54 protein-coding genes (1 of these 54 running past the window's edge) are annotated in these 56,463 nt (G+C 67.4%); 33 read left to right on the forward strand and 21 right to left on the reverse strand.

The genetic code is table 11. The features are described 5' to 3' along the window. Positions 1 to 719, reverse strand: partial view of an IclR family transcriptional regulator gene (locus J1M43_RS05495; protein ID WP_372460275.1) — the 5' portion only. The gene continues 52 nt to the left of window position 1, outside the view; only the first 719 of its 771 coding nucleotides appear in the window; its start codon is at positions 717 to 719; the stop codon falls past the left edge of the window. Between the two features lie 52 nt (positions 720 to 771). Between J1M43_RS05495 and hutH the strand changes: the two genes are divergently transcribed. The 4 genes from hutH to J1M43_RS05515 are packed head-to-tail and all read left to right on the forward strand — an operon-like array spanning position 772 to position 6,034. Then, complete coding sequence (hutH, locus tag J1M43_RS05500; RefSeq protein WP_206476171.1) at positions 772 to 2,340, forward strand: histidine ammonia-lyase; 1,569 nt, start codon at positions 772 to 774, stop codon at positions 2,338 to 2,340. Continuing rightward, the gene (gene hutU / locus J1M43_RS05505; protein WP_033106708.1) at positions 2,333 to 3,973 is read left to right on the forward strand and encodes a urocanate hydratase; all 1,641 of its coding nucleotides are present in this window, start codon (positions 2,333 to 2,335) and stop codon (positions 3,971 to 3,973) included. The genes hutH and hutU overlap by 8 nt, the downstream gene beginning before the upstream one ends. Continuing rightward, positions 3,970 to 5,148: an imidazolonepropionase gene (hutI, locus tag J1M43_RS05510; protein WP_206476173.1), complete on the forward strand. Its 1,179-nt coding sequence runs from the start codon at positions 3,970 to 3,972 to the stop codon at positions 5,146 to 5,148. The genes hutU and hutI overlap by 4 nt, the downstream gene beginning before the upstream one ends. Further along, positions 5,129 to 6,034 (forward strand): arginase family protein, encoded by a 906-nt coding sequence (locus J1M43_RS05515; protein WP_033106710.1) that lies wholly within the window; start codon positions 5,129 to 5,131, stop codon positions 6,032 to 6,034. Before hutI ends, J1M43_RS05515 begins: the two co-directional genes overlap by 20 nt. A gap of 14 nt (positions 6,035 to 6,048) precedes the next feature. Here the strand turns inward: J1M43_RS05515 and J1M43_RS05520 are convergent, their stop codons facing one another. Then, positions 6,049 to 7,344, reverse strand: a complete 1,296-nt coding sequence (locus J1M43_RS05520; protein ID WP_206476175.1) for a DUF445 domain-containing protein — start codon at positions 7,342 to 7,344, stop codon at positions 6,049 to 6,051. Between the two features lie 77 nt (positions 7,345 to 7,421). Between J1M43_RS05520 and J1M43_RS05525 the strand changes: the two genes are divergently transcribed. Beyond that, a complete protein-coding gene (locus J1M43_RS05525) occupies positions 7,422 to 7,694 on the forward strand; it encodes a metal-sensitive transcriptional regulator (RefSeq protein ID WP_206476177.1) in 273 nt (90 codons plus the stop codon). A 24-nt stretch (positions 7,695 to 7,718) separates the two neighbouring features. Here the strand turns inward: J1M43_RS05525 and J1M43_RS05530 are convergent, their stop codons facing one another. After that, on the reverse strand, positions 7,719 to 9,257 hold the full coding sequence (locus tag J1M43_RS05530) for an amino acid permease (protein ID WP_206476179.1): 1,539 nt from the start codon (positions 9,255 to 9,257) through the stop codon (positions 7,719 to 7,721). Between the two features lie 152 nt (positions 9,258 to 9,409). Between J1M43_RS05530 and J1M43_RS05535 the strand changes: the two genes are divergently transcribed. From J1M43_RS05535 to J1M43_RS05555, 5 genes are read left to right on the forward strand one after another with little or no spacing between them, the layout of a single operon-like run. Then, positions 9,410 to 10,765, forward strand: coding sequence for a glutamine synthetase family protein (locus J1M43_RS05535; protein ID WP_206476181.1), 1,356 nt, complete (start codon positions 9,410 to 9,412; stop codon positions 10,763 to 10,765). Next, positions 10,746 to 11,501 carry a gamma-glutamyl-gamma-aminobutyrate hydrolase family protein gene (locus J1M43_RS05540; protein WP_206476183.1) on the forward strand — a complete coding sequence of 252 codons (756 nt, stop codon included), beginning with the start codon at positions 10,746 to 10,748 and terminating at the stop codon, positions 11,499 to 11,501. The genes J1M43_RS05535 and J1M43_RS05540 overlap by 20 nt, the downstream gene beginning before the upstream one ends. Further along, positions 11,498 to 12,853 (forward strand): aldehyde dehydrogenase, encoded by a 1,356-nt coding sequence (locus tag J1M43_RS05545; protein WP_033106716.1) that lies wholly within the window; start codon positions 11,498 to 11,500, stop codon positions 12,851 to 12,853. Before J1M43_RS05540 ends, J1M43_RS05545 begins: the two co-directional genes overlap by 4 nt. Before the next feature lie 35 nt (positions 12,854 to 12,888). Further along, a complete protein-coding gene (locus tag J1M43_RS05550; protein WP_206476185.1) occupies positions 12,889 to 13,668 on the forward strand; it encodes a 3-oxoacyl-ACP reductase in 780 nt (259 codons plus the stop codon). Positions 13,669 to 13,695: 27 nt separating this feature from the next. Continuing rightward, a complete protein-coding gene (locus tag J1M43_RS05555) occupies positions 13,696 to 14,424 on the forward strand; it encodes a GntR family transcriptional regulator (protein ID WP_307823272.1) in 729 nt (242 codons plus the stop codon). On the opposite strand, the gene J1M43_RS05560 is transcribed toward J1M43_RS05555, so the two are convergent. Genes J1M43_RS05560 through J1M43_RS05575 form a run of 4 tightly spaced genes read right to left on the reverse strand, consistent with a single transcriptional unit; the run spans position 14,421 to position 18,520 of the window. After that, positions 14,421 to 15,578 carry an acyl-CoA dehydrogenase family protein gene (locus J1M43_RS05560; protein WP_374058513.1) on the reverse strand — a complete coding sequence of 386 codons (1,158 nt, stop codon included), beginning with the start codon at positions 15,576 to 15,578 and terminating at the stop codon, positions 14,421 to 14,423. The genes J1M43_RS05555 and J1M43_RS05560 overlap by 4 nt on opposite strands. Beyond that, positions 15,575 to 16,366, reverse strand: coding sequence for an alpha/beta fold hydrolase (locus J1M43_RS05565; protein ID WP_206476191.1), 792 nt, complete (start codon positions 16,364 to 16,366; stop codon positions 15,575 to 15,577). The genes J1M43_RS05560 and J1M43_RS05565 overlap by 4 nt, the downstream gene beginning before the upstream one ends. Before the next feature lie 19 nt (positions 16,367 to 16,385). Then, a complete protein-coding gene (locus J1M43_RS05570; protein ID WP_206476193.1) occupies positions 16,386 to 17,312 on the reverse strand; it encodes a sugar kinase in 927 nt (308 codons plus the stop codon). Beyond that, the gene (locus tag J1M43_RS05575) at positions 17,309 to 18,520 is read right to left on the reverse strand and encodes an MFS transporter (RefSeq protein ID WP_206476195.1); all 1,212 of its coding nucleotides are present in this window, start codon (positions 18,518 to 18,520) and stop codon (positions 17,309 to 17,311) included. Before J1M43_RS05575 ends, J1M43_RS05570 begins: the two co-directional genes overlap by 4 nt. Positions 18,521 to 18,884: 364 nt before the next feature. Between J1M43_RS05575 and nrdH the strand changes: the two genes are divergently transcribed. From nrdH to nrdF, 5 genes are read left to right on the forward strand one after another with little or no spacing between them, the layout of a single operon-like run. Further along, the gene (gene nrdH, locus J1M43_RS05580; RefSeq protein ID WP_033106720.1) at positions 18,885 to 19,118 is read left to right on the forward strand and encodes a glutaredoxin-like protein NrdH; all 234 of its coding nucleotides are present in this window, start codon (positions 18,885 to 18,887) and stop codon (positions 19,116 to 19,118) included. Between the two features lie 51 nt (positions 19,119 to 19,169). Beyond that, the gene (nrdI, locus tag J1M43_RS05585; protein WP_206476197.1) at positions 19,170 to 19,622 is read left to right on the forward strand and encodes a class Ib ribonucleoside-diphosphate reductase assembly flavoprotein NrdI; all 453 of its coding nucleotides are present in this window, start codon (positions 19,170 to 19,172) and stop codon (positions 19,620 to 19,622) included. Then, positions 19,586 to 21,763 carry a class 1b ribonucleoside-diphosphate reductase subunit alpha gene (nrdE, locus tag J1M43_RS05590; RefSeq protein WP_052166992.1) on the forward strand — a complete coding sequence of 726 codons (2,178 nt, stop codon included), beginning with the start codon at positions 19,586 to 19,588 and terminating at the stop codon, positions 21,761 to 21,763. Before nrdI ends, nrdE begins: the two co-directional genes overlap by 37 nt. 8 nt (positions 21,764 to 21,771) lie before the next feature. After that, complete coding sequence (locus tag J1M43_RS05595) at positions 21,772 to 22,590, forward strand: NUMOD3 domain-containing DNA-binding protein (RefSeq protein ID WP_033106722.1); 819 nt, start codon at positions 21,772 to 21,774, stop codon at positions 22,588 to 22,590. Further along, a complete protein-coding gene (gene nrdF / locus J1M43_RS05600; protein WP_033106723.1) occupies positions 22,587 to 23,567 on the forward strand; it encodes a class 1b ribonucleoside-diphosphate reductase subunit beta in 981 nt (326 codons plus the stop codon). Before J1M43_RS05595 ends, nrdF begins: the two co-directional genes overlap by 4 nt. An 88-nt stretch (positions 23,568 to 23,655) precedes the next feature. Here nrdF and J1M43_RS05605 read toward each other — a convergent pair whose 3' ends face one another. Beyond that, a complete protein-coding gene (locus J1M43_RS05605; RefSeq protein ID WP_033106765.1) occupies positions 23,656 to 24,108 on the reverse strand; it encodes a GNAT family N-acetyltransferase in 453 nt (150 codons plus the stop codon). A gap of 90 nt (positions 24,109 to 24,198) precedes the next feature. Between J1M43_RS05605 and J1M43_RS05610 the strand changes: the two genes are divergently transcribed. The 4 genes from J1M43_RS05610 (at position 24,199) to J1M43_RS05625 (ending at position 26,596) form a co-directional block, all read left to right on the forward strand. After that, positions 24,199 to 24,933: a helix-turn-helix domain-containing protein gene (locus J1M43_RS05610; protein WP_206476201.1), complete on the forward strand. Its 735-nt coding sequence runs from the start codon at positions 24,199 to 24,201 to the stop codon at positions 24,931 to 24,933. Further along, a complete protein-coding gene (locus J1M43_RS05615; protein ID WP_052167005.1) occupies positions 24,909 to 25,349 on the forward strand; it encodes a hypothetical protein in 441 nt (146 codons plus the stop codon). Before J1M43_RS05610 ends, J1M43_RS05615 begins: the two co-directional genes overlap by 25 nt. Positions 25,350 to 25,380: 31 nt before the next feature. Next, a complete protein-coding gene (locus J1M43_RS05620) occupies positions 25,381 to 26,310 on the forward strand; it encodes an aldo/keto reductase family oxidoreductase (protein WP_206476202.1) in 930 nt (309 codons plus the stop codon). Between the two features lie 76 nt (positions 26,311 to 26,386). After that, the gene (locus tag J1M43_RS05625) at positions 26,387 to 26,596 is read left to right on the forward strand and encodes a hypothetical protein (RefSeq protein ID WP_206476204.1); all 210 of its coding nucleotides are present in this window, start codon (positions 26,387 to 26,389) and stop codon (positions 26,594 to 26,596) included. 6 nt (positions 26,597 to 26,602) lie between these two features. On the opposite strand, the gene J1M43_RS05630 is transcribed toward J1M43_RS05625, so the two are convergent. Continuing rightward, positions 26,603 to 27,205, reverse strand: coding sequence for a GNAT family N-acetyltransferase (locus tag J1M43_RS05630; RefSeq protein WP_206476206.1), 603 nt, complete (start codon positions 27,203 to 27,205; stop codon positions 26,603 to 26,605). Between the two features lie 35 nt (positions 27,206 to 27,240). Between J1M43_RS05630 and J1M43_RS05635 the strand changes: the two genes are divergently transcribed. Together J1M43_RS05635 and J1M43_RS05640 are read left to right on the forward strand one after the other, a co-directional pair. Then, the gene (locus J1M43_RS05635) at positions 27,241 to 27,624 is read left to right on the forward strand and encodes a PLD nuclease N-terminal domain-containing protein (RefSeq protein ID WP_033106770.1); all 384 of its coding nucleotides are present in this window, start codon (positions 27,241 to 27,243) and stop codon (positions 27,622 to 27,624) included. Further along, positions 27,621 to 28,595, forward strand: coding sequence for an epimerase (locus tag J1M43_RS05640; RefSeq protein ID WP_206476208.1), 975 nt, complete (start codon positions 27,621 to 27,623; stop codon positions 28,593 to 28,595). Before J1M43_RS05635 ends, J1M43_RS05640 begins: the two co-directional genes overlap by 4 nt. Here J1M43_RS05640 and J1M43_RS05645 read toward each other — a convergent pair whose 3' ends face one another. From J1M43_RS05645 to J1M43_RS05670, 6 genes are read right to left on the reverse strand one after another with little or no spacing between them, the layout of a single operon-like run. Next, complete coding sequence (locus J1M43_RS05645) at positions 28,596 to 29,549, reverse strand: epimerase (RefSeq protein ID WP_206476210.1); 954 nt, start codon at positions 29,547 to 29,549, stop codon at positions 28,596 to 28,598. A 14-nt stretch (positions 29,550 to 29,563) separates the two neighbouring features. Next, entirely contained in the window at positions 29,564 to 30,556 is a 993-nt protein-coding gene (locus J1M43_RS05650) for an NYN domain-containing protein (protein ID WP_033106773.1), read from the reverse strand. Next, positions 30,549 to 31,550 carry a Gfo/Idh/MocA family protein gene (locus J1M43_RS05655; RefSeq protein WP_206476212.1) on the reverse strand — a complete coding sequence of 334 codons (1,002 nt, stop codon included), beginning with the start codon at positions 31,548 to 31,550 and terminating at the stop codon, positions 30,549 to 30,551. Before J1M43_RS05655 ends, J1M43_RS05650 begins: the two co-directional genes overlap by 8 nt. A 4-nt stretch (positions 31,551 to 31,554) precedes the next feature. Next, positions 31,555 to 32,613, reverse strand: a complete 1,059-nt coding sequence (locus tag J1M43_RS05660; protein WP_241245194.1) for an LLM class flavin-dependent oxidoreductase — start codon at positions 32,611 to 32,613, stop codon at positions 31,555 to 31,557. 50 nt (positions 32,614 to 32,663) lie between these two features. Next, positions 32,664 to 33,956: an O-acetylhomoserine aminocarboxypropyltransferase/cysteine synthase family protein gene (locus tag J1M43_RS05665; protein WP_206476214.1), complete on the reverse strand. Its 1,293-nt coding sequence runs from the start codon at positions 33,954 to 33,956 to the stop codon at positions 32,664 to 32,666. Continuing rightward, positions 33,953 to 34,660: an alpha/beta hydrolase gene (locus tag J1M43_RS05670; protein WP_206476216.1), complete on the reverse strand. Its 708-nt coding sequence runs from the start codon at positions 34,658 to 34,660 to the stop codon at positions 33,953 to 33,955. Before J1M43_RS05670 ends, J1M43_RS05665 begins: the two co-directional genes overlap by 4 nt. A gap of 120 nt (positions 34,661 to 34,780) precedes the next feature. On the opposite strand from J1M43_RS05670, the gene J1M43_RS05675 reads away from it, so the two are divergent. The 6 genes from J1M43_RS05675 (at position 34,781) to J1M43_RS05700 (ending at position 40,999) form a co-directional block, all read left to right on the forward strand. Then, a complete protein-coding gene (locus J1M43_RS05675) occupies positions 34,781 to 36,301 on the forward strand; it encodes an ABC transporter substrate-binding protein (RefSeq protein WP_206476218.1) in 1,521 nt (506 codons plus the stop codon). Then, positions 36,301 to 37,245 (forward strand): ABC transporter permease, encoded by a 945-nt coding sequence (locus J1M43_RS05680; protein WP_234001124.1) that lies wholly within the window; start codon positions 36,301 to 36,303, stop codon positions 37,243 to 37,245. The genes J1M43_RS05675 and J1M43_RS05680 overlap by 1 nt, the downstream gene beginning before the upstream one ends. Continuing rightward, positions 37,242 to 38,105, forward strand: coding sequence for an ABC transporter permease (locus J1M43_RS05685; protein WP_206476220.1), 864 nt, complete (start codon positions 37,242 to 37,244; stop codon positions 38,103 to 38,105). Before J1M43_RS05680 ends, J1M43_RS05685 begins: the two co-directional genes overlap by 4 nt. 178 nt (positions 38,106 to 38,283) lie before the next feature. Beyond that, positions 38,284 to 39,072: an ABC transporter ATP-binding protein gene (locus J1M43_RS05690; protein ID WP_200881013.1), complete on the forward strand. Its 789-nt coding sequence runs from the start codon at positions 38,284 to 38,286 to the stop codon at positions 39,070 to 39,072. Further along, positions 39,069 to 39,863, forward strand: coding sequence for an ABC transporter ATP-binding protein (locus J1M43_RS05695; protein WP_033106780.1), 795 nt, complete (start codon positions 39,069 to 39,071; stop codon positions 39,861 to 39,863). Before J1M43_RS05690 ends, J1M43_RS05695 begins: the two co-directional genes overlap by 4 nt. A gap of 17 nt (positions 39,864 to 39,880) precedes the next feature. Further along, entirely contained in the window at positions 39,881 to 40,999 is a 1,119-nt protein-coding gene (locus tag J1M43_RS05700; RefSeq protein ID WP_033106781.1) for an LLM class flavin-dependent oxidoreductase, read from the forward strand. 13 nt (positions 41,000 to 41,012) lie between these two features. Here J1M43_RS05700 and J1M43_RS05705 read toward each other — a convergent pair whose 3' ends face one another. After that, positions 41,013 to 42,050: an LLM class flavin-dependent oxidoreductase gene (locus tag J1M43_RS05705; protein WP_033106963.1), complete on the reverse strand. Its 1,038-nt coding sequence runs from the start codon at positions 42,048 to 42,050 to the stop codon at positions 41,013 to 41,015. Positions 42,051 to 42,081: 31 nt separating this feature from the next. Then, positions 42,082 to 42,723: an NADPH-dependent F420 reductase gene (locus J1M43_RS05710; protein ID WP_206476222.1), complete on the reverse strand. Its 642-nt coding sequence runs from the start codon at positions 42,721 to 42,723 to the stop codon at positions 42,082 to 42,084. 110 nt (positions 42,724 to 42,833) lie between these two features. Here J1M43_RS05710 and J1M43_RS05715 point away from each other — a divergent pair, with 110 nt between their 5' ends. Beyond that, entirely contained in the window at positions 42,834 to 43,190 is a 357-nt protein-coding gene (locus J1M43_RS05715) for a helix-turn-helix domain-containing protein (RefSeq protein ID WP_033106783.1), read from the forward strand. Here the strand turns inward: J1M43_RS05715 and J1M43_RS05720 are convergent. Together J1M43_RS05720 and hrpA are read right to left on the reverse strand one after the other, a co-directional pair. Beyond that, on the reverse strand, positions 43,174 to 44,118 hold the full coding sequence (locus tag J1M43_RS05720) for an NADP-dependent oxidoreductase (RefSeq protein WP_033106784.1): 945 nt from the start codon (positions 44,116 to 44,118) through the stop codon (positions 43,174 to 43,176). The genes J1M43_RS05715 and J1M43_RS05720 overlap by 17 nt on opposite strands. 36 nt (positions 44,119 to 44,154) lie before the next feature. Further along, complete coding sequence (gene hrpA / locus J1M43_RS05725) at positions 44,155 to 48,270, reverse strand: ATP-dependent RNA helicase HrpA (RefSeq protein ID WP_206476224.1); 4,116 nt, start codon at positions 48,268 to 48,270, stop codon at positions 44,155 to 44,157. 67 nt (positions 48,271 to 48,337) lie between these two features. Here hrpA and J1M43_RS05730 point away from each other — a divergent pair, with 67 nt between their 5' ends. The 3 genes from J1M43_RS05730 to J1M43_RS05740 all read left to right on the forward strand — a co-directional run bounded on the left by J1M43_RS05730 (position 48,338) and on the right by J1M43_RS05740 (position 51,650). Beyond that, positions 48,338 to 49,174, forward strand: coding sequence for an aldo/keto reductase (locus J1M43_RS05730; RefSeq protein WP_206476226.1), 837 nt, complete (start codon positions 48,338 to 48,340; stop codon positions 49,172 to 49,174). 88 nt (positions 49,175 to 49,262) lie between these two features. Next, positions 49,263 to 49,829, forward strand: coding sequence for an FMN reductase (gene msuE / locus J1M43_RS05735; RefSeq protein WP_033106964.1), 567 nt, complete (start codon positions 49,263 to 49,265; stop codon positions 49,827 to 49,829). A gap of 24 nt (positions 49,830 to 49,853) precedes the next feature. Beyond that, positions 49,854 to 51,650, forward strand: a complete 1,797-nt coding sequence (locus J1M43_RS05740) for a thioredoxin domain-containing protein (protein ID WP_206476228.1) — start codon at positions 49,854 to 49,856, stop codon at positions 51,648 to 51,650. 83 nt (positions 51,651 to 51,733) lie between these two features. On the opposite strand, the gene J1M43_RS05745 is transcribed toward J1M43_RS05740, so the two are convergent. After that, positions 51,734 to 52,246, reverse strand: a complete 513-nt coding sequence (locus tag J1M43_RS05745) for a hypothetical protein (protein WP_206476230.1) — start codon at positions 52,244 to 52,246, stop codon at positions 51,734 to 51,736. A 42-nt stretch (positions 52,247 to 52,288) separates the two neighbouring features. Further along, a complete protein-coding gene (locus tag J1M43_RS05750) occupies positions 52,289 to 53,839 on the reverse strand; it encodes a dolichyl-phosphate-mannose--protein mannosyltransferase (protein ID WP_033106793.1) in 1,551 nt (516 codons plus the stop codon). A 40-nt stretch (positions 53,840 to 53,879) separates the two neighbouring features. On the opposite strand from J1M43_RS05750, the gene rsmI reads away from it, so the two are divergent. Continuing rightward, positions 53,880 to 54,701 (forward strand): 16S rRNA (cytidine(1402)-2'-O)-methyltransferase, encoded by an 822-nt coding sequence (gene rsmI, locus J1M43_RS05755; protein WP_206476232.1) that lies wholly within the window; start codon positions 53,880 to 53,882, stop codon positions 54,699 to 54,701. A 163-nt stretch (positions 54,702 to 54,864) separates the two neighbouring features. After that, positions 54,865 to 56,400 carry a molybdopterin-dependent oxidoreductase gene (locus J1M43_RS05760; RefSeq protein WP_206476234.1) on the forward strand — a complete coding sequence of 512 codons (1,536 nt, stop codon included), beginning with the start codon at positions 54,865 to 54,867 and terminating at the stop codon, positions 56,398 to 56,400. The last annotated feature ends 63 nt before the right edge of the window (positions 56,401 to 56,463 follow it).

A 56,463-nucleotide genomic window follows, 5' to 3' on the forward strand; every position in this document is an offset into this window, starting at 1 on the left:
GCATCCGACTCTGCAGGGCCCGCTCCATCGGCCCACGTCACGGCGACCGCGGCGAGCGGCCAGCCGGATGCGTCGAGCACTGCCGCCCCCGCCGATCGGATCCCCGCGGTCACCTCGCCGTGCTCTGCGGCGAAGCCCGCCGCACGCACGCTGCGCAGCACTTCACGCAGATCTGCCGGCCGCATCGGCTCGCCGGCGCGAGTCGAGAACGCCGCGGCGTCCGGGTACAGGGCGCGCACCTGCTCGCGGGGGAGCGCGGCGAGCATCGCCCGCCCCGTCGCCGTGAGATGCGCGGGCAGGCGGACTCCGACGTCCGTGACGAGGGCGGGTCGCCTCGGCGCGCGCTCCTCGACGATGTACACGACATCGGCGCCGCTCAGCACCGCCAGATGCGTGCTCTCACCCAGACGATCGGCGAGGGCCGCGACCAGAGGGCGTCCGAGCCGTGCGAGCGGCTGCTGACGGGCGAAGCCCCCGGCGAGTTCGGATGCCGTCGTCCCCAGGGCCCAGCGACGCTCCTCACGCAGGTGCAGCACGAATCCGTGCGCGCTGAGCGTGTTCAGCAGGTGGTGGATCGTCGATCGTGGAAGCTGCAGCTCCCGGGCGATCGCAGAAGCCGCGACGGGCGCCGGACGCCCGGCCATGTAACGCAGGATGCGCAGGGTCTGGTCGGCCGCCGGCACCTGCGCCGTGCGAGCACTGTCTGGGATCACAGACACAGGATGTCACGGACCGCTGTCCGACGCCATCGGCGCGGTGTGGAATCAAGGCATGACTGAACCCGTTCTCGTCGGTGCTGCGCCGCTGTCACCCGCAGACGTCGTCGCCGTCGCCCGTCACGGTGCCCCTGTCTCGCTCGATGAAGGGGCGATCGACCGGATCGCCGAGACGCGCGATGTGATCGATGCGCTCGCCGCGGATCCGCACCCTCACTACGGCGTGTCCACCGGCTTCGGCGCGCTCGCCACGACGTTCATCGCGCCCGAGCGTCGCCATCAGCTGCAGGCGAGCCTCATCCGCTCCCATGCGGCAGGGACCGGCGCCGAGGTCGAGATCGAGGTGGTGCGCGCCCTGCAGCTGCTGCGTCTGCAGACGCTCGCCTCCGGTCGCACAGGTGTCAGGCCCGTCGTGGCGGAGACGTACGCCGCGATGCTCAATGCCGGCATCACCCCCGTCGTGCGCGAGTACGGTTCCCTCGGCTGCTCAGGCGACCTCGCCCCGCTCGCACACATCGCGCTCGCCGCGATCGGTGAGGGGGCCGTGCGCATCTCAGGCCCTTCGACAGGCTCAGGCCCTTCGACAGGCTCAGGGATCGAGATGGCGGCATCCGACGCTCTCGCCGCCGCGGGCATCGAGCCGCTCGTGCTCGTCGAGAAGGAGGGACTCGCCCTCATCAACGGCACCGACGGGATGCTGGGGATGCTGCTGCTCGCCCTGCACGACCTCGAGATGCTGCTCACGACCGCTGACCTCGCGGCGGCCATGTCGATCGAGAGCCAGTTCGGCACGGACGCCGTGTTCGCCGCCGACCTCATGGCGCTGCGTCCGCAGACCGGACAGGCACGCTCCGCAGCGAACCTGCGGTCGTTCCTCGCCGGTTCGCCGATGGTCGCCAGCCACGCGGGCCCCGAGGACGGGCGCGTGCAGGACGCCTACTCGCTGCGCTGTTCGCCGCAGGTGCACGGTGCCGCCCGCGACACGATGGAGCATGCGGCAGCCATCGCCTCGCGCGAGCTCGCCAGCGTCATCGACAACCCGGTCATCACCGTCGACGGGCGGATCGAGTCGAACGGCAACTTCCATGGCGCGCCGGTCGCCGCCGTGCTCGACTTCCTCGCGATCAGCGTCGCCGATGTCGCGAGCGTCTCCGAGCGCCGCACCGACCGCGCGCTCGACCCGGCGCGCAGCCGCGGCCTCCCGCCGTTCCTCGCGCACGAGGTGGGAGTCGATTCCGGGCTCATGATCGCGCAGTACGCCGCGGCGGGGATCGTCTCCGAGCTGAAGCGCCTCGCGGTCCCGGCATCCGTCGATTCCATCCCGTCGTCAGCGATGCAGGAGGATCACGTGTCGATGGGGTGGGCGGCCGCACGCAAGCTCCGTCGCGCGATCGACGGGCTGACCCGCGTGCTCGCGATCGAAGTGCTCACCGGCGCTCGTGCTCTCGACCTGCGCGGTCCCCTGGAAGCAGGGCCGGCCACCGGGGCCGTGCGCGACCTGGTGCGCACCGTGGCCGAGGGGCCAGGTCCCGATCGCTTCCTCTCGCCCGAGATCGAAGCCGTCACCGACCTCGTCCGATCGGGCGCCGTCGCCCGGACAGCGAAGGAGAACGCACATGCCTGAGATCCACGCAGCCAGAGGCGCTGAGCGCACCGCGAAGAGCTGGGGCGCTGAGGCGGCCAAGCGGATGCTGATGAACAACCTCGACCCGGAGGTCGCCGAGCATCCGGAAGACCTCGTCGTGTACGGCGGCACCGGCAGGGCCGCGCGCTCGTGGGAGGCGTACGACGCGATCGTGCGCACGCTCGACGAGCTCGAGCCGGACGAGACGCTGCTCGTGCAGTCCGGCAAGCCGGTCGGCGTGTTCCGCACCCATGAATGGGCGCCGCGCGTGCTGATCGCCAATTCGAACCTCGTCGGCGACTGGGCGACCTGGCCCGAATTCCGCCGGCTCGAGGCGCTGGGGCTCACGATGTACGGGCAGATGACCGCCGGGTCATGGATCTACATCGGCACGCAGGGAATCCTGCAGGGCACCTACGAGACCTTCGCGGCTGTGGCGCGCTCGCTCGGGCGCGAGTCGCTCGCAGGCACCCTCACGCTGACCGCCGGCGCGGGCGGTATGGGCGGGGCGCAGCCGCTGGCCGTCACCATGAACGACGGCGTCGTGCTCATCGTCGACGTGGATCAGACGCGCCTTGCCCGCCGCGTCGAGCACGGATATCTTGACGAGTACACCGCCGATCTCGATGCTGCGGTGGCACGCGTCCTCGCCGCCAAAGATGCCGGCGAGGCGCTTTCCGTCGGAGTCGTCGGCAACGCCGCCGAGGTCTTCCCCGAATTGCTGCGCCGAGGAGTCCCGATCGACATCGTGACCGACCAGACCAGCGCGCACGACCCGCTCGCCTACCTGCCGATCGGCGTCCCGGTCGAGCAGTGGAAGGCCGAAGCGGATCGGGACCCGGAGGACTTCACCCGCCGGTCGCGCACGTCGATGACTGAGCACGTCGCGGCGATGGTCGGATTCCAGGATGCCGGCGCCGCGGTCTTCGACTACGGCAACTCCATCCGCCGCGAGGCGGAGCTCGGGGGATTCGAGCGGGCCTTCGAGTTCCCCGGCTTCGTGCCGGCGTACATCCGCCCGCAGTTCGAGGAGGGCAGAGGGCCCTTCCGCTGGGTGGCGCTGTCCGGTGACCCGGAGGACATCTACAAGACGGACCGCGCCATCGCGGAACTGTTCCCGGAGGATGCTGCATTGCACCGCTGGCTGGAACAGGCGGGCGAGAAAGTCCATTTCGAGGGTCTGCCCGCACGCATCTGCTGGCTGGGATACAAGGAACGGCATCTCGCGGGGCTGAAGTTCAACGAGATGGTGGCGTCCGGCGAACTGAAGGCACCTGTCGTGATCGGACGCGACCACCTCGACTCGGGGTCGGTCGCCTCGCCGTACCGCGAGACCGAGGCGATGAAGGACGGCTCCGATGCGATCGCCGACTGGCCGCTGCTGAACGCCCTGCTCAACACGGCATCCGGTGCGTCCTGGGTGTCGCTGCATCACGGCGGAGGCGTCGGCATCGGGCGCAGCATCCACGCCGGCCAGGTGTGCGTCGCAGACGGCACCGCGCTGGCCGCCGAGAAGCTCGAAAGAGTGCTCACGAACGACCCCGGCACGGGCGTCATGCGCCACGTCGACGCCGGGTACGAACACGCACGTGACATCGCCCGCGAGCGCGGCCTGAAGGTGCCGATGCTGTGAACACTCTCATCACGAACATCGGTGAGCTGACGACGAACACCGACGCCGGCACGCTGCACGACGCCGCGGTGCTGATCGAAGACGGCCGGGTCGCGTGGGCGGGAGCGGTCGCAGACACCGGGACGATCCCTGAGCCTGTCGAAGGGGTCGAGGTCGTCGATGCGGCCGGACGTGCCGTGATCCCCGGCTTCGTGGACAGTCACAGCCATCTCGTGTTCGCCGGAGACCGCACGTCAGAGTTCGAGGCGCGGATGGCTGGGCAGAAGTATGCCGCGGGCGGCATCCGATCCACTGTCGCAGCCACGCGCGCGGCGACGGACGACGAACTGCGCACGCGGCTGCGCGGATTCATGGACGAGATGCTCGCACAGGGCACGACGACCGTGGAGATCAAGAGCGGATACGGGCTGACAGTCGCCGACGAGGAGCGTCTCGTGCGTCTGGCCGCAGAGGTCACCGCCGAGGTCACCTTCCTCGGGGCTCACGTGGTCCCGGCGGAATACGCCGACGATCCTGACGCCTACGTCGCCCTCGTCACCGGTCCCATGCTTGAGGCCTGCGCTCCGCACGCACGATGGATCGACGTGTTCTGCGAGACGGGTGCTTTCACCGTCGAGCAGTCGCGCAGAGTGCTGGAAGCGGGGATCGCGAGCGGGCTCATCCCCCGGGTTCATGCCAGTCAGCTCGGCCCCGGGGGAGGTGTGCGGCTCGCCGTCGAGCTGGGCGCAGCATCCATAGACCACGGCACCTACCTGACCGATGACGATGTCGCGGCGCTCGCGGGATCAGACACCGTGCTCACGCTGCTGCCCGGTGTTGAGTTCTCCACGCGTCAGCCCTATCCGGATGCGCGCAGGCTGATCGATGCGGGCGTGACGGTCGCGCTCGCCTGTGACACCAATCCAGGCTCGAGCTTCACCTCGTCCATGCCGTTCTGCATCGCGATCGCCGTGCGCGACATGGGCATGACACCCGTCGAGGCCCTGTGGGCAGCGACCGCCGGGGGAGCGCGAGCCCTGCGCCGAGATGACGTCGGCCGCATCTCCCCGGGCTCCCGCGCAGATCTCGTGCTGCTCGATGCTCCGAGCCACGTGCACCTCTCGTACCGCCCTGGCGTGCCACTGGTCACTCGAGTCTGGAAGGACGGAGCATCCCATGGCTCTCACACACGATGATCTCTGGCCGCGGGCCGGTGGCTGGCCGGCGGCCACGGTGGGAGAGCGGGCCGATGCTGCGATCCTGGGTGTTCCGACATGGCGCACCTCGCTCTCGCCGACGGGTGCGCACTCGACACCCGCCGCGATCCGCGAGGCCCTGTCGCGGTACAGCGCGACCCTGATGGGACCGCCGGTCGTCGACCTCGACACCGCGCTGCGCATCGTGGATGCCGGCGACATCACCGAGCCGGACGGCGACGCCGGAATCGCGAGCACCGTCGACCGCGTGCAGGAGCTGTCGGCGACCGCAGACCTCGTCATCGCACTCGGCGGCGACAACTCCCTCACCTACCCTGTCGCGCGCGGCGCCCGGACGAACGGGCTCATCACGATCGATGCGCATCTCGACCTGCGCGACGGCATCTCGAACGGCTCGCCGGTGCGCCGCCTGGTCGAGGACGCACCGGAGAGCGAGCGCATCGACCCTGCGCGGATCGTGCAGATCGGAATCGCCGACTATGCGAACTCCCCGGCGTATGCGCGGCGTGCGGCCGACTGGGGCATCCGCGTCATCACGCTCGACGAGCTGCGCCGTCGCGGCATCGCCGACGTCGCGAGCGAAGCGCATGAGATCGCGGGGGTGGATGCTGAGGCACGCATCCATCTCGACGTCGACGTCGATGCGGCGGATCGATCGGTCGTGCCGGGGTGCCCAGCGAGTGTGCCGGGAGGTCTCGCGGCGTACGAGCTGCGAGCGCTGGTGCGCGCCCTCGCGGGCGACGCCCGCGTCGTCAGCGCCGACATCGCCGAGGTCGATGCCACGGCCGATTCGGCGGATGGCCGCACTGTGCGCCTCGCGGCACTGTGCGTGCTGGAGTTGCTGGCGGGTCTCGCCGCGCGCTGAGCCGTATCCGGCCCTCAGACTCCCGGAATCACAGCCTGCGCGATGGAGAAGATCGCAAGGCCGGCCAGCGCGCCGACCACGGTGCCGTTCAGGCGGATGTACTGCAGATCGCGCCCGACCATGAGCTCGATCTTCTCGGTCGTCTCGGCTGGATCCCAGCGTTCGACCGTCTCGGTGATGATCGACGCGATGTCGTGCCGGTAGCGGTCGACGAGGAACACGGCGGCCTCGGACACCCACGTGTCGACGCGGGTCTGCAACGCGGCATCCGTCGTCAGGCGCTCGCCGACCTCCTGCACGGCACGCGCGGCGCGCACGCGCAGCCCACTCGCGGGATCGGCCAGCGCCGTCAGCAGTCCCGCCTTGGCGGTGTTCCACGCCTCCGCGGCCAACGCGCCGACCCGGGGGCTGTCGAACAGCGACGCCTTCGCGTTCTCGAGCTTCGCGCGAGTCGCCGGATCGTTCTGGAGGTTGTCGGCCAGGCGGGCCAGATAGCCGTCGATCGCGAGCCGTGCCGGATGCTGCGGATCGTCCTGCACGGCGTGCACGAACTTGACCGCCTCGTGATAGACGGTGTCGTCGACGAACCGGTGCGCGAGACGCGGCACCCATGAGGGCAGACGACGCGAGACCAGACCCGTGAAGGATCCGGCATTCGAGTCCAGCCAGGTCGCGATGCTGTCCGCGGCGAGATCGACGGCGCCGTGGTGGGCATCTGCGTCGACGATCTTCTCCAGCCACACGCCCGCAGGAGGTCCCCATTCCGGTTGCACCAGGTGCTCGCGGGCGAGATCGGTGATGAGGTCGCGCACGTCGTCGTCGCTGAGCGCGTTCAGCACGGCGGTGGCGATCGTCGCGCCCTCGGCCGCAACGCGCTCGGCGTGCGAGGTCCCTGAGCCTGTCGAAGGGTGCTGCAGCCACTCGCCCGCGCGCCTGGCGATCGCCGTCGAGGCGAGCTTGGTGCGCACGACATCGGCGGCGAGGAAGTTCGTCTCCACGAACTCGCCGAGGGTGCGACCGATCTCGTCCTTGCGATTGGGGATGATCGCTGTGTGCGGGATGGGCAGGCCGAGCGGGCGCCGGAACAGCGCGGTGACGGCGAACCAATCGGCGAGCGCGCCGACCATGCCGCCCTCGGCGGCCGCGCGCACATAGCCGAGCCAGCCCAGTCGCTCCTGGAATGCGAACGCGAAGACGAAGACGACCGCCATGAACACGAGCGCGCCGATCGCGATCGCCTTCATGCGGCGAAGGGCCCGCAGGCGCTCCTGATCAGCGGTAGAGAGCAGGGCCATCGGAGTGCGCGGCATGTGTGCCATCCTCGCACGCGCAGCGTGCCGACCCTTCGACAGGCTCAGGGAGCGTCGACCCGGGGTACCCTCGAACCGTGATCGAAGACATCAAGAAGCGTGCGCTGCACCGCACCAGCATCCTCGAAGGTCAACTGCGCGGGGTCGCCAGGATGATCGAGAACGAGGAGTACTGCATGGACATCATCACGCAGTCCCGCGCGATCCAGAAGTCGCTGGAATCCCTCAACCGCCTGCTGCTCGAGAACCATCTGCGCACCCACGTGACGCACATGTTCGATGAGGGCGGCGAGCAGCGCGAGCAGGCCGTCGGAGAGCTGTTGAAGGCATTCGAGTTCGACCGGAAGTGACGCGCGCTCCTCGCCGCCCGTTCATCACGGCTTCGCGTCGAAGACCTCGTCCTCCATGGCCTCGTACCCCTCGACCTGCGGATCGCGGTGCTCTCCACCGGACAGCGCGTACTCCTCTTCGGGAGAGAGCACCAGTCGGTGCCGGAAGAACAGCCCGAACCCGAGCAGGATGATCACGTAGACGATCGCGATCGCGATGATCGCCGGGCCGAATGTGGGGTTCAACAGGAAGCCCACGAAGATCAGTACGGCGATCAGCAGCGCGACCGCCGCACCCGGTACGCCCCACGGACTGCGATACGGACGATCGGCGTTCGGGTACTTGCGACGCAGGATCATGAACGACACCAGCTGCAGGCCGTACGCGAGCACAGCACCCCAGACGGCGATGTTCAGCACGATCGCCCCGGCCACGGCTCCGATACCGGAGGTGCCGAGGATGTCGAGCACGACCAGCGCGACGAAACCGATACCGGCACCGACGGTGAGGGCGACCCACGGCGTCTGACGCTTGCCGGTCAGGGACAGGAAGCGCGGGTAATAGCCGGCACGGGAGAGCGAATACATGTTGCGGCCGTACGCGAACATGATGCCCTGCAACGATGCGAGCAGCCCGATCAATGCGAACAGGGCGAGCACTGCCGCCAACTGGTCGCCGACGATCGCGCGGAACCCGTCGAGCAACGGCTCTCCGGCGACGCCCGTCGCCTCGGCTCCGAGCACGCCGGTGTTGAGGAACAGCACGAGCAGACCGGTCACGATCAGGGTGCCGCGTGCCCAGAAGCCGGCCTTCGGGATGTCGCGGGTCGGGTTGTGCGATTCCTCTGCGGCGAGTGGGAGCTCCTCGATACCGAGGAAGAACCACATCGCGAAAGGCAGAGCGAACAGGATCGGCAGCACACCATGCGGCAGGAACGCCGTCTGACCGGGGTCAGGCGCGATGTTCCACAGGCTGTCCCAACTGAACGCCCCGGAGAAGGCCGCCATCAGAGAGAACACCACGATGATGGCGATCGAGATGATCGAGACGATGATCGCGAAGCGGAAGGAGATCGCGGCGCCCGCGGAATTCAACGCGATGAAGGCGACGTAGAGGATCAGATACCAGGCCCAACCCGGCAGCGTGAACCCCAGCAGCTCGGCGGTGATGCCGTTCGCATACGATGCCGAGAAGTAGACGATCACCGCCGTGGTGGCCACGTACTCGATCGTCTCGGCGGCTCCGGTGACCAGGCCACCCCACGGGCCGAGGGCGGAACGTGCGAATGAGTATGCGCCGCCGGTGTGCGGCATCGCGGCAGCCATCTCTCCGATCGAGAAGATCATGCCGTAGTACATGATCACGAGGATCGCGAAGGCGATCAGCATCCCGCCGAAGCCCGCGAAGTCGATGCCGAAGTTCCAACCCGAGAAGTCACCGGAGATGACTGCTGCCACCGCCAGTCCCCAAAGGCCCCACACGCCGGCGCTGCGCTTCAATGTCCGTTTCTTGAAGTAGTCGCTGCCGGCCGGCGTATAGGTCGCCCCAGCGACCTTGCGGGACCCACTGTGTTGCTCAGACATCCGAACTCCGTTCGCACCTGGACAGACGCGGGCTGCGCCCTGCACGAGAGTGTGGCACTCAATGGTCGGTTCCGTCTACCTTTAAATGAGAAAGTGTTCTAGGGTGCGAAGGGTTCGGTGCATGCCGGATCTCACAGGACGGGAGCGGATCAATGCCGGGAAACCTCAGCGTCGAGCAGTTGGACGAAGCGATCGCGAACGGCGAGATAGACACCGTGATCGTCGCGTTCGGCGACGCGCAGGGCCGACTCACCGGAAAGCGCATCTCCGCGCGGCTGTTCCGCGAGGAGGTCCTCGACCATGGCGCCGAATCCTGCGACTACCTGCTTTCGGTCGACGTCGATGTGAACACCATGGACGGCTACGCGATGTCGAGCTGGGACAAGGGCTACGGCGACATGGTGCTTCGTCCGGACCCGGCGACGCTCCGGCGGATCCCGTGGATCGAAGGTTCGGCGCTGGTGATGGCAGATCTGGTCTGGGGCGACGGGCGTCCGGTCGCGCCCTCGCCGCGCGCCATCCTCGACCGGCAGCGCGACCGCCTCGCCGAGCGGGGCTGGACCGCGTTCAGCGGCACCGAGCTCGAGTTCATCGTGTTCGACGACACCTATCGCGAGGCCTGGGCGCGCAAATACGAGGGGCTCACGCCCTCGACCGACTACAACGTCGACTACAACCTGCTCGCCACCACACGCCTGGAGCCGCTGCTGCGTGACATCCGCAACAGCATGGACGCTGCCGGCATGTACAACGAAGGCGTGAAGGGCGAGTGCAACCTCGGCCAGCAGGAGATCGCGTTCCGCTTCGCCGAAGTGCGCGAGACCGCCGACCAGCACACGATCTACAAGAACGGGGCGAAGGAGATCGCGGAGCAGCACGGACAGTCGCTCACCTTCATGGCGAAGTTCAACGAGCGCGAGGGCAACAGCTGCCACATCCACCTGTCGGTCCGCGATGCCGACGGCGGGGCTGTCATGGCAGGCGGCGGTGCGCACGGCTTCAGTCCGCTGATGGAGCACTGGATCGCAGGCATCCTCGCGACGATGCGCGAGTTCGCACTTCTCTACGCACCCACCATCAACTCCTACAAGCGCTTCGCCGACGGGAGCTTCGCGCCGACCGGCGTGGCCTGGGGAATCGACAATCGAACCTGTGCTCTGCGCGTGATCGGTCACGGCCCCTCGCTCCGAGTGGAGAACAGGGTCCCTGGAGGCGATGTGAATCCGTACCTCGGCATCTCAGCGATCATCGCGGGAGGTCTGCACGGGATCGAGAACGAGTTGGAGCTTCCGCCACGGCTGGAAGGGTCCGCCTATACGGCCGAGGTGGAGCATCTGCCGACGACGCTGCGTGAGGCCGCACGGCTGTTCAGCGAATCGACGGTCGCTCGCGCCGCGTTCGGCGATGACGTGGTCGAGCACTATCTGAATCAGGCGCGCATCGAGGTGGAGGCCTTCGACGCCGCCGTCACAGACTGGGAGCGCATCCGTGGTTTCGAACGGCTCTGAGGACGCGGTCCGTCCGCTGATCGGCGTCACGACCTACCTGGAACGCGCGCAGCAAGGGGTGTGGCACGTGAGGGCATCGTTCCTTCCCGCGCAGTACCTGACGAGTGTCACGTCGTCCGGCGGCATCGCGATGCTGTTGCCTCCGCAGGACGAGACCACGGCGGATGCTGCGATCGCCGGGCTGCACGGGCTCATCCTCACCGGCGGTGCCGATGTGCAGCCGGAGTTGTACGGTGACGAACGGCATCCGTCGACCGACGCGGCGCGCACTGATCGCGACGCCTGGGAGCTTGCGCTGTTCCACGCCGCTGAGCGGCGGCAGATGCCGGTGCTCGCCATCTGCCGCGGGCTGCAGCTCGTCAACGTGGCGCGGGGCGGGTCACTGCAGCAGCATCTGCCGGAATCCCTCGGCACCGATCGATACAAGCTCGGCGGGGGAGTGTTCGCCGAGAACGAGGTGACGGTGGCCACCGGCACGAGACTCGCAGGAATTCTGGGAGACGGCGGGTTGCGCGTTCACAGCTATCACCACCAGGGCGTCGATCGCCTGGGAGACGGCCTCGTCGTCTCCGCGCGCACCGACGACGGCCTGGTGCAGGCGGTCGAGGACTCCGCGAACGGCTACCTCGTCGGTGTGCAGTGGCATCCCGAGGAGAACGCGGAGAACCGACGGCTGTTCGAAGACCTCGTGGCGCAGGCGCGCGAGTTCACCCACTCGGAGAAGGAGGCGCGATGAGCGCGTTCACAGTGATCGACCCGTCCACGGGGACACCCATTCGCGACGTGCCGCGAGCCGGCGTGGAGGATGTGGATGCCGCCGTCGCACGTGCCGTCGTGGCGCAGCGCACCTGGGCGGCTCTTGCTCCGGTCGCCCGCGCCGACGCGCTGCGGTCGTTCGCAAGGCGCATCGAGACTGCGGTGGAGGAACTCGCGCAACTCGAGGTACGCAACTCCGGGCATCCGATCAGCGCCGCGCGCTGGGAAGCCGGCCACGTCGCACAGGTGCTCAACTACTACTCCGCAGATCCGGAGCGCCTCTCAGGGCGGCAGATCCCGGTGGCGGGCGGCCTCGATGTCACCTTCCACGAGGCATACGGCGTGATCGGTGTGATCGTGCCGTGGAACTTCCCGATGACGATCGCGGCCTGGGCCTTCGCGCCCGCCCTTGCAGCAGGCAATGCCGTGGTCCTCAAGCCCGCTGAACTCACACCGCTCACGGCGATCCGGTTGGGTGAGCTCGCGCGGGAGTCGGGTCTTCCCGACGGGCTCTTCCAGGTCGTCACGGGCTCCGGTTCCGTCGTCGGGCAGCGCCTCGTCGCGCATCCGGACGTTCGCAAGATCGTCTTCACCGGATCCACCGAGGTCGGAGTCGACGTCGCCGCCGGCTGCGCGCGGGCGCTCAAGCCCGTCACGCTCGAGCTCGGCGGCAAGTCGGCGAACATCGTGTTCGAAGACGCTGATCTCGAGAAGGCGGCAGCGGCCGTGCCTGGGTCGGTGTTCGACAACGCCGGACAGGACTGCTGTGCACGCAGCAGGCTGCTCGTGCAGCGCAGCGTCTACGACCGCTTCCTCGAACTGCTCGAGCCTGCCGTTCAGAAGTGGAGGGTCGGGCACCCGGGCGACGAAGCAACCGACATGGGGCCGCTCATCTCGGCGGGGCATCGCGATACTGTCGCATCCTTCCTCGACGGCGCGAACGTGGCGTTCAGGGGAAGCGCGCCGAGCGGGGACGGCTTCTGGTTCGCCCCCGCTGTGGTGATCGCCCAGCCCGGAGACAGAGTCGCCAGGGAGGAGATCTTCGGGCCGGTGGTCTCCGTGCTGCCGTTCGAAGACGAAGCCGATGGCATCCGCCTCGCCAACGACACCGTCTACGGTCTGGCAGGTTCTGTGTGGACGGAGAACCTCGGCCGAGCCGTGCGCGTCACGAGGGGAGTGGATGCCGGTGTGCTGTCGGTGAACTCGCATTCCTCCGTGCGCTACGCCACTCCGTTCGGAGGCATGAAGGCCTCCGGCCTCGGGCGAGAGCTCGGCCCGGATGCCGCGGAGCACTTCACACAGACGAAGAACGTCTTCTTCGCGACCGACTGATACCGACCCTCCACTCGCATCGAAGGAACCTGCACATGAGCATCGATCTGACTCAGCGTCTCAAGGATCGCGTCGCGATCATCACCGGGGGTGCCGGCGGCATCGGCTTCGCCACGGCACGCCGATTCGCCGCTGAAGGGGCCTTCGTCGTCATCGCCGACATGGATCCGGAAACCGGCGAGGCCGCTGCGGCCGAAGTCGGGGGTGCATTCCGCCCGGTCGACGTGGCCGATGAGGCGAAGGTGAACGCGCTGTTCGACGGCGTCGCGGCCGAGTTCGGACGCATCGACATCGCGTTCAACAACGCGGGCATCTCCCCGGCGTCCGATGATTCGATCGAGACCACCGAGTTGCCGGCCTGGAACCTCGTGCAGGACGTCAATCTGAAGAGCGTCTACCTGTGCAGTCGGGCGGCGCTGCGGCACATGGTGCCGGCAGGCAGAGGGTCGATCATCAACACGGCGTCCTTCGTCGCGCTGCTGGGATCCGCGACCTCGCAGATCAGCTACACCGCTTCGAAGGGCGGCGTACTGGCGATGTCGCGCGAACTCGGAGTGCAGTTCGCGCGACAGGGCATCCGCGTCAACGCCTTGTGCCCCGGTCCCGTGAACACCCCGCTGCTGCAGGAGCTCTTCGCCAAGGATCCCGAACGCGCCCAGCGGCGGCTCGTGCACGTGCCGATGGGCCGGTTCGCCGAGCCGGAGGAGCTGGCGGCAGCGGTCGCATTCCTCGCGTCGGACGATGCCTCGTTCATCACAGCAAGTGCGTTCGTGGTCGACGGCGGCATCAGCAACGCCTACGTCACGCCGCTGTGACCGGACGCGCTCTGAGAGACTGAGATGGTGAGTGAGAATCCTTCGGAGCGCGACCTCGTCGAGGTGCGCAAGGCCGTGTTCCGGCCGCTTCGCCGGGGCAACACGCTGGAAGACACCGTCGCACGGCTCGTGCAGACCGTGAGACTCGGTGTGGTGGCACCCGGTGCCTCGCTCCCGCCGGAGCGCGAGCTCGCGGCAGCGTACGGCGTCAGCCGCGACACGGTGCGTGAGGCGATCCGCGAACTTGCGGATGCCGGATACCTCGAACCCCGCCGCGGACGATACGGCGGCACCTTCGTAGCCGATCCGCTGCCGGTGCCGGCGGACGCGGGGCATGTGGATCCCGCCGATCTTGACGATGTGCTGGGGCTGAGATCGGTGCTGGAGAGCGGCTCGGCGCGAGCCGCGGCCGGCCGCGCACTGGACGCGGAGGTGAGATCGCGACTGTGGGCACGGCACGAAGCCGCCCTGCCCGCCGGGCCGGAGGAGTATCGCCGACTGGACACCCTCGTGCACCTCGAGATCGCCGAAGCCGCCGGCATCTCGTCGCTCGTCGCACTCGTGGCGGAGAATCGTGCGCGCATCAACGCCTGGCTGGACACGTTTCCCCTGCTCCCGCGCAACATCGAGCATTCCGGTATGCAGCACGAACAGATCATCACTGCGATCCTGATGGGCCAGCCGGATGCCGCGGAGGATGCGATGCGCGATCACCTCGCCGGCTCCGAGGCACTGCTGCGCGGCTTTCTCGCTTAGTTCTCCAGCGGGCCGAGCAGTGCGCTCGCCGCGGTCGAGTGCGCCGACTCCGGGTCAGAGGGGTGGAACATGCCCGCGAGCACGTCGCGGTACAGCCGCGAGAGCTCGTTGGAGGAGAAGTACGAGCCGCCACCGGCGGTGAGGATCGCCTCGTCGACGACGTGCTTCGCCATCACGACCGCTCGGTGCTTGGTGCCGGACAGCAGCGTGAACCAGCGCGCGCCGTTGTCGGCCTGCTCGTCGACGTCGCGCGCGAGCGCCGCGATCTGCGGGGGAAGAGCGTCGTACGCCAGGCTCATGTCGGCGATGCGCCAGCGGATGTCGGGATCCTGGCTGTACGTCAGTCCGGTCTTCTTCGAGGTCCGCTTCTGCACGGTCTCCACCGCGAGATCCAGCGCGCGACGGGCGATGCCCGTGTAGACCGAGGCGAGCAGCAGCTCGAAGACGCTGAAGATGCCGAAGATGATCGGGTCGGGGCTCGGACCAGGATCGATGCGACGCACCACGTGCTCTGGCGCGGCGACCGCGCCGTCCAGCCGGGTGGTGCGGCTCTGCGTCGCGCGCATGCCGAGGGTGTCCCAGTCATCGCTCGTGGTGACGGCATCCGTGCGATCGATGAACGCGAACACGAGCTTGGGTGCATCGGGGCTCGTGGTGTCGAGGCCGTGCAGACCGAGCCTGGTCCACACCGGGGCGAGCGAGGTGAAGATCTTCGTGCCCGTGAACGCATAACCGCCGCCGCCCTGCGGTACGGCAGTGGTGTCGCTGCCGAACAGTACGAGGTCGTTGCCGCCCTCGCTGATCCCGAACGCGAAGACCTCGCCGCGGGCGGCGCCGTCCTGCACGAACTCCATGCCGGGCACGCCGCGGTCGCTGAACACCTTCGCGACGCCGGTCCACACCAGGTGCATGTTGATCGCGAGGGCAGTGGCGGGTGCCGCGGTCGCAAGACGCTGCTGCAGCACAGCGGCCTGCTCGAGCCCGAGACCCGCGCCGCCGCGCTCGGCCGGGACGAGGATCCTCAGGTATCCGGCATCCCGAAGCTCCTCCAGATCCCGCTCCGGGAAGGTGTTCTCCCGGTCATGGATGGGCGCGCGTTCCCGGATGCGGTCGAGCAGGTCGTCGGGCAGATAAGCCTTCGGGTCGAAAGTCACTTCGACTCCTTCCGGTCGCTCAGTACATCGCATGACAGTGCCTCCAGCAGTTGGCGGATGGTCTCGTCGGGCTCGTCGCGGTGCGGCGAGTGACCTGCTCCGGCGACGATCGACATCGAGATGTTCTCGTTCGTCGAGAGGACCCCGTCGGCCACCTGCCCCGTGAACAGGCTGTACACCTCGGGGTCGGCGCCGATGATGTGCGTCGGGACGGTGAGCATCGCGGCATCCGCTCGCACATCCCACGGCTGGTTCTGCGCGCTCGTCTGCTCGACCGCCCACCTGCTCGCCCGCACCACGGCGTCGACCTTGAGCTCCAACTCCTGCGGATGCCAGTGCGGATGCTCCTCCCGCACGACCTCGATCCGGTTGTCGGCGAATGCGCGTTCCTGGCTGCGACGCACGATCGACGCGTTCTTCCCGTCGACGAGGATGGCGGGGTCGATCAGGACGAGCCTGCTCGTCCAGTGGGGATCGGATGCCGCGGCCACGGTGCTCGCGGCACCGCCGAGCGAGTGACCGATGACGGCATCCCACGCACCTCCCCGCGCGGGGGAGAGGGCGGCGAGGTCGGCGGCATAGGCGCCCACGGTGTAGTCCAGGGCGCGGGGCGCGTCGCCGTGGCCGCGGAGGTCTGCGGCGACGGCGTGCCATCCGGCGTTCGCGAGCGCATCGCCCAGGCGCCACATGAGTGCGGCGGAGGAGCCGAGACCGTGCACGAGCAGGGCGGTGCTGTTGGCGTCGGGATTCCCCCAGGAGATTCGGGGGAGCTGGACGGGAGCAGGCATGTCTTCAGCCTACGAGTGATCAGCCGATGGGCGGCATGTCCGCGGCGATCGTGAGTACGCGCTCGGCCGCGATGTGCCCTGCGGACAGACGCTCGGCGAGCGGCTTGCCCTCGAGCGTCGCCGCGAGGAATCCGCTCGCGAACGCGTCACCCGCGCCGACCGGTTCGACGACGTCGACAACCGGGGCAGGCACGAACACCGGGTGAGCATCGCCGTGGAAGGCCGTGGCGCCCACGTCGCCGTCCTTCACGACGAGCAGGTCGCAGTCGGGCAGGAAGGCACGGATCTCCTCCGCCGTCGACGTGCCCCAGATCCTTTCGGCCTCGTCGCGGCCGACCAGTGTGATGTCGGCGGCGTTCGCCAGCCGTGCCAGCGTGGCCGCGGCATCCTCCATCGACCACAGCGCGCGGCGGTCGTTCACGTCGAACGAGACCAGCGCACCGGCGATGTGCGCGTCTTCGAACAGCCGATCGACCATGTCGCGGGCGGACGGCGAGAGTGCGGGGGTGATGCCGGTGGTGTGCACGATCTTCACACCGGCGAGTCGCTCTGCGGACAGCATCCCCGGCGCCATGCGCGAGGCAGCCGACCCCCGGCGGTAGTAGTAGACGGACGAGCCCTCAGCGGCCGGATCCTTGAACATCACGCCGGTGGGGGCATCCTGGTCGAGTTCGACCCACAGTTCGATACCGCGTCGGGTCAGCTCCGACGAGATGCGAACGCCGAGCGGATCGTCGCCGAGGCGGGACGCCCAGACGGCGTGGTGACCGGCGGCGGCGAGCCCCGCGGTCACGTTCGACTCGGCGCCGGCGAGACCGAGGGAGGCTTCGTGCGCGTCGGAGAGCGCAGCATCCGTCGGGGTGATCAGCGCCATCGTCTCGCCGATGCACACGACCTCTGGAGCCTGGTCTGGCGTGTGTGCGCCGGGAAGGGAGGGGATGCTCATGAAGGGGTGACCGCCACTGGTTCGGTGTCAGGGAAAGGACTGGGATCGCGATCGCGCAGATCGGGCAGAGCCCGCACGAAGATCACGGAGACCATCACACCGACGATAGCGAACAGGACGGCGGCCAGGTACGCGCCCTGCGGCCCGCCCGTGCCGTCGACGAGGAACCCGGCGATGGCGGAGCCGGCAGCGGCGCCGATCAGCTGACCGGTGCCGGCCCACCCGAATGCTTCGGCCGTCTCGCTGAACTTCACACTCGCGGTGGTGATGGCGAAGAGCACGGCGAGAGCAGGGGCGATGCCGAGGCCGGCGAGGAACAGTGCGCCGCCCAGCCAGTACGCGTTGAGCATGACCATGGTGAGTGCGAGGCCCACGGTGACGATGATGAGGCGTCGCGCCATCGCCCAGGGGCCGATCGGTATGTGGCCGAAGGAGAGTCCTCCGACCAGGCTGCCGCAGGCGAAGATACCGAGCACGACTCCGGCCTGAAGGCTGCCGTGCTCGAAAGTGGCGACGACGCCGACCTCCACGGCCGAACACGCACCGATCACGAGGAACCCGATCGCGGTGGCGAGCGCCACCGGTGGCTTGAGAAGCACGCGGCCCAGGGCCCGGCGGCTGCGGGGGATGCGCACGCGACCCACCTCAGGGCTGAGGATGAACCACCCGCATCCGAGCACCAGGACGATCGCCACGAGGATGAGGCCCTCTGTCGTGCCGATCTGCGTCGACACCAGGGTGATGGCCACGGGCGCGAGGATCCAGATGATCTCCTGCAGCGAGGCGTCGAGCGAGAACAGCGGAGTCAGCTGAGAGGAGTTGACGAGCTTCGGATAGATGGTGCGCACGGCCGATTGGATCGGCGGAGTCGACAGGCCGGCTACGAGTCCGAACGCCATGTAGCCGGCGACGTTCAGCGGCAGCAGGCCGAGCGCGAGCACGGCGAGAGTGCAGACCGCAGCGGTCAGAGTGAGCACTCTGCGCATGCCCCACACGCCCATCCAACGGCTCGTGACAGGGCCGGAGACGGCTTGGCCGACGGACGTCGCGGCGAGGACGAGCCCGGCGGAGCCGTATGACCCGGTCTGCTGTTCGACATGCAGGAGGATGGCCAACGATGCCATGCCGCTGGGGAAGCGCGCCGTCAGTTGAGCGGCGATCATGCGCCCCACTCCAGGGGTGCGAAGAAGGTCCCGATATCCCGCCACGGCACAACGCTACTCGGGTCGCGGGAGGTGCTGTGCAGGGGCGTGCTCACGACACGCCGCGACACGCCGAAGAGTGTTCTCCACAGGAAATCGGATGTCCGAACCCCCGCGTAGCGTGCGGCCTGTGGATGGATCTCCGAAGACGACCTGAGAACCGCGAGATCATGCGCTTCGCGACCTCCGAAACGAGTTCGCGATCTGTGGATGAAACGGTGGACAACCTGTGTTGTATCAGTGGAGAGCGGTGGAAAACTACACGGATGTAACTACTAGCCCTTGTGGTCACCCGCAATGTCCGTACCCATATGTAGTATTGAACTCCCGGCGGGGGGTCTGCCGGAAAATTCTGATCTGAGGGGAAAAAATGTCGATCACGGTCTACACCAAGCCTTCGTGCGTGCAGTGCAACGCGACGTATCGCGCTCTGGATGCCAAGGGCATCGAATACGAGATCCACGACCTCTCCGAAGACGCTTCGGCGCTCGAGCAGGTCAAGGCGCTCGGCTACATGCAGGCGCCCGTCGTCGTCACCGACGAGGACCACTGGTCGGGCTTCCGTCCCGACAAGATCGACGCCCTCGCCTCTCGTCTGGCGTAGGGCCTTCGATCGCTGAGCCTGTCGAAGCGTCCGGAGCGAAAGGGGTGAGTCATGACAGCAGTCGCGACGACCGCGCCGCTCCTGGTCTATTTCTCCAGCACCTCGGGCAACACGGCCAGATTCATCGAGAAGCTCGGCCTGCCGGCACAGCGCATCCCGCTGCACCGCGGTGACGGCGACCTCGCGGTCGATGAGCCTTTCGTCCTCGTCACTCCGACCTATGGCGGAGGACAGGGGCGGGGCGAGGAGAAGGGCGCTGTACCCAAGCAGGTCATCCGGTTCCTCAACGACGAGCGAAACCGGCAGAACATCCGCGGAGTGATATCCGCAGGCAACACCAACTTCGGCGACTCCTTCGCGGCCGCCGGCGACATCATCAGCCGCAAGTGTCATGTGCCGCACTTGTACCGCTTCGAAGTATTCGGCACGCAGGACGACGTTGATCGCGTGAGCGACGGATTGGAACGATGGTGGGTATCGCAGTCGAAGAGCACGACTCAGTGACAGAGCAGGCCGCTTTCAAGGCGAACGCTGCGTACGAGGGCCTCGATTATCACGCCCTCAACGCGATGTTGAACCTCTACGACGCGGACGGCAAGATTCAGTTCGACGCCGACAAGCGTGCCGCACGGGAGTACTTCCTGCAGCACGTGAACCAGAACACGGTGTTCTTCCACTCCCTCAAGGAGCGTCTCGACTACCTCGTCGAGAAGGAGTACTACGACGGCGCCCTGCTGGAGAAGTACTCGCACGAGTTCGTCCAGAAGCTCAACGACCTCGCCTACGACAAGAAGTTCCGCTTCGAGACGTTCCTCGGCGCGTTCAAGTACTACACCAGCTACACGCTGAAGACCTTCGACGGCAAGCGCTACCTCGAGCGCTTCGAGGACCGCGTCGTGATGACCGCTCTCGGACTCGCCGACGGCGACGAGCAGCTGGCCGTCAAGCTCGTCGAGGAGATCATCTCCGGTCGTTTCCAGCCGGCGACTCCGACCTTCCTCAACGCGGGCAAGGCGCAGCGCGGCGAACTCGTCAGCTGCTTCCTGCTGCGCATCGAAGACAACATGGAGTCGATTTCGCGCGGCATCAACTCGTCGCTGCAGCTGAGCAAGCGCGGCGGCGGTGTCGCCCTGCTGCTGTCGAACATCCGTGAGGCGGGTGCACCGATCAAGCAGATCGAGAACCAGTCCAGCGGCATCATCCCCGTTATGAAGCTCCTCGAAGACAGCTTCAGCTACGCGAACCAGCTCGGTGCACGTCAGGGTGCGGGCGCGGTCTACCTCAACGCACACCACCCCGACATCATGCGCTTCCTCGACACGAAGCGTGAGAACGCCGACGAGAAGATCCGCATCAAGACCCTGTCGCTGGGTGTCGTCGTGCCCGACATCACGTTCGAGCTCGCCAAGAACGGCGAGGACATGTACCTGTTCTCGCCGTACGACGTCGAGAAGGTCTACGGAGTGCCGTTCGGCGACATCTCGGTCACCGAGAAGTACCGCGAGATGGTCGACAACCCGCGCATCAAGAAGACCAAGATCAACGCGCGCGAGTTCTTCCAGACCATCGCCGAGATCCAGTTCGAGTCGGGCTACCCGTACATCATGTTCGAGGACACGGTGAACAAGGCGAACCCGATCAAGGGCCGCATCAACATGTCGAACCTCTGCAGCGAGATCCTGCAGGTGAACACGCCGACCACGTACAACGACGACCTGTCGTACGACCAGATCGGCAAGGACATCTCGTGCAACCTCGGCTCGATGAACATCGCACTGGCGATGGATGCCGATGATCTGGGCATCACGGTCGAGACGGCGATCCGCGGACTGACCGCCGTCAGCAACCAGAGCCACATCGCCTCGGTGCGCTCGATCGAAGACGGCAACGACCGCTCGCACGCCATCGGCCTCGGCCAGATGAACCTGCACGGCTATCTCGCTCGCGAGCACGTGCACTACGGCTCGGAAGAGGGCATCGACTTCACGAACATCTACTTCTATACGGTGCTGTTCCACGCGCTGCGCGCCTCGAACGCGCTGTCGATCGAGCGTGGCGTCGCCTTCGACGGCTTCGAGGACTCGACGTACGCGTCGGGGGAGTTCTTCGACAAGTACATCGACCGCGCGTGGCTGCCCGAGACCGAGAAGGTCAAGGAGCTCTTCGCGGGCAAGCACATCCCCACGCAGGACGACTGGGCTGAGCTGAAGGCTTCCATCCAGAAGCACGGCATCTACAACCAGAACCTGCAGGCGGTGCCGCCGACCGGCTCGATCTCGTACATCAACAACTCGACGAGCTCGATCCACCCGATCGCGTCGAAGATCGAGATCCGCAAGGAAGGCAAGCTCGGTCGCGTCTACTACCCGGCGCCGTTCATGACGAACGACAACCTCGAGTACTACCAGGACGCATACGAGATCGGCTATGAGAAGGTCATCGACACGTACGCCGCGGCAACGCAGCACGTCGATCAGGGTCTTTCGTTGACGCTGTTCTTCAAGGACACCGCTTCCACGCGCGACATCAACAAGGCGCAGATCTACGCATGGCGCAAGGGCATCAAGACGATCTACTACATCCGCCTCCGCCAGATGGCGCTCGAGGGCACGTCCATGGATGAGTGCGTTTCTTGCATGCTTTGATCTGAGGTATGAAGATGACGAATGTGCCGGGCTGGGTAGAACGTTCGCCGATTATCGGCGTCGTCTACGCGGCCCGGCGCTTCGAATCTCCAGAGTTCCGATACGTCGGAATCACGACCAAGACGACAGAGGTGCGTCGCCGGCAGCATCTGAAAGCCGCACGAGCAGGCACGAAGAATCCGTTCTATGACTGGTTGCGAACCATGCAGACCGATGAAGACGTCTACTTCCAGCCGATGGAGCTCGTGACTGCTGGCGAGCTTGAAGATCTCGGCGCAGCGGAACAACGTTGGATTGCCGAACTACGAGGAAACGGACATCGGCTCCTGAATCTGTCGGAAGGCGGGCTGGGCCCGCGTGGGCATGTGTGGACCGTCGAGCAGCGGAAGGCCGCAGGCGATCGCGCACGAGGACGGAAGAAGAAGCACGTGCCCACCGGCCCTGATCATCCCAGCTGGGGTCAGCGTCGCACGGACGAGCAGAGGGCACGTTGGTCCGCTCAGCGCAAGGGAATGAATACGGGTGAGGCGAATCCGAACTTCGGAAAGTTCGGATCGGATCATCCGTCGTACGGGCACACGATGTCTGACGAATCGAAGGCACTTCTCTCCGAGATGAGGCAAGGGCCGAACAATCCCAACTTCGGCAAGTCCGCCAGCGCAGAGACTCGCGCGAAGATGTCGGCGGTTCGCAAAGGAAGACCCATGCCGTCAAGCGTCCGAAGTGCGCACACACGGCACCACACCAACAAGGGTGTATTCAAGGAGACCTGTCGGCATTGCATCGCTGACAGGCAAGAGTCCACGGAGACAAGGAAAGACGGATGACCCCCCCAGAGAAGCTCAAGCTGGTCGAGCACGTGCAGGCGATCAACTGGAACCGCATCGAGGATGACAAGGACCTTGAGGTCTGGAACCGTCTGGTGAATAACTTCTGGCTGCCCGAGAAAGTGCCGCTGTCGAACGACGTGCAGTCGTGGAACACCCTGTCGCCGGAAGAGCAGCTGCTCACGATGCGGGTGTTCACGGGTCTCACGCTGCTGGACACCATCCAGGGCACTGTCGGCGCCGTATCGCTGATCCCCGACGCGATCACCCCGCACGAGGAGGCGGTGTACACCAACATCGCCTTCATGGAGTCGGTGCACGCCAAGAGCTACTCCTCGATCTTCTCGACGCTCGCGTCGACGAAGGAGATCGATGAGGCGTTCCGGTGGTCCACGGAGAATGCGAACCTTCAGAAGAAGGCGCAGATCATCATGGATTACTACACCGGCGATGACCCGCTCAAGCGCAAGATCGCCTCGACGCTGCTCGAGTCGTTCCTGTTCTACTCGGGCTTTTACCTCCCGATCTACTGGTCGTCCAAGGCCAAGCTGACGAACACGGCCGACCTCATCCGCCTCATCATTCGCGATGAGGCGGTGCACGGGTACTACATCGGCTACAAGTTCCAGAAGGGGCTCGAGAAGGAGACCCAGGAGCGCCGTGACGAGCTGAAGGACTACACCTTCAACCTGCTCTTCGAGCTATACGACAACGAGGTGCAGTACACGCAGGACCTCTACGACGGTGTCGGCCTGACCGAAGACGTCAAGAAGTTCCTGCACTACAACGCCAACAAAGCGTTGATGAACCTCGGTTACGAGCCGATGTTCCCGTCGACCGTGACGAACGTGAACCCGGCTATCCTGTCCGCGCTCTCGCCGAACGCCGACGAGAACCACGACTTCTTCTCGGGCTCGGGTTCGTCGTACGTCATCGGCAAGGCCGAGGCCACCGAGGACGACGACTGGGACTTCTGAGTCGCTGACTCAGCCGAGACCCCGGCGAAACAGCTGGTCAGAGGCCCGGATCCGCGAAATCTCGCGGGTTCGGGCCTCTTTCGTGGCATCACTGAGGTCGAACTGCGAGCGTCATCGGGATGTGCGGGATGTCGTCCTCTTCGTACGGGCTGCCGGAGCGGACGAACCCGAACCGCTCGTACCAGTGCTCGAGGTGTGTCTGCGCGTCGAGATGGATATGAAGGCCGGGCTCCAGGTCTCGGCATCGCTCGATCGCTGCACGCATGAGTTCGGCGGCGTATCCGCGTCCGCGGGCCGATTCAGCGGTGGCCACGCGCCCGATCCGGATTGCCGTGTCATCCCGAAGGATCCGCAGGGTCGCCACGATCGCGCCGCCTTCCTCGCACCAGAGAAGCTCAGCGCCGGTCTCGATGTCGCGCCCGTCCACTTCGGGATAGGCGGCTTTCTGTTCGACGACGAAGACGCTCACGCGCAGCCAGAGGATGCGATACAAGGTGACGGGATCGATCTCGGACACGGCGGCGCGGCGGAATTCAGGCACCTGCCGACCGTATCCCCGAGTTCTGAACGGAAGCGCAACACCTCGTAGGTTGTGGTTATTCACACTCACGACCTGAAGGGTTGCGCTTCCTTGACCGCACATTACCGTCATCTGACTCTTGAAGACCGGATCGAGATCGAGCGGCTGCTCGAGAAGGGCACCAGCCTGGCGGAGATCGCCCGCCAGATCGGCGTGCACCGCTCCACCATCAGCCGGGAACGCCGCCGCGGATCGTGGCAGCCCGAACATGATCACGCGAACCTGCGCCCGTACCTGCGCAACCGACTCGATACCCGCGGCCCGCACGAGCGGCTATATCTGGGCGGGCAGGCGCAGCTGCACGCCGATACCCGCACGGCGCGTTCGCACCAGCCGTACCGGATGCTCCACGACCAGCTCGTGGATTGGGTGATCTCCGCACTTCGGCGCGGGTGGACCCCGGCGGAGATCTCCGGGCGGCTGCCGCTCGAGTTCCCCGACGATGCACGGATGCGCGTCGGAGTCGAGACGCTCTACGCATGGATCTACGCCCCCGAGCAGAAGCACCGACAGCTCTGGCAGTACCTGCCTCGCGGGCAGCGCAAGCGCCGCCGCCGACAGGGCCGGCGGGTGCATTCCGAGCGGATCAAGTGGACGAGATCGTCACCGAGATCAACAACCGACCCCGCCGAGTCCTCGGCTGGGCAACCCCCGCCGAGATCTTCAACGAACTATGCTCAAGCCAAGCCACACCACGTTGCACCTCGAACTAGAACCCGGGATCGCGCCGGCACGGGCGCGCAGCGCGTAGGCTCCTTGAAATGGGCAGACGAGGACTCCGCGTGAGCAGCAATCGACTGATCAACGCGCGCAGCGTCGCACGTTGGATCCTCGCCGCAGTCCTCACGACGACCGGCGTCGGGCACCTCACCTGGGGCAGGCGCGGCTTCCGCATCACCGTGCCCGATTGGGCGACCCGACTGCTGCGCCTCGACAAAGACGCGATCGTGGTCGCGTCAGGAGTCGTGGAACTCGCACTTGCGGGAGCACTTGTCGCGCTTCCCAAGGAGCGCACGCGCGTCGGCTGGGCGGTGGCGGCGTTCTTCGTCGCCGTGTTCCCGGGCAACGTGCATCAGTGGCGCACCGGACGGTCGGCGCCGATGCTCGACACCGATGGCCGGCGTCTCTTCCGACTGTTCCTCCAGCCGCTCCTCGTGCTCTGGGCGCTGTGGAGCACCAGCGGGCCGTCCGGGCGCCGCTGACATCCGAAGACCGGCGCGATACGGTGTGCTCATGAAGACCGTGCCGTTCGGAAGCTCGTCCGCGCCTGCCGTCATCGCAGGGATGATGCGCATCAAGGACAAGGAGGATGCGCAGATCCGCGAGCTCTACAGATCGGCCCGCGAATCGGGGATAGATTTCTTCGATCATGCCGACATCTACGGCGGGCGGATGCACGCCTGCGAGGAGCGCTTCGCCGAAGCGCTGAGTCTGTCTCCGGCGGAGCGTGATGAGATCACCATCCAGACGAAGTGCGGGATCGTCCCGCAGGACGGCACGTTCGACTTCTCCTACGAGCACATCCTGCGCCAGGTCGACGGATCGCTACGCGCGCTGGAAACGGACCGGATCGACGTGCTCCTGCTGCACCGCCCCGACGCCCTCGTCGAGCCGGAGGAAGTGGCTCGTGCGTTCGACGAACTCGAGGCGTCGGGAAAGGTGCGCGCCTTCGGCGTCTCCAACCACACGCCCCGCCAGATCGACCTGCTGCGCACTGCTGTGACGCAGCCGCTGGTCGCCAATCAGCTCCAGCTCTCGCTGACCCAGGCGCCGATCATCGCGCAGGGCATCGCGGCGAACATGAGCGGGGCCGACCAGGCCCTCACCCGTGACGGCGGAGGAGTGCTGGAGTACTGCCGCATCAACGCGATCACCGTCCAGGCATGGTCGCCGATGCAGGCCGCGGCGGGTGCCGGCACGTTCGTCGGCAATCCGGACTACGCCGAGCTGAACGACGTTCTCGATCGGCTCGCCGATCTGCACGGCGTCACGCCCACCGGAATCGCGGTCGCCTGGATCACGAGGCATCCCGCGAACATGCAGGTCGTGATGGGCACCACCACGCCGGAGCGTCTCGCGGCGGCAGCCGCCGGATCCGACGTCGCTCTCACCCGCCCCGAATGGTACGAACTGTTCCGGGCCGCAGGACACATCGTTCCGTAGGGTTCATCGCGACAGCATCCGGCGCCGTCGCCCCGGCGCGGTAGGCTGGACACGGCATTCACAACAGGAGGCAACCGTGATCATCAGCTTCATCGTCTACTTGGTGCTCTTCATCGGCGGCATCGTGCTGATGGGCATCTCGCACGGCCTTCCTGATTTCCAGGCACTCGTCTTCGGTGCCGGCCTCGCAGCATTCTGCCTGTCGATGGCGTGGATCATGCGCGCAGGCCGCAGCGGAGCCACCCGCCGCTCGGACAACTGGGATGGCGGCCCTTCGACGAGCTGAGTTCGCTCAGGCGTGTTTCGCGAGTCGCGCCTCGATGTTCGCCTTCACCGCCGGCCACTCCGGCTCGATGATGGAGAACTCCACGGAGTCGCGCAACGCGCCGTTGCGGTAGCGCGAGATCGCCCGCATCACGCCATCCTGCTTGGCTCCGAGGCGTTCGATCGCCGCGCGGGATTGGAAGTTCACCCACTGGGTGGTCAACCCCACGCGGAACACGCCCAGCGTCTCGAACGCGTGCGTGAGCAGCAGCAGCTTCGACTCGGCGTTCGTGCCGGTGCCGTGCGCGGTCGGGCGGTTCCAGGTGTAGCCGATGTGCAGCCTGGGCACGTCGGCGACCAGGTCGTAGTACGTCGTCATCCCGATCACACGACCGGATGCGTCGAAGGCGGTGAACGGCACCATCTCGCCCTTCTCGGCGAGTGCGAGCCTGCGATCGATCTCGGCCGCGACGCCGTCAGGGGCGGGGACAGACGTGTACCACGCCGTCTGCCACAGGTCGTTCTCCTGTACGGCTTCGATGAGACCGTCGCGGTGCGAGCGGTCCAGTGAGCGCAGTTGCACCAGCCGTCCGGTCAGCGTCACAGGTCCGGGAACGGTGCGAAAATCCATGGCGACATTCTACGAGCGGCGGCTAGGGTGAAAGCATGCCGTTCATCTCGATCCTCGTCATCGCACTGATGATCTTCGCGCTGATCGACGTCATCACGCGCGACGATTCGCAGGTGAAGCACCTGCCGAAGATGGTCTGGGTCATCATCGTCATCCTGCTGCCGCTGATCGGCAGCGCGCTCTGGTTCGGTCTCGGCCGCGAATATGCCGGCGGCGGCATATCGATGCCGCGGATGCCGCGACGCACTGCCGCACCGATGACGCAGACGCCACCTGCAACGCAGACCTGGACGCCGCCGACAGAGGCCCGCACGACGGAACAGCAGATCGCCGACCTCGACCGAGAGATCGCGGAGTGGGAACTGCGTCAGCAGATCGAGGCGCGCAAGCGCGAGCACGGCGAACCGGACACGGCGTGACCGGCGTACGGCGCGCCGTCCTCGGCGGGGGAAGCGGTGCGCTCGGCAGCGCACTCGCTCGCGCTCTCACCGACGACGGATACGACGTGCGGGTGATCGGTCGCAACGGCCCCGATGCGCGGTGGGATGACCCCGACGGCATCCTGCGTCTCGTCGACGGTGCGGAGCTCGTGATCGGGCTCGCCGGAAAGTCGGTGAACGCCCGCTACACCGACGCGAACCGTGACGAGATCCTGCGCTCGCGGGTGGACACCACCCGCGCACTGAACGAGGCGATCGGCCGTGCCGAGCATCCGCCGCTCGTGTGGATGAACGCGAGCACGGCGACCCTGTACCGCTACGCCCTCGATCGTCCGCAGACCGAGAAGGACACCGACTTCGACACCGGATTCTCGCCCGATGTCGGACGCAACTGGGAGGCCGAGCTCTTCCGCGGCGACCTGCCAGGGACACGCCGCATCGCGCTGCGCACCACGATCGTGCTCGGCGAGGGACCGGTCGGCGACGTGCTCTTCCGTCTCGCACGGTTCGGGATCGGCGGCCCGCAGCACGATGGATGGTGGTTCCCGCATCGCCGATACCGCGGAATCGGCCCGCATCCGACCGAGCATCGGCAGTCCGGCATCCGCTCTCGTGGACGTCAGCGGTTCAGTTGGATCCACATCGACGACTTCGTCGGCGCGATCCGGTTTCTCCTCGACCATCCTGAGATCGACGGACCGGTCAACATGGCGGCGCCCGGTGCGGTGGAGAACCGCGAACTCATGGCCGCGCTGCGGCGCACCGTCGGCATGCCGTTCGGTCTGCCGGCGTGGCGATTCATGCTCGAGCCGGCGATGTGGATGCTGCGTACAGAGCCCGAGCTCATCCTGAAGAGTCGCTGGGTCGCGCCGGGTGTGCTCTCAGACGCTGGATACGAGTTCGCTCATCCAGAACTCGGGGAAGCGCTCCGCGACATCCGCGGGAGCTGATCAGCCGAAGGACGCCCGCACTGCCGGTTCGAGCGTCGGATAGGTGAACTCGAACCCGGCGTCCGTGAGCTTCTCGGGAAGCACCCACCGGCTCTTCAGGATCAGCTCGGTCTCGGTGCGAATGCCGATGGCGCCCAGTTCCAGCATCCACCGGGGCATCGGCGGGCCGATCCGCACGCCGAGAACCCTTCGAACCGTCGCCATGAATGTGGTGTTGTCCACAGGATGCGGGGCCGCCGCATTGACCGGCCCTTCCAACTCGGGATGATCCTCGATGAAGTCGATGATCCGGCCGATGTCGTCGAGATGCACCCAGCTGAACCTCTGTCGGCCGTGCTTCGCACCGGGCAGATGCGCGGTCCCGGCGGCTCGTCGAGCTTTCGACGCCGGCCACCACCCGTCGTGCTGGGCGCCGCCCAGACCGATTCTGGCGAGATCCCTCAGTGGCCCGAGCACGCCGCCTTCGCCGAGCACGATGGTGCTGCGCAGTGCCACTCGTCGAGTGCCACGAAGCTCCTCGGCGAAGAGTGCGTCCTCCCACGCCTTTGCGACCTCCACCGAGAACCCGGTGCCCGTCTCTCCACCGTCCTCGGTCATGGGGCGGTCCTCAGCGTGACGGTAGATCGTCGCGGTCGAGGAGTTCACCCATACCGGTGGCGGGTCGGCCGCAGCTCTGATCGCAGAGCTGAGCGTTGCCGTGGTGTCGAGACGCGAGCGGAAGATCTCCGCCCGGTTCTCCGGGGTGTAGCGGCAGTTCACGCTCTTCCCGGCGAGTCCGATCACGAGCGCCGCACCGTCGACGGACTGATCGATTCCGGCCTGATCATCCCAGCGCAGGTCGGCGCCGGAGCGCGATACCGTGACGAATTCTCGCCCCTCAGCGCGATACTTCTGCTGCAGGTGCTGTCCCATGAAGCCGGACGACCCGCCGATCACCACCCGCCCGGAACTCACGCGATGCCGCCCGCTCAGCGCTCGCGCAGACGCACCAGCCGCTCGTGCCCTGTCTCCTCGAGTTCCGTGATCTCGTCACGGGACTTGAGGAAGTCGGAGAACGACCGGTAACCGAGCGCCTTCTCGCTGAACGACGGATCCATGCGGCGCATGTGTGTCTTCACCGCCGAGCTGTGCAGCCATTCGTCGGCGTCCGCCTTGTCGTGGCCGAGGCGCAGTGCACGCTCGAGCAGCAGCGTCGCCTCGTCCTGCTCGGTGAGCGCCGTGGTCTCGATCTCAGGCGGCGCGGTCTCCGCCTCGGTGGGCTTGGTCGCCTTCTTGGCACGCGTCCGCGGGGCCTTGGCCTTCGCCGGTGCTTCTGCATCGGCATCCGCTTCGGTTTCCGTCTTCGGAGCCGCGGCGACCGGTTCCGGCTTGGCCGCGACCTTCTTGACCGCCGGACGCACCACGCCGGGCAGCGAGTCGTACGACTCGAACTCGTCGCATGCCGCGGCCAGCGACTTCGCGGTGGAGCCGGCCACGCCGACGCCGATCACGTAGCGACCGAGGCGCTTGCAGCGCTGCGCGAGCGGCACGTAGTCGCTGTCGCCGGCGACGAGCACCACGTGGGTGAGGTCGGAGAGGCGGAACATGTCTTCCACGGCATCCACGGCGAGGCGGATGTCTGCGCCGTTCTTGGCGTACGCAGCGGCGGGGAACAACTGCACGAGGTCGACCGCGCGTGCGACGAGCTGCGAGCGGTACTCCGCGTTGACGGGAGAAGACCAGTCGGCGTAGGCGCGGGTGAGCACCAGCGTGCCGAACGACGCGGCGTAGTCGATGATCGCGCCGACCTCGATCATCGCCGCTTTGAGCCGCTCGACGACCTCCGGGTCGTGCGGGTTCTCGGCGATGCGCTGGCGATCCTTGCCGTAGGCGTTGCGGCCATGGACGCGGTCGTACCAGGAGATGACGATGTTGTCGAAGTCCAGATAGACGGCGACGCGGGGATCCTGGGTGTCAGCCATGGTCGCGCTCCTCACCGGGGTAACTCACGCCGATCTGGGCGCGGATCTGGTCCAGCGTTCCCATGATGGCGACGCTCTCCGCGACGGGAAGGGGCAGCAGACCGCCCGCGACGTCACCGGCGGCCACCGCACCTTCGGCTGCGAGTGCCTGGAACTGCATGCCGCGCCCCTCGACCTCGGAGGTGTAGGTCTCGCGCACCGTGCCGTCCGGCGCGACCACGCGGAACGTCGTCGGCATGTACCAGACCCGATCGATGTCGATCCGCGCCTCGGTGCCGATGATCGACGCGGCATTCGGCCCGGCCGCCCTGGACGATGACAGGCTCGTGGAGACCGCGCCCCCCTCGTGCGTCATGATCGTCGCGACCTCGGAGTCGGCGCCGGTCTCGACCAGCCGCGCGGTGGCCTGGATGCTGGTCGGTGCGCCGAGCACGTCCCAGATGAACGAGATCGGATATATGCCGAGATCGAGCAGGGCACCGCCGCCGAGCTTCAGATCGTTGAGGCGATGCGCGGGGTCGGAGCTGATGAGCTGCGTGTGATCGGCCGTGACGGCGCGGATCTCGCCGAGGGCGCCTTCCGCGAGCAGTTCGCGGATGCGCACCATGTGCGGCAGATAGCGCGTCCACATCGCCTCCATGGCGAGCAGGCCACGTTCGGCGGCGATGCGCTGCAGATCCTCCGCCTCGGCGCGGTTGACGGTGAACGCCTTCTCGACGAGCACGTGCTTGCCGTTCTCCAGAGCGAGCTTCGCGTGGGCGTGGTGCATCGGATGCGGCGTGGCGACGTAGATGATGTCGACGTCGGGATCCGCGACCAGCGCCTCGTACGACGGGTGGGCGTGCGGGATGTCGAACTTCGCGGCGAACTCGTCGGCGGAGGATTGCGAGCGCGAGCCGACGGCGACGAGATCACGCCCTGAGGTGCGCAGATCGGAGGCGAAGGCGGACGCGATGCCGCCGGTTGCGAGGATTCCCCAGCGAAGACCAGTCATGTTCTCAGCGTAGAGCAGTCGCGAGCGCCTCCTGCGGCACGAGCGGGAAGACCTGCTCGGCGATGCGGTCGAGCTCCTCGTCCAACGGTGATGCCTGGATCAGCAGCAGGGTGATGCCGGCCTCCGCATAGTCGTTGATGCGCTCGGCGACCTGCTCGGCCGTGCCGACGAGGTTCGGACGCAGCCCCCGCGTGCCGACGGAGTACTCTCGGCGGGTCAGTTCCAGCGACAGCTTCGAATTGCGCTGGAACTCCTCGAAGGACGCGTAGCCGGGAGAGTCGGGATCCACCGTCGTGATCCGATCGAGCTCGCGCTGCGCTTCAGCCTCGGTGTCGCGGACGATAACATACGCCGGCATCCCGAATTCTGAGATCGGGTGGCCGTGGATCCGCTCGGAGCGGGCATTCATGTCCGCGACGTTGCTGCGCACCTCGTCGAGCGTGCCGCCATGCATGACGTAGGCGTCCGCGAAGTCGGCGATGGCTTCGCGCCCTGCGTCGCTCTCACCACCGGCGAAGACCACGGGATGCGCCTGAGGCTTAGGCTCGACGATCGTGCCGTCGAACTCGTAGTGATCGCCCGCGTACGAGAACGGCGTCTGCTCCCACAACCCGTTCAGCACCTCGACGAACTCCTTCGCCTGGGTGTAGCGCTCGTCGTGCGCCGGGAAGTTGCCGCCGAACTGGCGGGCCTCCTCGGCCCACCACGCGGCCACGACGTTCAGAGACACGCGCCCCGGGGCGATGCTGTCCAGCGTGCTGACCGTCTTCGCGAGCACGGCGGGCAGGTGGAAGCCGGGACGCACGGCTGTCATCACGCGAAGGCGATCCGTGACGGCGAGGATCGCGGCCGACAGCGACCACGCCTCGAGGCTCGGCGCCTCGATGCCTTTTCGGTCGTTGAGATACAGCTCGGGAACGAGCGTGGTGTGGAATCCGAGTCTGTCGGCCTTCACCGAGACCTCGCGGATGTGCTCCCATGTGGCCGCCATTCGACCCTCGTCGGTGACGTTGCGCAGGAATCCGCCGTATACGGGTGTCCAGTATCCGAGATTGATGCTCATGATGTCTCCTGGTTGGGTGCGCCGCGTGGCGCTGCGGGTGAGGGCGATGCTCAGATGCGCGCGAGCGCGCTGTCGAGGTCTGCGATGAGGTCGCCGGGATCCTCCAGCCCAGCACTCAGCCGGATCGTGTTCAGCGAGATGCCTGCCGCGGCGCGCTGGTGCGCGTTCAGGTGGGAATGCGTCATGGATGCCGGGTGCGAGACGAGGCTGCGCGCATCGCCGATGTTCGCCACCAGGCGGAAGACCTCGAGGGAATCGACCACTTGCGCGACGCGGGTCTGGGCGCCGGAATCCTCGACACCCGCGAGATCGAACGAGAGCACGGAGGGTACGCCCCGCGGCAGGTAGCGTTCGGCGAGCGCATGCCAGCGGTTGCCGGCGAGTCCGGGGTGGTGGACGGCGGCCACCTTCGGATGCTGCGACAGATGCTCGGCGATCGTCAACGCCGTCGCGCTCTGACGCGCCACCCTCAGATCGAGCGTCTCGATGCCCTGCAGGATCTGCCACGCGTTGAACGGTGAGAGGGACGGCCCGAGATCGTGCACGTACTTGGACTTCACCAGCGCGGCGAAGGCCTGGCCGATCCCGAAGCGCTCCCAGAGCACGAGCTCGCCGAACCGCGGATACGGAGCCGTGAACTGCGGCCATCGCTCGGGCTGCGCGCCGAAGTCGAACGAGCCCTGATCCACGACGACACCACCGAGCGATGTGCCGTGGCCGGAGAGGAACTTGGTCGCGGAGTGCACGACGAAGTCGGCGCCGTGCTCGCCGGGGCGGATCAGGTACGGCGTCCCCACCGTGTTGTCGATCACGAGCGGTACGCCCGCCGCGTGGGCGATGTCGGCGACGAGGCGGAAGTCGAGCACCTGGGCGATCGGATTCGCGATCGATTCCGCGAAAAGTGCACGGGTGGTCGGGCGGATCGCGGCCCGCCACGCCTCCGCGTCGTCCTGGTCGACGAACGTCACCGCGATGCCGAAGTCGTCGAACGTGTCCTGGAAGAGGTCGACGGTGCCGCCGTACAGCTGGTTCGCCGAGACGATGTGACCGCCGCGGCCGGCGAGTGCCATCAGCGTGACCGCGACAGCCGCCTGGCCGGAGGCGACGGCGACGGCTGATGATCCGCCCTCCAGTGCGGCGACGCGCTCTTCGAGCACCTGCTGGGTGGGGCTGGCGTTGCGGCTGTACAGGTTCCCGGCCCGGCGCAGCGCGAACAGGTCGGCGGCGTCGGCGAGCGAGGCGAACTCGTAGGCGGCGGTCTGATAGATCGGCGGAACCGCGCTGTTCTGCGGGACTCCGGTAGTGTAACCGCCCTGCACCTGCTGCGTCGAGAAAGCGGTCATGCGGCGGCTGCCCCCACCGCTCCCTGAGCCTGCCGAAGGGGCCGCACGACAGGGGCGTGCACGTCGCCGCCGCGCAGCCGCTCGAGCCACAGCACGACGGATGCCGCGACGCTGCGATGCGACTGGTCGTTCAGTGCGTCGTGCAGGCCGTCGACGGTCTCGATCAGTTCGAGGTCGGGCACCGCGCTCAGCAGCGCGCCGGCCTCGGCGAAGGGGGAGACCGCGTCCGCGGATCCGTGGAACGCGAGGATGGGCACGGCGATCGCCGCGAGGTCGGGTGCGGCCGGCGCCCGTTCGACGCTCGCGCTGGCAGTGCGCGATTCGGCCGTGCCGAGCACGCCGAGATGGACGGGGCACGCGGTGCGCTGCTCGTCGGTCGGCTCATCGGCGCCGTCGACCTCGACCGGTGTGCCGGCGACGATCGCACCGTCGGGCGTCTCTCCCTGGGAGAGCACGCGCAGAACGGCCGCCGCGCCGGTGTCGGAGCCGACCAGGACCGTCGGCACGTCGTCGATGCCGGCCAGCCAGGCCGCTGCGGCGTCAGCGTCCGCTTCGAACACGGCCACGGTGTAGCCGTCGGCGCTGATGCGCCTTCCGAAACGCTCGTACACGGGTGCGCGCTCGCCGCGGCCCGTGACGACGGCGAGGATGCCGCGCACGCGGGCAGGGGGCGTCCAGATGGCTGCGGGGGAACTCGTGGTCATGCGTCCATAGTGAGCGCTGATCAGGTGCGCGCGACACGCATGTGTCGAACTGTTGCAGTCTGTGTCGTCCCGCATCGGTGCTGCTGGTTCGCGGTTGCGTGGCCTTCTACTTTCACATCCATGACTTCACGACACCCCTTCGCGTCACTTGCCGCTCTCAGCGTCGCAGCCCTCGCGTTCACCGGATGCGCCGCGTCTCAGGCCCCGGCCGACGACAGCAGCGGTACCAGCTCGCTCACCTGGGGGTGGCGCCTGCCCACCAGCTGGGACCCGGTGACATCGACCGCCGGCTGGGATACGCACGCACTGGCGCTCGTGTACGACGGGCTCACGCAGCTCGACACCGAAGGCGAGCCTGTGCCGGGATTGGCCGAGTCGTGGGAGTACAACGCCGATGGCACAGCGATCACGTTCTACCTGCGCGAGGACGCCGCGTTCAGCGACGGCACCGCGGTCACGGCAGAGGCCGTGAAGCTCAACCTCGAGCGCGGGCGAGACCAGGAGAACTCCACCCTGGCCGGACAGCTGCGGATCATCACAGCAGTCGACGCCGTCGACGAACGCACCGTGACTGTGTATCTCGACCAGGCCGACTATCAGGTGCCGTACCTGTTCGCCGGCAAGACCGGATTCATCGTGAACCCGGCGGCTTTCGACGACGTCACCACTCTCGCGACGCAGCCAGAGGGGGCCGGCCCCTTCGCGTTGACCGAGTACGTGCCGAATGCGCGCGCGACGCTCGAGAAGAATGACGAGTACTGGAACGCCGATCACATCTTCATCGACGATCTGTCCGTCGTCCCGGTCGCAGACGACGCGACCGCGGTCGCCGGCGTGAAGACGGGGCAGTGGGATGTCGCGATCATCCCGGCTTCACAGGCGGAGGCCGCGGCATCCGCCGGTCTCGACATCGAGGAGATCAAGGCGCTCACGGTCAGGGCCCTGGATGTCAACGGCACGGTGGCACCGTTCGACGATCAGAGGGTGCTGCAGGCGATCAGCCATGCCACCGATCGTCAGGCGCTGATCGATTCGACGTACTTCGGGAGCGGCACCGCGAACTGGCAGCCGTTCCCGGACGGCTACGTGGCGCACAGTGAGGAGCTGGACGATCTTTATCCTTACGATGTCGAAACCGCGCAGGAACTGCTCGCCGAGGCAGGCTACCCGGACGGCATCGACATCACGCTCACACTCGGCGAGGACGACACGGCGCTCGCCGAACTGCTGCAGGCGCAGTGGGCCGAAGCGGGCATCCGCGTCACGCTGAACATGCAGGCCGGCGCCGCGATCTCGCAGAATTACGTGCAGCGCACTTTCCCGTTCGTGCTCGACAGCTATTCGGGTCGCCAGTCGCCGCTGCAGGCGCTCGAAGTGCTCTACGGGCCGGAAGGACTGATGAACCTCGGTCGCCAGACGCCGGCGGAGCTCACGGCGGCGATCGACAAGGCGCGCGCCACACCGACTGACGACCCCGCGTATGCCGAGACCATCCAGGACGCCGTCGAGGTCGGGGTGAAGCTGCAGCCGAACACTTTCCTGTTCAGCTGGCCGCGCATCCTCATCCATCCCGACAACATCACCGGCATCCGGCACTGGCTCGATGTGCAGCGCTGGGAAGACGTGAAGGTCGAGGGCTGATGGGCTCCGTGCTCACCACGCTCGGGACGGCGGTCACGGTCTTCGTGCTCGCAACCTTCGCCACCTTCGCGCTGGGGGCTGCGAGCGGATCCAACCCGGCAGCGGTCGCGCTGGGTGAGGTCGCCACTCAGGAGGACATCGATCGACTCAATCACGTCTTCGGGCTCGACCGTCCGTTCCTGGTGCGCTACCTCGACTGGATCTCCGGCGCGGTGACCGGCGACCTGGGGGCGAGCTGGTTCACGACCATCCCCGTGGCGGACAGCATCGCGCAGGCGTTCCCGGTGAGCCTGTCGATCGCCAGTGGAGCGATCCTGCTCGCGCTGGTGTTCGGATTCGCGGGAGGCCTCCTCGCCGCCACGAACCGCGGCGGTATCGTCGACCGCGCCGTGACCCTGCTGACCACCGTGTCGGCGACCGTCCCCGCATTCGTCGCGGCGATCGCGCTCATCCTGCTGTTCGCCTACGCGATCCCGATCTTCCCCGTCGCGGGATACGTGCCGCCGGAGCGGGATCTGGGCGGCTGGCTGCTGTGCCTCGTGCTGCCGGCTCTCGCATTGAGCCTGGATGCCGGCGCCGACATCGCCAGGCAGCTGCGCACATCGCTGGTCGGCACGCTGCAGGAGAACTTCATCATCGGCGCCCGCGTGCACGGTCTCGGCCCGGGCCGGATCGTGCTCAGGCACGCGCTGCCCATCGCGTCGACCCCCGCGTTGTCGGTGCTGGCTGTGCACGCTCCCCGGCTCGTCGGGGGAGCAGTGATCACCGAGGTGATCTTCGGAATGCCAGGACTCGGGCAGCTTGCCAACCGCGCAGCGCTGCAGGGCGACGTCCCCGTCGTGCAGGGCGTGCTGCTCATCACGATCGCGATGGTCATCGTCATCGGCGTGATCATCAACCTCGTCATCGCCCGCGCCGGCGGCACCGATCGGAGCGCTGCATGAACGCCCTTGCACGCCTGTGGGCAGCCGGATGGACCGTGCGCATCGCGATCCTCGTCATCATCGCCGTGTCCGTGATCGCGGTCGCCGGCCCCTCGCTGGCGCCGTACGATCCACTCGGGCAGGACACCGCGAACGCCCTGCAGGATTCGTCGCTCGCGCACGTGCTCGGTACTGACTATCTCGGCCGCGACGTGCTCTCGAGGCTCCTCGCAGCGGCGCCGGCCTCGCTGCTGAGCGCTCTCGGAGCGGCTCTCATCGGACTCGTGGTCGGAGCAGTGCCCGGCGCTCTCAGCGCCTTCGCACCCAGGGCCGGCGAATGGCTCTCGCTGCGCGTCGTGGACGCCCTGCTGTCGCTGCCGTTCATCCTGTTCGCGATCGTGTTCGCAGCGCTGCTCGGCAACGGCCTCGTCCAGGCGACGCTGGCGATCGGCATCCTGATCGCACCGAGCTTCTTCCGCATCGCGCGTGCGGCGACGCTGCGGGTACGCGACTCGCAGTACGTCGAGGCGGCCATGTTCCTCGGCGCATCGGCGTGGTGGGTGCTGCGTCGGCACGTGTGGCGTCAGGTCGCACCGAATCTCATTGTCGCTTCGGTCTCCGCGCTGGGCGGAGCGCTGCTCGCAGTCGCCTCGCTCACCTTTCTCGGCATCGGCGTGCAGCCGCCGGCGCCGACCTGGGGCGGGATGCTCTCGAGCGATCTCGGCTATCTCGGCCAGCGGCCGTTCGGTCCGGTGGCGCCTGCGCTCGCCATCATCATCACAGTCGGCGCGCTGAACCTGCTCGCGGACGCGGCCCGCGATGTGCTCGGAGCGGATGCCGTGACCGCACGCCCCGCACGCAAGGAGGTCGCCCATGTCTGAAGATCGACGCCGGGCCGCCGTCGCGCCGTTGCGTCTGACGGACGTTGTTGCATCTGACGGAGCATTTCCGGCAGAACCTCCGTCACATGCAACAACCTCCGCCGGGCGTAACACGCATGGGTCGGATTCCCGCCTGCTCCCGCCGTCCTTCGACGAGAGCTCTCTGGTCAGACGTGCGGTGGCTTCGGCCGACAACCTGGTGATCTCGGCATCCGATGGCACTGAGCTCGTGCACGGCGTGTCGGTCTCGGTGAGACCGGGGGAGGCTGTCGGCATCGTCGGCGAGTCCGGCAGCGGCAAGACGCTCACCTGCCGCGCTCTTCTCGGCATCCTTCCGGCGGGTCTCGCCGTGACCGGAGGTACGGTCGCGATCGACGGTCAGGATCTCACGCATGCGTCGGAGAAGCAGTGGCGACGGCTGCGCGGCACACACGTGGCCGCCGTGTTCCAGGACCCTGCGTCGTTCCTCCATCCGGCGATCCCGGTCGGCGCCCAGCTCGAGGAGACGCTGCGCATCACCGCAGGGGTTCCGAGGAGGCAGACGCGCGAACGCGCTCGTGAACTGCTCGACGATCTCGGCATCCGCCGCGTCGACCTCGTGCTGCGCCAGCGCGTCGCCGAGCTCAGCGGAGGGATGCTGCAGCGCGTACTCATCGCGATGGCGCTCGCGGCGGACCCTGCTGTGCTCATCGCCGATGAGGCGACGACCGCGTTGGATGTCACCGTGCAGGCCGAACTGCTCGAACTGCTGAAGCGGCTGCGGGTCGAACGCGACCTCGCGCTCATCCTGGTCTCGCACGACCTCGCCGTCGTCTCGCAGGTCTGCGAACGGGTTCAGGTGTTCCGTGACGGCCGGGTCGTCGAAGCAGGAGCGACGTCGCGCGTGCTGCGCGCGCCGGGGCACCCTTACACGCGCGAGCTGCTGTCGGCGCATGCCGCATACGGACTGGAGAGGTATCTCGGATGAGCGGCGATGAACCGGTGCTCGAACTGCACGGCGTCTCGGTCGATTACGGCCGGGTGCGCGTGCTCGAAGACGTGTCGCTGACGGTCCGGCCAGGTGAGGTCGTCGGCGTCGTCGGTGAATCCGGCTCCGGCAAGACGACGCTCGCGCGCACGATCCTTCGAGCTGTGGCGCCTGCCGCAGGGCGCGTGAGTGTGGCAGGGCGAGATGTCACACGCCTGCGCGGTGCGGCGCTGCGAGCCTGGCGTCGCTTGGGCGAGGCGCAGTACGTCTTCCAGGATCCACTGCGTTCGTTGGATCCGGCCGTCACCGTCGCCGATTCCATCGTGGAGGGGTTGCGGATCGCCAGGGTGCCCGCAGCGGATGCCGCGCGCCGCCGCGCCGCGGCACTCGACGCCGTCGGGCTCGACGAGGAGCTCATATCCCGGCTGCCTTCCGGTCTCTCCGGTGGCCAGCGCCAGCGCGCCGCGATCGCCAGGGCTCTCGTGGTGGAGCCTCGTCTGCTCGTGCTCGACGAACCGGTCAGTGCGCTCGACGCCGCAAGCCGCGACCGCGTCGTGCAGGCGCTCATCGCGCTACGCGACCAGCGCGGGAGCGAACTGGCGATGCTCGTGATCTCGCATGACATCGGCTCGCTCGCGGCGATGAGCGATCGGCTCGTGGTGCTCAACCGCGGTCGCATCGTCGAGGATGGCCCGACCAGACGCGTGGTCGCCCATCCGGAGCATCCGTACACCAAGCGCCTCATCGAATCCGTCCCTCTCATCCACACGCCATCCGCCAACCGTCCCTGAACACTGGAGCTGCTGACATGCCCATCGAAATTCTCGGAATGATCGCCACGACCGCAGGGTCGGAGTCCAAGGCGCTCTCGGGACCCGTCGTCGATCCTGCCTATGTGCGCGAATTCTCGCGGGCCCACGAGGAGGCCGGGTTCGATCGTGTGCTCATCGGATACAGTGCGAGCTCGCCAGACGGCTTCGCCGTGGCATCGGCGGCGCTGCATTCCACAGAGCGGTTGAAGGTGCTGATCGCGCACCGCCCCGGCTTCGTGCCGCCGACCGTCGTCGCCCGCAAGCTCGCGACGCTCGACCATCTCACGGGTGGTGGGCGGGTGGCGATCCACCACATCACCGGTGGCAGCGAAGCGGATCAGCGCCGCGATGGGGACTACAGCGAGAAACAGGACCGGTACCGCCGCACCGGGGAGTTCATCGACGTGCTGCGCAAGACCCTGACCGAAGACGAGCCCTTCGACCACGACGGCGAGTTCTATCGTTTCGAGGGCGCGTACTCGGCGGCGAAGCCGGCGACGGATGCCGGGATACCGATCTTCTTCGGAGGACTCTCCGGCGGCGCGGTCGAGGTCGGCGCGAAGAACGCCGACGTGTACATGCTGTTCGGCGAGCCGCTCGCCGAGGTGGCAGAGCACATCCGCACGATCCGCGCCGCCGCAGCGAAAGAGGGTCGGACGATCGAGTTCAGTTTGTCGACGCGCCCGATCATCGCGGACACCGAGGACGAGGCATGGGCGAAGGCTGAGCGGATCTACACCGAGACCGAAGAGTTGATCGCGTCGCAGAACAACGGGAACACGCTGTCATTCGCCCGGTCGCGTGGGCAGGAGCGCAATGCCGTGTCGGCGGATCGTCTGCAGCAGATCGCGCAACGCGGCGACGTGCACGACGAGCGGCTGTGGACCGGCATCACGAGGCTCACCGGCCCGTCCGGCAACTCGACAGCGCCCGTCGGGACGCCAGAGCAGGTCGCCGAAGCGCTGCTGAAGTACTACGACCTGGGTGTCACGCGATTCCTGATCCGCGGCTTCGACCCTCTGGGCGACGTGCGCGACTGGGGCAAGGAACTGGTGCCGGCGCTCCGCGAGGGTGCACGCCTGCGCGACGAAGACCGTGCACGGCAGGTCGCCTGACGCGTTCGACGACTCACGCGGCTCTGGCCAGGAGCCGCTCCACGCGCGGCTTCACCTCGGTGGCCAGCAGCGTGATCGACTCGAGCAGATGCTCCTGGGGGAGTCCACCGAGGTCCATCTGCAGGAAGTGGCGCATGTGCCCCATGAATCCGTGCAGGTGGACGATGCGCTCGGCGACGTCGTCAGGGTCGCCGACGTAGTAGGCGCCCGGCGCGTGGGCCTGAGCGTAATAGTCGTCGTCGCTCGGCGTCGCCCAGCCGCGTGCCACGGCCATCGACTCATTCAGCTTCCGCCAGCCCGGGTAGAACCGCTCGAGCGCTTCGGTCTTGGTCGGCGCGATCAGGCCGAGGGCGGCGACGGACACCTTGATATCGGTGCCGGTGTGCCCTGCTTTGGCGGCGCTCGCACGGTAGAGCTCGGCGAGTGGGGCGAAGCGGTGCGGCGCGCCGCCGATGATCCCGTAACTGATCGGCAGGCCGAGACGACCCGCGCGCGCCGAGGACGGCGCGCTGCCGCCGGTGCCGAGCCAGATCGGCAGAGACCCGTGTGTCGGCCTCGGCACGACGACAAGGTCTTCGATATCGGGACGCACGGTGCCCTGCCACGTGACCCGATCAGAGGCGTTGATCCGCATCAGCAGATCGAGTTTCTCCTCGTACAGGCGGTCGTAGTCGCGCAGGTCGTAGCCGAACAGTGGGAACGATTCGACGGACGAGCCGCGGCCAGCGGTGATCTCCACCCGGCCGCCGGAGATCGCATCGGCGGTGGCGAACTGCTGGAAGACCCTGACTGGATCGTCGGTGCTGATCACACTGACGCCGGAGCCGAGGCGAATCTGCGACGTCGCGCCCGCGGCGGCGGCGATCATCGCGCCCGGAGAAGACGCCGGCATCTCGGCGGTGTGATGCTCGCCGACCGCGAAGTAGTCGAGTCCCGCTCGGTCGGCGATGACGATCGCCTCGAAGAGGTTCGCGATCGCCTCGGACGTCGAGCGAAGCGTGCCGTCGACGTTGCGCTGCGTGTCTCCGAAGCTGTAGGCGCCGAGTTGCATGGTGATCTCCTCTGTGATGATGGTCGGGGGTTCAGGCTGCGAGTTCGCGGGACGTGAGAGCGGCCTCGAGCTCATCGCGAGTCAGGATGCTGTTGAAGATGCGGGTGCCCGGACCGAAGTTGCGGCCGGTGTGCAGCGGACCGGAGTAGACGGGGTCGAAGCCGAGGCGATCGATCATGGCCATCACCACCCGCGCGGCGGCGTCGTCGTCGCCGGCCACGGCCAGAGCCCGGCGATCGGGCGCGCCGGTTTCCGCCCCGTGCTCTTCGAGCTCGTGGTACCCGATGTGATTGAGTGACTTCACGAGCCGGGCGCCGGCGAAGTGCCGCGCGACCACCTCGCTCGTCTTCACGGCGTCGTGATCGGACTCGTCGCTCTCGCCGTCTACGGGTGCCCACCAGTTCATCGCGTCGACGACCACTTTCCCCGCCAAGGGTGCAGGGTCGATCGAGCGGTGTTTGCGCAACGGCACTGCAACGATGACGATGTCTGCGTCGTGGACGGCATCGGAGGTCGTCATCGGTACTGCACCCGGGATGACGATCTCGGTCAGCAGGGATATGTCATCGGCGGCGCCGGAGCCGGCGACGTGCACGTCGAAGCCCGCTCGCAGGGCTGTCCGTGCGACCGCCGATCCGACTCTGCCGACACCCAGGATTGCAATCGTCGTCACCGTGGCTCCTCATCTGTCTGCTCAAGACCTGTCACTCCAGTCTCGGGGATCGGTGCCTCTCATCCGAGTCGGTGATAAGCTGCTTACTATAAGTAAGTCAGGAGACGCACATGGACCCGCAGCACATCGATGACGAGCTGTGCCGGCTGTTCCGCCGGTCAGCGGAACTCGCCGGTAAGAAGTGGAACGCTGCGATCCTTCTGGCGTTGGCCCGGGGTGCGGAGCGGTTCTCGGCCATCCTCGGTTCGGTCGAGGGGCTCTCGGATCGCCTTCTGGCCGCCCGTCTGCGCGAGCTCGAGTCGCACGGGCTGGTGGCCCGTGAGGTCGTTCCCAGCGTTCCCGTGCAGATCCTCTACCGGCTGACGCCGGCAGGGAGTGAACTGATCGGGATACTTCACCCCTTGGTGCAGTGGTCGCAGCGCTGGGAGCAGGAGCCGGCGGAACGGCAGATCACGGCACCAGTGTGATCTTGCCGCGTGCCTGATGAGCTTCGATGAGTCGATGGGCTTCGGCCGCTTCGCTCAGGGGCAGCTCAGCGCCGAGCTCCACCTGGAAGTCGCCGCTCGCGATGAGGTCGATCGCGACACGCACACCCTCTTCGCGCCAGGCGAGCTCCTGCTTCGTGAGAGGAATGGGTGAGCCGCCGCTGAAGGCGCGGATGCCGAGGCTCTCGGCATCCGGTCCGCGCACGATGGTCGCGATGCGGTCGTGGTCGGCGACCAGCTCCTTCGACACCTCGATCGCCTCGTCGGTGCCGATGCAGTCCAGCACCACGGTCACGCCGTTCGGCGCCGCAGTGCGGACACGATCGACCAGGCCATCGCCGTAGGCGACGGGGATCGCGCCGAGCTCGCGCAACTGCTCGTGACGCTCTGGACTGCCGGTGGCGATGACGCTCGCACCCCACGCGACGGCGAACTGGATCGCGGCCTGTCCGACCGCTCCGGATCCGGCATGGATCAGCAGGGTGTCGCCGTCGCCGACCTGCAGTGAGCGCAGGCACTGGTACGCGGTTCCGACCGGAATGCTGAGGGCCGCGCCTTCGGCAGCGGTGACGGCATCCGGCAATGTATGGAGATTCTCGACCTGCACGACGAGAAGCGTCGCGTAGCTGCCGTCGGCGCCACCGAATGCGACGCGGTCCCCGACCGCGAACTCCGTCACATCATCGCCGACGGAGTCGATGACGCCGGCGCCATCGAAGCCGACCCGGCGAGGCTCGGTGATCGGCGGCATGGGGCGCTTGCCGCTGCGCCGTTTCGCATCGAGCGGATTGACGCCGGCGGCCTCGACCCGCACGACGACCTGGCCGGGGCCGGCAACGGGGTCGGGGATATCCACGAGCTGGAGGACGTCAGGGGAGCCGAGTTCTGTGTAGACGATCGCGCGAGCCATGCCGCCAGGCTACCTCTCCATCGGCGGGGACTGCGCTCAGCGCGCGCTCAGCAGCTTCTGGATGCGCTGCGGCGAGACGGGTTGCGCGGTGCCGAGGCGCTGTGCGAACACGCTGATCCGATATTCCTCCAGCAGCCAGCGCGCCTCCACCAGGGAAGGAGCGGCATCTGCCTGGAGAGGGATCGTGCCCCCGGCATCCTCGAATGCCTTCGCGACCCGCTCGTACTCGGTCATCCGGGTGCGATCCTTGCCCGGTTCGTTCGACAGCGTCTTCAGTCGATCGAGCATGCCATCGAGATACCGGGGGATGTGCGTGAGGCGCTCGGCACCGGTCGCCGAGATGAACCCGGGATGCAGCAGCGCGCTCAACTGCGACCGGATGTCGTTCAGCGGACCGAGCAGGGCGAGCGAGTTCTCCGACTTGATGCCGCGCTCGACTTCACGGGACTTCGTGAGAATGCGTGCGACGAGTGAGACGGCGGCGAACAACTGGTCCACGAGCGTCGCGTTCACGGCGTCCCGCGCGGCGGTGAACTGCGCTTCGGTGCGGATCGGCTCGGCGGGCAGTGCGGCGCGCACAACGGCGGCCCTGGCATCTTCGATCAGGGTGGCGGCTGATGAGTACGGTGACGCGGCGAGTGCCAGCTTCTCCTGCGAGGTGAGGTGCTCCTGCACGTACGACGCAGGGGAGGGCACATTCAGCAGCATCAGGCGCAGCACGCCGTTGCGCGTGGCTGCGGTTGCGGCATCCGCCGTCGCCTCGACGCGCACCGAGACCGTCTTGCCCTGATCGACGATCGCCGGGTAACCGCGCACGACGCCGCCCGCGACCTTGGTGTCGAGCACCTCGGCGAGTTCGCCGAACGTCCAGCTCGTCAGGCCGTCCTGTTCCGCGAACCCTGATCCCTGAGCCTGTCGAAGGGCGGATGCTGCCGCCACGGCCTGAGCATCCGGTCGCCCTCTGCTTCTCTCGGGCCTGGCGATCGAGCGCGCGACGCTGGAGCGAGCGCGATCCGAGAGCGAAGTCTGCAATTCGCCGAGATCGCGAGCAGATCCGGCGACCCGGCCGCGCTCGTCGACCGCCCGGAAGTTCATGCGCAGGTGCCCTGGCACGCGCTCGTCGTCGAAGTCGGCGGCAGACACCGGCTGATTCGCCAGCGGCTGGATCATCCGCGCCAGTGCCTCCTTCAGCGATCGCGGTGGTCGTCCGCCATGGTTCTCCGGCCCCTCTTCGGCGAGAGTCGCCCCGAACTTGTCTGCCCAGTCGGCGGCAGGCACGACGTGCCTGCGGATCGCTTTCGGCAGCGCGCGCAGCAGGGCGGTGACGAGGTCTGCGCGCAGCCCGGGCACCTGCCAGTCGAAGCCTCGATTCTCGACCTGTGCCAGCAGCGCGAGGGGTACGACGACGCTGACGCCGTCATCCGGAGCGCCCGGCTCGAAGCGGTAGGCGAGTCCGAGCACCTGGTCGCCCTGCGTCCACCGGGTGGGGAAGTCGTTCTGTTCCGCGCGGCCCTTCGACAGGCTCAGGGACCGGTCGTCAAGCATGTCGCTCTCGCGCATGACGAGCAGCTTCGGCGTCTGCTGCAGCGTCTCACGCCACCACTTCTCGAACGAGCGCACGTCGAAGACCGCGGCGGGGATCCGCTCGTCGTAGAAGCGGAACACCTCTTCGTCGCCGGCGAGGATGTCGCGTCTGCGCTCCCGTTCCTCGAGCTTCTCCAGGCGCTTGCGCAGTTCGCCGTTGCTGCGCCAGAACGCGCTGACCCGCTTGTCTAGCTGTGTAGGATCCCATTCGCCCTCGACCAGCGCGTGCCGCACGAACAGCTCGCGGGAGGCAGCGCGGTCGATGCGGGCGAACTGGATGCGCCGCCGCTGGATGATCTCGACGCCGAACAGAGTGACCTTCTCGAAGGCGACGGCGGCACCGGCATCCTTCGACCAGTGCGGTTCGGAGACCTGCCTCTTGGCGAGGTCGCCGGCGAGCGACTCGGCCCACGCGGGATCGATCGCGGCGACGGTGCGCGCGAAGGTGCGAGAGGTCTCGACGATCTCGGCGGCGATGACGGCCTGCGGGCTCTGTTTGCGAAGGCCCGACCCGGGGAAGATCGAGAAGCGGATGCCGCGCGCACCCCGATACTCGGCGATCCGGCGCTTCGGGTCCTTCTGACTCTTCGATTGGCCTTTGGGCGGCGTCTTGGTATTGCGCTCGTCGAGGATGCCGATCTGGGATAGGAGCCCTGCGAGCAGGGCGCGGTGGATGGCGTCGCCGTTGGCGTGGCCGTCCTGTGGCGCAAGGGACGCTTCGACTCGTCGCTGCGCTCCTCGCTCAACCCGTTTCGTCTCGCCTTCGGCTCGCTCAACGACCCGCGTAGAAACCTCGTGCGGGTCGTTGAGCGAAGCAGCCGAAGGCCGCGAAGACGAAACGGGTTGAGCGACCGAAGGGAGTCGAAGCCGATCCCCACGAGCATCCTTGGGAGCCTTCACGAGCGAGCGCAGCTGGCGGTGCACGTCGAACCACTCCCGCACGCGCACGTAGTTCAGGTGCTCGGAGCGGCACAGACGCCGGAACGCGCTCGAGCCGAGCTCGCGCTGCTGCTCGCGCAGGTGGTTCCACAGGTTCAGCGTCGCCAGGAAGTCGCTCGTCGGATCGGTGAAACGCGCGTGCATCCGGTCGGCGGCGTCGCGGACGGCCTGCGGTGCCTCCTGTGACGGGCGCTCGCGGACATCCTGGATGGTGAGACCGGCGACGATGGCGAGCACGTCTTCCACGACGCTGGTCCCTGAGCCTGTCGAAGGGTTCTGCGCCTCGAGCAGCATGCGCGCGAAGCGCGGGTCGATCGGCATCCGGGCGATGTCGCGGCCGATGCGGGTGAGGCGCGGGGTGTCGCGACTCAGATCGACCGCCCCCAACTCGGTGAGGAGGTCGAACGCCGCCTTGATGCCGCGCGAATCAGGTGGTGTGAGGAACGGGAACGCGGCGATGTCACCGAACCCGAGCGAGAGCATCTGCAGCACGACAGAGGCGAGCGACGTGCGCAGCACCTCTGGCTCAGTGAACTCCGCCCGCGTGTCGAAGTCGTCCTCGCCGTAGAGGCGGATCGCGATGCCGTCGCTCGTGCGGCCTGCTCGACCCGCGCGTTGGTTGGCCGACGCCTGCGAGATGGGTTCGATCGGCAGCCGCTGCACCTTCGAGCGGTTGCTGTACCGGGAGACGCGTGCGGTGCCGGTGTCGATGACGTACTTGATGCCGGGGACGGTGAGGCTGGTCTCCGCGACGTTCGTGGCGAGGACGACGCGACGCCGCACTCCGGCGACGCGGCTCGGCTCGAACACGCGATGCTGCTCGGCGGCGGACAGCCTTCCGTACAGCGGAAGCACCTCGACGGGAGCTTTGCTCGACGTGTAAGCGGCGCGCACAGCATCCGCGGCATCCCTGATCTCGGCCTCGCCGGGGAGGAACACGAGCACATCACCCGCTGCCTCGCGGTCGAGTTCGCGCAGCGCCGTGACGATCGCCGATACCTCGTCCTCGGTCTCATCCTCGGAAGGCGCGCGGTACCGGATCTCCACGGGGTAGGTGCGGCCTGAGACCTCGATTACCGGGGCCGGTGTGCCATCCGATGCGGCGAAGTGCTTCGCGAAGCTCTCCGGGTCGATCGTCGCCGAGGTGATGATGACCTTGAGATCCGGGCGCTCGGGGAGGATGCGGGTGAGATACCCGAGCAGGAAGTCGACGTTGAGCGAACGCTCGTGCGCTTCGTCGATGATGATCGTGTCGTAGCGGCGCAGCAGCCGGTCGCGGTGGATCTCGTTGAGCAGGATGCCGTCGGTCATCAGCGCGACCTTCGTCGCATCCGACACCTTGTCGGTGAAGCGCACCTTGTATCCGACGGCTCCGCCGAGTTCGACGTGCAGTTCCTCGGCGATGCGCTCGGCGATGGTGCGAGCGGCGAGTCGGCGCGGCTGGGTGTGCGCGATGTTCGTGCGACCGAGTTCGAGAGCGATCTTCGGCAACTGCGTGGTCTTGCCCGATCCGGTCGCACCGGCGACGACGACGACCTGATTGTCGCGGATGGCATCGGCGATCTCATCCCTCGCGGCGCTGACGGGCAGCTCCGGGGGATAGGTGATGACGAGATCGGCAGAAGACATAGCCCTCCATCGTATGACGGTGACGCGTCGCGAGGCGACCTGTCATCACAGGTCGTAGGCTGGACGCATGACGATCCCCACTGTGACTCTCAACGACGGACACACCATCCCTCAGCTCGGCTACGGCGTCTTCAAGGTGCCGCCGGCAGACACCGAGCGCACCGTCAGCGAAGCGCTCGAGATCGGCTACCGCCACATCGACACCGCGGCGGTCTACGGCAATGAGGAAGGGGTGGGGGCCGCGATCGCGAAGAGCGGCATCGCCCGCGACGAGCTGTTCGTCACCACGAAGCTGTGGAACGACCGGCACGACGGCGACGAGCCGAACTCCGCGATCGCCGAGAGCCTCGAGAAGCTGGGCCTCGAGCACGTCGATCTGTATCTCGTGCACTGGCCGACGCCCGCCAAGGACAACTACGTCCACGCCTTCGCGAAGCTCATCGAGCTGCGCGATGCAGGCCTCACCCGCAGCATCGGCGTCTCGAACTTCCTCGCCGAGCACCTCGAGCGCGTCGTGAACGAGACCGGCGTCACGCCGGCCGTCGACCAGATCGAACTGCACCCGGCGTACCAGCAGCGCGAGACCGTCGCGTGGGCTGCCGACCACGGCATCCGCATCGAATCGTGGGGTCCGCTCGGACAGGGAAAGTACGACCTCTTCGGCACACCCGCGGTCGCCGACGCGGCGGCAGCGCACGGCAAGACGCCGGCGCAGGTCGTGCTGGGCTGGCACCTGCAGAAGGGGAACATCGTGTTCCCGAAGTCGGTGCGCACCGAGCGCCTGCGCGAGAACCTCGACGTGTTCGACTTCACCCTGACCGATGCCGAGATCGCTGCGATCGACGGTCTCGACCCGCTCGACGGCTCGGGTCGCGTGGGCACGCACCCGAACGAATTCGACTGAGCCGGTTTCAAGCGAGCGCCTGACGCTTACATGACGCCCCGTGTCGCTCCATGCGCCACGGGGCGTCGTCATGGGTACGTTCTATGGCATGACCGCTCCTTATCGCATCGTCGCCGTCTCCGGCTCGCTCCACGAGCCCAGCAAGACGACCGCGCTTCTGCGAGCCATCGCCGCAGCCGTCGCCGAGCGCGCCGAGGTCGAGGTGCAGCTGATCGAGCTCACCGCGATCGGTCCGGCGCTCGCAGGGGCGTTGCGGCGCGATCACCTGCCCGCAAGCGTCGAGGAGAAGTTGGTCGCGATCGAGCAGGCCGACCTGCTTATCGTCGGCAGCCCCGTCTACCGTGCCTCGTTCACCGGACTGTTCAAGCATCTGTTCGACTTCGTCGGCCAGTACGCGCTGGTCGGCAAGCCGGTGCTTCTCGCGGCGACCGGCGGGGGAGAGCGCCACGCGCTCATCATCGAGCATCAGCTGCGACCACTGTTCGCGTTCTTCCAGGCGCTCACGCTGCCGCTCGGCGTCTACGCCAGTGACACCGACTTCGACGGGTACGTCGTCGGCTCCGAGATCCTGCAGGCGCGCATCTCACTCGCGGCGGAGCGTGCGCTGCCGCTGGTCGGATACGCTGCCTCCCGGTCGGTGGAGGCGCTGGTCTGAGCCGCTCGGCGTAGCGTGGGGCGCATGACGAATCGTCTCGCGGGAACGCTCAGCCCCTATCTGCGATCGCACGCCGACAACCCGGTCGACTGGTTCCCCTGGGGTGAGGAGGCGTTCGCCGAAGCGCAACGGCGGGATGTACCGCTGCTGATCTCGATCGGCTACTCGACGTGCCATTGGTGTCATGTCATGGCGCGCGAGTCCTTCTCGAATCCTGAGACTGCCGCGCTCATCAACGACGGCTTCGTCGCGGTCAAGGTCGATCGGGAGGAGCATCCGGATGTCGACGGCGCGTACATGGCCGCGGCGTCGGCGTTCACGCAGAATCTCGGCTGGCCGCTGACCGTGTTCACGACGCCGCAGGGGCGCACGTTCTACGCCGGCACGTATTGGCCGCCTTCCGCGAGTGGCGGCATGCCTGGATTCAGAGATGTGCTCGCCGCGGTGAGAGAGGCCTGGACGCTGCGCCGCGAGCAGGCGATCGAATCGGCGGATGCTGTGGCCGATGCGCTGGCGAGCGCGGCGGAGACCACGCCGTCTCCGCTGCCGTCGTCCGCGGGCATGGCTGCTGCTGCGGCGGCGATCGCCGCCCGCGAGGACGGGACGTTCGGCGGATTCGGTGGGGCGCCGAAGTTCCCAGTGGCGACGACGCTGCGGTTCCTGCAGAGCCCGCTCGTGCGTCGTGAGGCGGCAGATGCGGCGGCCGCTGCGACGCGCGCGCTCGCCGCCATGACGGCATCCGCTCTGCACGATTCCGACGGAGGCTTCTTCCGGTACGCGACGCAGCGCGACTGGACGGTGCCCCATTACGAGCGGATGCTGACGGACAACGCGCAGCTGCTCGACGTGGCCGTCGCTGAAGGCGACTTCGTGACGGCCGAGGGCGTCGTCGGTTTCCTGCTCGGGGTCTTGCGGCGTGAGGGCGGCGCCTTCGGCGCAGCGCAGGACTCGGAATCGTGGATCGACGGGCAGCGCAGCGAAGGTGGCTACTACCTCGCCCCGGACCGCTCGAGTATGGAAGCGCCGGCGGTCGATGGCAAGGTCATCACGGGATGGAACGGTCTCGCGATCGGAGCTCTCGCGCGGACGGGTGCGGCGCTCGGAAAGCCGGAATTGATGGATGCTGCGGCCGCAGCGGCGTCTTTCGTACTGTCGACCAACCGCTCGCCGGAAGAGCGGCTCGTCAGGGCGTCCCTGGATGGGAGGGCGTCGACGGCGGTCGCGACGCTTGCGGATCTGGGGCTTCTCGCGGAAGGGCTCTTCAGCCTGGCAGTGGCCACGGGCGACGTGTCGTGGGCTGTGGCAGGTCGTGATCTTCTCGATGAGGCTCTCGACGAGGGCGCCGCGGCGGACCCAGTGCTGGCCGCTCAGGGAGTGGCATCCGCTCCAGACCAGACCGATGGCGACCTGCCTTCCGGTGTCTCGGCAGTCGCAGCGGCGGCGCTCGCGGCCTGGCGGCTGGGCGCAGGGTCGCGGTACCGGGAGGCGGCTGAGGAGCAGGTGCAGACGCATGCGGCATCCGCTCTGCAGCACCCGTTCGGGCACGGCTCGCTGCTGGCGGTGGCCGCGGGCCTCATCGAGCCGCCACGTCAGATGGTCGTCGTCACCGATGATCGTTCAGAGCCCCTCGCCGTCGCTTCGCGCGGGGTGGATGCGGACGTGATCGCCGTCGTGACGCCCGCGCAGGCGCGCGCGTTCGCGGATGCCGGTTTCGAGCTGTTCGAGGGCAAGGATGCGGCGTCCGGTCTCGCATACGACTGCCGGGCGTTCGTGTGCCGGTTACCGGTCGATGATCCCGCGGAGCTCGTCAGGGAGCGGTGACTCCTGGTCGGATACGACGTCGAATTCGGTAGCGGATGCCGCTTTGTGCAGCGCGGGGAATATCGTTCGGAAAAGTTGTCTGATCAGCCTGAAACGTGGGGTGGAATGTCGGTGGCCCGGTGTTGAATGGTGGGTATGCTCCCGATCGGCGGTCCGGGGTGGCTCGCTCGTTGCGCGGCCTTCGCCCTGCGGATCGAGCCGCGCAGATCGAGCAACGCGCAGCTGAAGTCCCACTGGTCGATCAGCCGCCAGGAGATCAGCTGCGTCGTGAGCGTCTCGGCGAAACGCAGCTGCACACCGCGGTCGATCCGGTCAGGCAGCAGCCATGGCTCGGACACATAGATGCCGAGCCCGAAAAGCAGATCGTCGGCGAACATCGTTCGCACGAAGGCATCTTCGGGAGTGATCTCGCGTTCGAGGTCCAGCACCGAGCGATCGCCGTCCGTCAGGATGCGGTGCCCCTCAGCTTCCAAGCATCGGCGCAGTTGCGCGTCGGCCGTGGCGATTCGTCGGCGACGCAGACCCGTCTTGCCTTTGAGGTGCGCGCTCAGGAAAGCGGTAAGGATCTCGTCGATGTGTGGTCGCTGCCTCTGCATGCGGCCATGTTCGTCGAGGCCACCGACATTGGACACCCGCACTCACACCCAGGTCGGCATCCAATTGTGGATGAGCCAGAATTCATACGGCACGTTCATCCCGACCCACACCGGGTAGAAGAACGCAGAGACGAGCACCGTGACCACGAGGAAGACGATGACCGTGCGCTCTCCTGCCTGCCGGCGGTGCAGCGGTTCATCGCGGCGTCCGGCTATCTCTCGCAGCGCGAGCACCAGCGCCAGCACCAGGAACGGCATCATCACCACTGTGTAGAACTGGAAGATCGTGCGCTCGGGGTACAACAGCCACGGCACGTAGGTCACGCCGAGGCCGACCAGCGGTATCGCATATGTCCACGGCATCGGCCTGCGCTGGATGAGCCCGCGCACGAACCGGTAGAGCAGGAAGATCGCCGCAGCGACACCGGCGTACCAGATCAGCGGATTCGGCACCGACGACACCACTGAGATGCAGTGATCGGTGCCGCAGCTCTGATCGTCTCCCACCCAGACCGCGGTCGGACGGATGAGGAACGGCCATTGCCACGCCGGGCTCGCGTATGGATGCCCGCTGCTGAGTCCGACATGGAAGCCGTAGATCGACTCGTGATACTTCCACAGCGCGGCAAGCGGGTTCCCGGCGACCTGGCGATCGTACCCACCGGCCGTCACCAGCCATCCCGTCCAGCTCACGAGATACGTGAGAAGCGCAGCCGGTACCAGCAGCACGAACGAGACCGCGCCCTGTCGGAACGCGGCATCCGTCGGCCAGAACAGCACACCTGCCCGACGGCGCGCCAGCGCATCCGTGATGACGAGATACAACCCGAGACCGGCCAGCGCGTAGAGGCCAGACCATTTCACCGCGCACGCCGCGCCCAGCGCGACCCCTGCCGCGATCACCCATGGACGGCGCCAGATCACCCTGCCCCAGAGCGGGTCCGCGGCATCCGGATCGGCTTTCTCGACCAGCGGGATGCTGCGCCTGCGGTCGTACAGGATGAAAAGGAAACCGAGCAGGATGAAGAAGGTGAGGATGCCGTCGAGCAGCGCGATCCGGCTCATCACGATGCTGAGTCCGTCGATCGCGAGCAGAAGCCCCGCGACCGACGCCGCGACGACCGATCGCGTGAGTTCTTTGGCCACGAAGTACACCAGCAGCACCGTGGCGGTGCCGATCAGGGCGACCGCCAGGCGCCACGCCGCACTGCCTCCCGCACCGAACACGCCCATGCCGAGCGCGATGATCCACTTGCCGAGCGGGGGATGCACGACGAAGCTGCCGGTTCCGCTCAGAGCCGTCGTGTCACCGGTGAGGAACGCCTCGTTCGCGCCATCGCCCCACGTGCCCTCGTAGCCCAAGGTCCACAACGACCATGCGTCCTTGACGTAGTACGTCTCGTCGAACGCGAGCACATTCGGATGCGCGAGGTTCGCCAGGCGCAGCACTGCCGCGAGCGCCGTGATCACCAGCGGAGAGAGCCAGCGGATGACACGATTCCAGTCGGGATCGAGCAGCATCCGATCGCGCAACCGGCCCCACCTGGTCAGACGCTCCGCAGGAGGCGGAAGCAGAGGCACGGGCGCGGTCACGGCATAAGCCTAAGCGGCGGGGCGCGCCTAAGCTGATCGTGTGATCATCCTCGCCGCGACTCCGATCGGAAACCTCGGCGATGCGTCCCGCCGCCTCATCGAGGTGCTCGAGAACGCCGAGATCGTCGCTGCCGAAGACACCCGCACCACGGCGCACCTGCTTCGCGCGTTGCAGATCGAGAATCGACCGCGCCTGATCGCCCTGCACGACCACAATGAGAAGCACATGGCAGCCGAACTCGCCGCCCTCGCCGCCGAGCAGGACATCGTGGTCGTCAGCGACGCGGGGATGCCCGCAGTCAGCGACCCCGGTTACGGTCTGGTCGCGGAAGCGGTCGCACAGGGCGTCACGGTGACTGCGATCCCCGGACCGAGCGCGGTGCTCATGGCGCTCGCGATCTCGGGTCTGCCGACCGACCGCTTCACGTTCGAGGGCTTCCTGCCCCGCAAACCGGGGGAGCGGCGGACGGCGCTCCGGTCCGTCGCGGGTGAGAAGCGCACCATGGTCTTCTTCGAGTCTCCCGCCCGCCTCGCCTCGACGCTTGCCGACATGGGAGAGGCGTTCGGTGCGGATCGTCGCCTTGCCGTGTGCCGTGAGCTGACGAAGTTCTACGAGGAGGTGCGTCGCGGCACGGCATCCGAGCTCGTGGAGTGGGCCGAGAACGGCGTCAAGGGCGAGATCGTCGTCGTCGTCGAAGGCGCCCCGCATCAAGACGTCTCGGTCGAGGATGCCGGCGCGCAGGTGCAGGCGCTCGTCGAAGGAGGCATGCGCCTGAAAGAAGCGTGCGCGGAGGTCGCCGCGGCGACCGGCCTGAGCTCGCGAGACCTCTACCAGCAGGCCCTCGCCGCGCGGAAGCCATGAGCGACGCGGGCCGTGCACGTTCTTCGGAGAAGTGCGCTCGGCTCGGAGCGAATCGCCCGAATCGCTCCGAAGATAGTGCAATTCTCCGAGCGAAGCGTACGCACCTCGCACGGCGACAGGCATACCAGAGCCTGCGCAGCCCATCCGCGCGTAAGCTCATCGAATGAGGCGAGAATCCGTGGCGGGAGTCCGATGGCGCGCCGCTGCCGCGGGCGTCGCAGCCGTGCTGTTCGCCGCCGGTCTCGGTGAACTGACGGCATCCCTGCTCGCACCGTCCGCCAGCCCGTTCGCGGTGATCGGCGGTGGCCTGATCGACATCGCGCCGAGCTGGGCGAAAGACCTGGCGATAGAACTGTTCGGCACGGCGGACAAGATCGCACTCCTGACGGCTATCGCTCTGGTCGCCGCTCTACTCGCCGCCGCAGCGGGGCTGCTCGAGCTGTGGCGGTCCCCTGTCGGAACAGCGATCTTCATCACGCTCGGTATCGTCGGGGCCGTCGTGGCGACGGTGCGATCCGATGGAGATCTTCTGGCCTGGCTGCCTTCTGTCGTGGCGGGTGCCGCCGGAGCGATCGCCCTGCGCATCCTCATGAAACGGGCGACCCCTGCGGCGGAAGCGCCGAAGGACGGTCCCGATCGCCGGCAGTTCCTGGTGTGGACCGGCGCGACCGCAGCACTCGGAACGGTGGCTCTCGTCTTCGGAAACCTTGCGCGAGCGACCGTGCGCACCGTCGAAGCCGCCCGCGCCGCGGTGCGGCTGCCCACCGCGACGACCGGCGCACCGGCCGTACCGGCGGCGGCCGAGCTCGGAATCGAAGGGCTCGCACCCGTCGTCACGCCGAACAGCGAGTTCTACCGCATAGACACGGCCCTCGTCGTACCGCAGGTCGACCCGGCGGACTGGAGCCTGCGGGTGCACGGGATGGTCGATCAGGAAGTCGTCCTCACCTGGGACGAGCTGCTCGCGCTGCCGATGCAGGAGAGTGACATCACTCTGGCCTGCGTCTCCAACACCGTCGGCGGCGATCTCATCGGCAACGCCAGGTGGCTCGGATATCCGGTGCGCGAACTGCTTGCGCGGGCGGGTGTGTCAGCCGACGCGGATATGGTGCTCTCCACCTCGATCGACGGATTCACCGCATCGACGCCGCTCGAGGCATTCACAGATGACCGAGATTCTCTGCTTGCCGTCGGGATGAACGGCGAGCCGCTCCCGCTCGCGCACGGCTTCCCGGTGCGACTGGTGGTCCCAGGCCTCTACGGCTACGTGTCGGCCACGAAGTGGGTGACCGAACTCGAGGTCACCCGCTTCGACAGGGCGAGCGCATACTGGACGTCGCGCGGATGGTCGGAGCGCGGGCCCATCAAACTGCAGTCCCGGATCGACGTGCCCAGAGACGGACGCGACGTCGAGGCCGGATCCTCGGTGATCGCCGGCATGGCCTGGCATCAGCACGTCGGTGTCGAGGGCGTCGAGGTGCGCGTCGACGGCGGTCCGTGGCGGCGCGCGGAACTCGCCACGGCGATCTCCGACGACACCTGGGTGCAGTGGAGCCTGCCGTGGACGGCGGAGTCCGGCACGCACGAGATCGAATGCCGCGCCCTCAGTGCCGACGGCGAGACGCAGACCTCGACACCGGCGCCGCCGGCTCCGGACGGCGCGCAGGGCTGGCATCGCATCAGTGTGACCGTGCGCTGAGCGGGCCCTGCAGCGGCATCCTCGCCTGGTACTCGCTGATCCACACGCCGCCCGTCGAGCTTC

Source organism: Microbacterium sp. KRD172, assembly GCF_017168295.1.
In the GTDB taxonomy this organism is placed as follows: domain Bacteria; phylum Actinomycetota; class Actinomycetes; order Actinomycetales; family Microbacteriaceae; genus Microbacterium; species Microbacterium profundi.

What these genes read in the sequence shown, in the direction of transcription:
- hutH (WP_206476171.1), top strand. Translation starts at nt 772, where the DNA reads ATGACTGAACCCGTTCTCGTCGGTGCTGCGCCGCTGTCACCCGCAGAC.
- hutU (WP_033106708.1), top strand. Translation starts at nt 2,333, where the DNA reads ATGCCTGAGATCCACGCAGCCAGAGGCGCTGAGCGCACCGCGAAGAGC.
- J1M43_RS05515 (WP_033106710.1), top strand. Translation starts at nt 5,129, where the DNA reads ATGGCTCTCACACACGATGATCTCTGGCCGCGGGCCGGTGGCTGGCCG.
- J1M43_RS05520 (WP_206476175.1), bottom strand. Translation starts at nt 7,344, where the DNA reads ATGCCGCGCACTCCGATGGCCCTGCTCTCTACCGCTGATCAGGAGCGC.
- J1M43_RS05530 (WP_206476179.1), bottom strand. Translation starts at nt 9,257, where the DNA reads ATGTCTGAGCAACACAGTGGGTCCCGCAAGGTCGCTGGGGCGACCTAT.
- J1M43_RS05535 (WP_206476181.1), top strand. Translation starts at nt 9,410, where the DNA reads ATGCCGGGAAACCTCAGCGTCGAGCAGTTGGACGAAGCGATCGCGAAC.
- J1M43_RS05545 (WP_033106716.1), top strand. Translation starts at nt 11,498, where the DNA reads ATGAGCGCGTTCACAGTGATCGACCCGTCCACGGGGACACCCATTCGC.
- J1M43_RS05550 (WP_206476185.1), top strand. Translation starts at nt 12,889, where the DNA reads ATGAGCATCGATCTGACTCAGCGTCTCAAGGATCGCGTCGCGATCATC.
- J1M43_RS05565 (WP_206476191.1), bottom strand. Translation starts at nt 16,366, where the DNA reads ATGCCTGCTCCCGTCCAGCTCCCCCGAATCTCCTGGGGGAATCCCGAC.
- J1M43_RS05570 (WP_206476193.1), bottom strand. Translation starts at nt 17,312, where the DNA reads ATGAGCATCCCCTCCCTTCCCGGCGCACACACGCCAGACCAGGCTCCA.
- nrdH (WP_033106720.1), top strand. Translation starts at nt 18,885, where the DNA reads ATGTCGATCACGGTCTACACCAAGCCTTCGTGCGTGCAGTGCAACGCG.
- nrdI (WP_206476197.1), top strand. Translation starts at nt 19,170, where the DNA reads ATGACAGCAGTCGCGACGACCGCGCCGCTCCTGGTCTATTTCTCCAGC.
- nrdE (WP_052166992.1), top strand. Translation starts at nt 19,586, where the DNA reads ATGGTGGGTATCGCAGTCGAAGAGCACGACTCAGTGACAGAGCAGGCC.
- J1M43_RS05595 (WP_033106722.1), top strand. Translation starts at nt 21,772, where the DNA reads ATGAAGATGACGAATGTGCCGGGCTGGGTAGAACGTTCGCCGATTATC.
- nrdF (WP_033106723.1), top strand. Translation starts at nt 22,587, where the DNA reads ATGACCCCCCCAGAGAAGCTCAAGCTGGTCGAGCACGTGCAGGCGATC.
- J1M43_RS05615 (WP_052167005.1), top strand. Translation starts at nt 24,909, where the DNA reads ATGGGCAGACGAGGACTCCGCGTGAGCAGCAATCGACTGATCAACGCG.
- J1M43_RS05620 (WP_206476202.1), top strand. Translation starts at nt 25,381, where the DNA reads ATGAAGACCGTGCCGTTCGGAAGCTCGTCCGCGCCTGCCGTCATCGCA.
- J1M43_RS05630 (WP_206476206.1), bottom strand. Translation starts at nt 27,205, where the DNA reads ATGGATTTTCGCACCGTTCCCGGACCTGTGACGCTGACCGGACGGCTG.
- J1M43_RS05635 (WP_033106770.1), top strand. Translation starts at nt 27,241, where the DNA reads ATGCCGTTCATCTCGATCCTCGTCATCGCACTGATGATCTTCGCGCTG.
- J1M43_RS05650 (WP_033106773.1), bottom strand. Translation starts at nt 30,556, where the DNA reads ATGGCTGACACCCAGGATCCCCGCGTCGCCGTCTATCTGGACTTCGAC.
- J1M43_RS05655 (WP_206476212.1), bottom strand. Translation starts at nt 31,550, where the DNA reads ATGACTGGTCTTCGCTGGGGAATCCTCGCAACCGGCGGCATCGCGTCC.
- J1M43_RS05660 (WP_241245194.1), bottom strand. Translation starts at nt 32,613, where the DNA reads ATGAGCATCAATCTCGGATACTGGACACCCGTATACGGCGGATTCCTG.
- J1M43_RS05665 (WP_206476214.1), bottom strand. Translation starts at nt 33,956, where the DNA reads ATGACCGCTTTCTCGACGCAGCAGGTGCAGGGCGGTTACACTACCGGA.
- J1M43_RS05670 (WP_206476216.1), bottom strand. Translation starts at nt 34,660, where the DNA reads ATGACCACGAGTTCCCCCGCAGCCATCTGGACGCCCCCTGCCCGCGTG.
- J1M43_RS05675 (WP_206476218.1), top strand. Translation starts at nt 34,781, where the DNA reads ATGACTTCACGACACCCCTTCGCGTCACTTGCCGCTCTCAGCGTCGCA.
- J1M43_RS05680 (WP_234001124.1), top strand. Translation starts at nt 36,301, where the DNA reads ATGGGCTCCGTGCTCACCACGCTCGGGACGGCGGTCACGGTCTTCGTG.
- J1M43_RS05685 (WP_206476220.1), top strand. Translation starts at nt 37,242, where the DNA reads ATGAACGCCCTTGCACGCCTGTGGGCAGCCGGATGGACCGTGCGCATC.
- J1M43_RS05695 (WP_033106780.1), top strand. Translation starts at nt 39,069, where the DNA reads ATGAGCGGCGATGAACCGGTGCTCGAACTGCACGGCGTCTCGGTCGAT.
- J1M43_RS05700 (WP_033106781.1), top strand. Translation starts at nt 39,881, where the DNA reads ATGCCCATCGAAATTCTCGGAATGATCGCCACGACCGCAGGGTCGGAG.
- J1M43_RS05705 (WP_033106963.1), bottom strand. Translation starts at nt 42,050, where the DNA reads ATGCAACTCGGCGCCTACAGCTTCGGAGACACGCAGCGCAACGTCGAC.
- J1M43_RS05715 (WP_033106783.1), top strand. Translation starts at nt 42,834, where the DNA reads ATGGACCCGCAGCACATCGATGACGAGCTGTGCCGGCTGTTCCGCCGG.
- J1M43_RS05720 (WP_033106784.1), bottom strand. Translation starts at nt 44,118, where the DNA reads ATGGCTCGCGCGATCGTCTACACAGAACTCGGCTCCCCTGACGTCCTC.
- hrpA (WP_206476224.1), bottom strand. Translation starts at nt 48,270, where the DNA reads ATGTCTTCTGCCGATCTCGTCATCACCTATCCCCCGGAGCTGCCCGTC.
- J1M43_RS05730 (WP_206476226.1), top strand. Translation starts at nt 48,338, where the DNA reads ATGACGATCCCCACTGTGACTCTCAACGACGGACACACCATCCCTCAG.
- msuE (WP_033106964.1), top strand. Translation starts at nt 49,263, where the DNA reads ATGACCGCTCCTTATCGCATCGTCGCCGTCTCCGGCTCGCTCCACGAG.
- J1M43_RS05740 (WP_206476228.1), top strand. Translation starts at nt 49,854, where the DNA reads ATGACGAATCGTCTCGCGGGAACGCTCAGCCCCTATCTGCGATCGCAC.
- J1M43_RS05745 (WP_206476230.1), bottom strand. Translation starts at nt 52,246, where the DNA reads ATGCAGAGGCAGCGACCACACATCGACGAGATCCTTACCGCTTTCCTG.
- J1M43_RS05760 (WP_206476234.1), top strand. Translation starts at nt 54,865, where the DNA reads ATGAGGCGAGAATCCGTGGCGGGAGTCCGATGGCGCGCCGCTGCCGCG.